The sequence below is a fragment of the Anditalea andensis genome, from assembly GCF_000714815.1.
GTDB lineage: Bacteria > Bacteroidota > Bacteroidia > Cytophagales > Cyclobacteriaceae > Anditalea > Anditalea andensis.
The window spans coordinates 1-57,671 of the sequence record NZ_JMIH01000005.1; the positions used below are offsets into that span (position 1 = coordinate 1).

The window sequence follows — 57,671 nt, forward strand, 5'->3', positions numbered from 1 at the left end:
TGGGATACTTCTTCACTGGAGTTGCCTAACCGGACACATAATTTTCTATTGGTGTGCTTTAATGTTTGTTGTTTAATTTTAATTGTAGCATGGTAAAAATAGGGGCAGATAACAACCGACTTGCCCTAACCACCCCATATATCTCTTTATCAGAAATATATAAAGCCCTAGGGCAGGATCAATTGCTATACTAGATATTAACCCATTAATTAAATGTTTTCATAATTCTAAAAGAAAGAAATTTTATTCCAGCCATACTGTTTGGGTAAAAGCACCGTTTACTGCCACATCCCAAACTTCAGCACGTACCCATTTTTGATCTTTTAAATCAATCATGAAATTATAATATTTGTTACCAAAGGCCTCGGTTTCACTTAAATCTAATTTTTTACGGTGAACATCTTTACCATCGCCGAATATAATTTCTATAAAATTGAGAGGGAAAGTCCAATCTATAAATATGCAAATTTCGACCAAAGCATTGTCGCCCAGCCGAACTGTTTCTCCTGATTTCTTTCCGTTAACAGAAAATTTGGGTAGCAAAACTTCTCCGGTAGACACAAAAAATTTCCCCTTTTCCATAGCATCCAAAATCGGCTGCCACCCATCTTCAAATTTTGGAAGTTTATCCATCTCCAAATAATTGATATTCATGTGTCCGTAAATTTCATAATCAGGTTCCAACTTAAAAAGATCTGCTTCTCCTATGACATATTTTTGATGTCCCCAATTTGCCATATCATCTATAAGATCCAGTACCCGCTCCCCCATCCGGGGAATGGACAAGTCTGCGGGTATGGATTTCCAGGCCGCTCCCAAAAATCTGTCTGAAACAAAAAATCTTTCCTTATTGTACTTATCTGGAAAGCCGGTAGAACCTTTTGTTCGGGCATGGGCAGTCCAGGCAAGACCTTTTTCAAGTTCCAAGAGACGAAGCATTTCATCTTTATTGCCAACCCTATAAACTTTTCCATAAATAGGATGATCCTCAACAAAGGGTTGATCATCATTTCTTGACATTATCCAATACACCGGTTTAGGGAAAATATTCATCCAATGGCCACCAAAATGGCTATTGGGTTCCTCTCCAGGTAACATAAGAAAATCTCCGCTTGATAACCTGGAGCATTCCTCAAACATCATTTGAAATTCAGGTAAACGGCGAGGTCCATCATCTCCAGGATTTCCAGCCAGATGAAATTCTCCCAAATGCATAATATTTACGCCCATCTTTCTCAAAGCCTTTACATGACCCGGAATTTCTGGAATAGGTTTATGGGTTAAAACATCATCAATATGCTCTGTATGGAAATGACTTGCCATAGTTTTAAATCCATCCAGAGGCTTATATCTGTCACTATGCGTAAACTCCTTAACCTTAGCCAAAGAACTTCCGTCTTTCCCCCTACTTAAATAACAAAAAAAGTTTAGCCTCTGCTCTGTACCAGGAGGAGCATTAAACCATGGGACATGTCTTCTGTCACCCAATAGGTCATGCCTTATCCCTATACCAAAACCAGGCTCCAAATCCCTATACCCCTCACCATACCATACATGCTGTAAGTTATAGGCATTATCCAAAGGATAAAAGTATTGATGGGGAGGAGGAAATACCGCAATACTTCCGGTAGAGCTTTCCCCAATGATGGTTCGGTATTTAACCGGAAGGTTCTTCGAACATGTGACTTGGTTATTAAGTCTAAATGACTGTAGATAATCTTCTGTGTCCGACCAAAATATCTCTTTCCAGTTCTCTTTGCCCGAAGTAAATCCAGCATCATAAATAATAGCTTTTTCATTTTCCGGTGTGGCCATTACCGCCGCCATATTGACCAGTGCACTGCCATGGTAAAGGACTATTTCCAACCTACCCTTAAAAGAACCGGCTGAAGCTCCATCTATTTGTATAATGGTTCTTGCACCATTTTTAGAAACCTTTAGCGCTCTTCTATCCAGTATCACTTTATAAGCATTATAAGGTTTATAGGCAGTCCTATCAAAAAAGATGTTCCACCCGCTCTCTTTACTGAGGTCTCTTTGCCCTTCAGTAAGGAAAAAAACAGGATCCAGTTCCGAAAATATCTGTTCAAAGCTATCTCCCGCACTGAGCTGTATGTTTTCAATAAGTGGCTCTTTTACAGAAAGATTGAATCTTATGCTACCTCTTTCATTATTTTCTATTGGCCAAGTAATTTCTACCCATTCTTGATTTACCACTATATCTTCATGATGCCCATTTTCGAGGGCAGAAACATCAACTATGGTCTGGGCTTGGGCCCATCCGGTCATTAGCAACAACATTATCAAACATTGCCAATTTTTATATATTGTAGAAGTAGACATATTTTGAGAAATTGTTTATCTTATAATAATGCTTCTCCTGAAGGTATTATTAAAGGCTCATTGGGGTCTACGGGAGTTCCAAAGTCAGGACTTCCATCTTCATTCCAGTGAAAACGCTGTAATCTTATGTCTCTATTCCAGCCCGGTTTCGTGCTTTTTTTGGAATGGTACAAAATCCAGTCTTCCGTACCATCGGGTGATTTTGCAAAACTGCAATGTCCTACACCGTATACCTGCGCAGACCCCTGAAATACAGGTCCGCTTTTTATCCAATTTTCCGGAAGCATTGGATCTGAAGATGGATTTTCCAACCATAACTGCCCTAACCTGTATTCTTTTAGCCAAGATTCTCTGGTCGAATAGATGATAAAGGTTTTTTCTCGATGCTTTAAAATCTGAGGACCCTCTATGAGGTCAAGGTCACCGCCGGTTTCCCATGCTTCTTCCGGTGATGATATCCTTACCCTATTACTGCAAATGGTCATTGGATCACTCATTTCGGCCATATATAAGTGCTTTGCCGTTTTATCTGTTTCCCTATTTTCTTCCCATCCAGACCAAACGGCATAAAGCTTCCCGTTATGTTCAAAAGGGGTAAGGTCTATGGCCCATTTCACTGTGTTTTTATCTTTGATATTGTCCCCTGTATATAGCATTCCTTTATCTTCATAGGGCCCGAAAGGATGATCTGTTGTAGATTTCAACACACCGGATCGCTGGTAAATGAAAGGACTGCCTTTTTTGGCCCCGGCAGTGTAATATATATACCAGTGGCCCCCAATATAATGTAATTCTGGTGCCCACACATTGAATTGGTTCCAACCTTCATCAGGTGTCTCCCATACTTTGACCATTACACCTTGGTCGGTTAATTTATCTGAACGAGACACCGCTATTCCATTCTCCGACGCGGCACAATAGTAATATGTCCCGTCTTTTTCAAATACCCATGGATCTGCACCGTCCCTAAGGGGATTGGTAAAGGTAGCCGACTGGGCTAACCCACTCAAAAAATAAAAAAAACATAATACAAAGAAGATCAATGTTCTTGTGCCATTAAGTGACCTGTCTAAGAAACTACCTTTTTTTATATCACGGATCATATTTATTTCATTTTTATTGTAAACGGGCAATTCATTGATTGCTACCTTCTTTTGATAAAAGAAGATATGCCCCATTTATACTTTATTGGAATGCACTGATAGGGCATGCATATGGATGAAGAGAAAAACCAAGTAAGGATAGCTGATGAAAACAGGAATATATATCGGAACAGCTATCCCTTGGTGTTTTATCCCTTTTTTTGCTTAAATATATTTTTATAAAAAGCCAGCCCTTCTTCGGCCAACTCGTCGGAGCTATTGGCCAAAGGCCGCCAAATACAGGTAGCATTTGCTATTTCTTCGGAAACAGCTCCAAATGTCTCGATCACTACTGCTCCATCATATTCAATTTCATGGAGGGCCGCAACGATATCCGGCCAATCCAAATTACCGGTGCCCGGGGTGCCCCTGTCACTTTCATTGCCCTGAATATGGCATATGAGGTCCTTCCCGATCTTCCTTATGGAATTCCCGATATTCTTCTCTTCAATATTACAATGAAAAGTATCCAGTTGGATTTTTAGATTGGGTGAGGCGACTTCCTGTATGAGTGATAATGCCTGATCAACAGTATTGACCATATCACTTTCAAACCTGTTCAATGGCTCCAGGCCTAGGTATATCCCATTATCTTTGGCAAAATCACTTGCTATACGGAGGTTCTCTATACAAAAATCACGTTCTCTTTTTTTCTGATCATCTGATATAAACCGTGTTTTCCCCACAGCTGAATACAATGGCCCACCAAATATGGGACTATCCATATAGGCAGCAATCTCTATACAATCTTTTATGTATTTAAGGCCGTTTGCCCTAATCTTTGGGTCTAAAGAGGAGATATCCCTTTCTGATCCAAAAGCACCGCTTATAGTACATTTTAGATCAGACACCTTGATTTTTTCCTTTAGAACCTGAAAATCAATCAATTCCTTTTTTTCTACCGGTATTTCTATAATATCAAATCCCATCATAGAAATTTTATCCACTAAGTGAAAAGAATGGGTATCAAAAGGAGATACCCATAGAAATGTACTCACACCGAATTTTATCATCGTCAATCAAAATTGGGTATCATGATTCTTTCGCCTCCTTTCATCGCCGATTCATGTGCGCAAATACCGGCAGAGGTATAGTTGGCGGCCGTAACCGCATCGACTGCAGAATCCCTTCCTTCAATAATGGCCGCTACAAACTCCTGTACCAAATGGGGATGGGAACCGCCATGGCCAGCTCCCTGGAGAAAGGAAACATGGTTGGGATCATCAATTTTTTCTCTTTTGGTAAAATGTTTGATCGGTTCAATAAGCAGCTCATCCGTATCCGGTACGTCAATCCTTCTGGCATTTTCCCCACCATCAAATATGACATGGCTTTCATCTTCCAACTGCTCCCACTCAAAGGACATTTTGGTTCCATATACATCATAAGATTCCCTGTATTGCCTTACAACATCAAACAGCGATCTGGTTGCCTCTGCTATTACATCGGAATTTTTTAATGTGAATGTGGCCGTTTCTACGGCAAATGGAGAACCGTATCTCTCGGCAAGGTCATCTGACAACCTTCCCGAACCATGACAGACCACAGAGTCGGCCGTAGTATTGTTGATCCTTAATAGCGGTGAAATAGCATGGGTTCCATTAAGCATTGGAGGGAAGCCCTTCCAATATTCTGCCCATCCCTCCATACTCATATCCTGTATGTGGGATCCCCTGACAAATTGAATTTTGCCAAGCTTTCCACTTTCCGCCAAATTTAATCCATAGAGAAATTCTCTGGTATAAAGAGCCGTTTCCATCATCATGTATACCTTATTGCTCCGCTTTTTTGCCTCTACTATTGCCTTACAATCTTCCACGGTCATGGCCATGGGAATAGTACAGGCAGTATGTTTATTGGCCTTAAGGGATGCCAAAGTCATTTTGGCATGTTCCGGTACCGGTGTGACCACATGAATGGCATCTACATCCTCCCTTTTATACACTTCTTCAAAATCTGTAAAACATAAGTTTCGGTCCAAATTAAATTTAGCTGCCAAATCATTTAAAGTATTTTGGTTGCGTGTACATATCCCTACAGATTTGATATTTGGATGATTTTGATAAATCGGTATAAATTCCTTTCCAAAACCCATTCCGATGATAACCACAGTAATTTTTTGCTGACTCATATTAGATTTTTATTGATTATTAAGTATTACGAATATTGACTATTTTTTAGTAGTTCATGTGTTCCTTGCTGCCGGAACCCCCTTTTAGGGCATTTCTCTTTTGGCCGCCCACATAAAGGCATTTGTTAGTATAGTTTGATAAGCCTCTAGCTCATGCGATGCTTCATCATGTCCCAGTGCAATGCCCACTATCCTGGAACTGGCATGTTTTACGATAAAAACCGATGGAAAAGTACCGGAACTTTCTGAACTTGCCGCTGCCAATACCTCTATACCTGGCCCTATTGGATCTACATTGAAATAATAAAGCTCATCTTTTAAACTGAAATTTTTAGGGACCCCCCGGGTTACAGGATGTTTTTCATTAACTACTTCAACCTTAAATTCACCATACCTATCATGGCCCCGGGAACCACCGCTTACCAATATTTGATTATATTCAGGCCAATCCTTCCAATTATACCAGAGGGCAGCATGACCTAAAATAAGGCCTTTGCCCTTATTGGCAAAAGCCATGATATCCCTTCTTGTTCTATCGTCATCAATAGGTTGGTTATTGGTCAAATACAACACATCACGATCCCGTAGATAATAGGAAATAGAATCCACGTTCTCTGTATATATGACATCGGCCAAACCATCTTTACTTAATGTATTTTTATCTGCCTCTTTGTACCATTTTTCAAAATCATGCGAGGAGCCACCTCCTACTATCAAGATTTTAATAGGCCCAACATTGTCAGTTTTTGGCATAAAAGAACAAACTGAAAAAATCAGAAGTCCCATTATGTAAATCACCGGCGAGGATTTGAAAAGGTTGCTTAACATGCTATTCCTATCCATTATGGTTTATTTAAATTACTGTTATATTAGTTATTCCCAACTTGAATTTATTTCGCTTTTTTAACTCTCATAATCCCGTTCATCATGCGCCAATGCCCGGGAAATGTACAGACAAATGGATAGTCGCCGGGCTCTGAAGGGGCTGTAAAATTCAAGGTAAAAACTTCAAAAGGATCCAACATTTCGGTGGCAAATAATACTTCGGCCATATCCGGTACATAGTGTTTTTCAGAGGCCTTGGGATCCCTGACCATGGCATCTGCAGCAGCGCCCACTTTATTGAGCGTGCCCGGCTTTACTATCAGTAAATTATGTTGCATCCCATCCAGGTTATCCAATTCCAAAATTATTTTATCCCCTGCCGTAACGGTAAACATTTCCATATTGAATTTCATCAGCTCAGGTACAATTTCCATTAATATGGTAGTTGGTGCATCTGCATTGACCTTTACCAAGGGTTCATTTATTCCGTTAGAATTAAATTCAATTAAAGCTGACTTTTCGGGAAAAGATTGAACCAAATCCATATACCGCGAGGTGCCATTTACCCCACATTGAGTGATGTTATTGTTGGCAGGATTGTAGCCATCCCCTGTTTTGGGTATTAGGGACACCATTCCCATTGTCATTAAAATAAATAAGCTATTTTTGATCATATTTTTATTTTTTTGAGTGTTAATTGAATATTTCTGGCATTCCCTTCAAAAGCAAACTCTCCTTCATAATCTGCCACATTGGTATCACCACCGGTATCTCTTCCGGACCGTACGCTAGGAGATAGCAGTGCAGAAAACAAACCTGCGGCTTTTGCTTTGGCCACGACTTTATCGTTTACCAGGATACGCATTTCCCCCTTGGCATCTAAATGGGCAGTGGTTTCAAAATTATCAGGCAAATCAATATCAGAAATGGCTCTGAACCTTTTACCGTTCTGGTTTACTATAAAATGCAATTTTTTATTTTCTATAAAGAAGGTATACCCATTGTCTTTATTTCCTTGAGCTGCTATCACACCCCTAGGAAATTGATCTCCCCTTGCGGCCACATCTGCTGATATGGCGATTTCTTTATGAATAAGATCAAGAGAAAAAAGCAGATTACTTCTCCGTCCGAGCTCATATTTTTCACTTTCTACCGACGTTGATAATCTTTTAAATAGATGAGATGGTTTGTTATTACCTTTATCATTTGCAGCAGCTTGCAAAAAACTTTCTTCGTGCTGACTTGCTGCCGCAAAGAGGGCTTTGGTCAGCCAATCATCTTTTTCATTTTCGGGCAATAAGCTGCTCCTGTAAAGCATTTCCCCGACTTGCTCTCCGGTAGGCATAGATGCTAAAGCCAAGATGGCATGCATTCTTACATTAAGGTTTATATCTTTTGTTATACCGGATCTATAAAGCGCTTCGACACTCTTTTGGGTTTTTGGTAAGACTTCAATGGCAGCTTTTCTTACTCCAGATGCCGGATGTGCCAAAGCTTCCACAGCCACATTAAAAGCCGTATTGTTATCACCATCCAAAGCCTTTAATCCTTGTAATGTCCATAAGGCATGTACGGCAGGACTATTCAAGCCTATTTCGTCCAAGTCTTTGTTTTTAACTATTTTATAGAGGTCATTTAATATATCATCATTACCGGATTCTACCAGTAATCTCTGAGCTGTCATTCTCCAAAACATATTATCATGTTTTAAAGCTTTCACTAAACTCTGAGGGTCCTCTTTGGATAATACCAAAGGATTGTAAGGTTTTGACCCCTTGTACGATACCCTATAAATTCTGCCATGATTTGTATCTCTAAGTTCACTATGAAAAGCATTTCCCTGGCCATGTGGTTGATCAGTAAAGGGAAGGATCATTCTGGAAGGAGCTTGTCTTTCTACAAATACATTATGCTGAATTATAAAATTGTACCAGTCCGCTATCCAAACGGCCCCATCCGGTCCAACTTCAGCCTGAACTGGCCCAAACCATTCATCTGAGCTTGCCAATAAATTCCATCCATCTGATTCTTTGAAACCGGCACCTTCAGGTTCAATTATCGCATTATGTGTCAACCTTATAGTAGGCTCACTGACGAAAGCTATCCTGTTCCAGTATTCCTTTGGATAATCTCTAGCTGTATAAAGTTTTATGCCTGCAGCTGAAGTAAATCCACCAACAACATCCACTTGCCGCAAATTTGGTGTCATGGCGTGGGCATCATAATGCCCGTCTATTTTTTGAATAGATTGAATAGAATAAGGGGGGGCCGGGTTTCCCGCTTCAGCATCGGGAAAATGACGCTGTAAATATTTTGCAGGGATGGAATAATAAGCAGCATGGGTATTATTCGCTGTAGATATAAACACGTTGTTATCTTCTGAAAAACCAAGGCCCCATGTGTTGTTACTTGAGCTGGCCAAATATTCAAAATTACTCCCATCTGGGGAAAAATTATATAACCCTTGGGAGAACTGCCATGGTTTGCCATTGATAGTGCCATTGAACCCTGAGTACCCTGTCACTCCCCATATTTTATTGTCAAATCCATATTGGAGGTTAGATGGTCCTGCATGCGTATCGTTTTTCCCCCAACCTGTCATGATAGTTTCAAACAGATCGGCTTTGCCGTCCCCATTAGTATCCTTAATAAACACAAAATCTGGCGCCATGGACACAATAACACCCCCATTAGCAAACACCATACTGGTGGGTATATTCAGGCCTTCGGCAAATACAATAAATTTATCAGCTTTTCCATCACCGTTAGTATCCTCACATATTTTGATTCTATCATTGGCCTGCCCATCTGTTTCTTTAAAAGTATTGGGATAATCCACTGATTCAACTATCCAAAGACGTCCTTTTTCATCCCATGCCATGGCAATAGGGTTTTGTATGTCCGGTTCGGAAGCAAAAAGGCTTATCTCAAAATCAGCAGGCACCTGTATCAGTTTCTGGGACTCTTCAGCACTTAATGCCTTCTGTATCCTTGGAACTTCATACCTCTTAGTAAAATCAGAAATAGGTTCATCATAAATAGAAACATTAGGGATTTCCAAAGCATCTATTTGAGCCTTAACCTGATCCCCTATAGCCCAAATAATACCATTTTCTACTAGTTTTAGAAAATCCAGATTTTGCCAAGTGCTATCATTATGTCCATAAGCAGTATAAAAAACTCTACCTTTACCCTCTTCCCTGGTCCAAGTGTAGGGTTCTTTATGACCTTTTTCTTCCCTTTCCATCAGTATTTGGATATCAGGATTAATATTACTGTGCAAATATGTTTCGTCCCAGGTAATAAATTCGTGAAGGCCCTCCATGACCACATGATGAGGATCGGATATTTTAGCCTGAAACTCATCGGTGCCATGAGATTCAAATTTACCTCCTACAGTATTTATGTACCATTCTGAATTCCCAAAGCTACCGGCAGCAGAGTGTAGTGGAATAAGGCCTTTACCACCTTCCACAAATTCCCTTAATGATTGTTCCTGATCAGGTGATAAATAATCATGGTTAGCATAAATGACGAGTCCATCGTATTTGTCCAGGTTTTCTTTGGTTAGATCTTCTGTACTTTCTGTGTAAGTCAGGTTTATACCTCTATTAAATATAGCAGTAGCTAACCAAGGGGCATACCTACCGGAATCATGATGATCACTTGAATGACCCAAAAACAAGATTTCAGCTCTTCTAGGTTTAGTGTCCATATAATTAACGCTGTCCGTGTTGCTATTTCGGACAATGGATTTTTCTGAACAATTGACTAAAAAGGCGGAGAATAAAACCCATAGAAAAGCTTTATTTCCACAAGCAAGTATTTTATAAATTAGATTATTGTGATGCATTGATGCTATTACAAATGGTAAAGAAAGATTTTTAAATGTATTTGTTACTTCTAGGCTGTTTCAGATTTCAGGCATATCATCCGAGAATGATTTTCAATTTCTTAGCATTGGACTTCAAAAAAAGTATGCCCACGAGAAGATTATATAACTTTCGTGGGCATCACCTATATATTAAATCTCTGAACAGGGGAAAAAATGAGTTGTTCAACACCTTGAATTTTAACCCCAATTCTTGCATAAATAAAGTTTTGTCCCCGAACCAAATTAGGCATTTCAAGACTTAAATTTACATTGCCCATATCCTCAATATCTGCAGCTGAAAGATTTCGAGAAGCCAGGTTATAATTACCTCTATTGTCTACAAACATGGTCTGATTTACATATAATGAAACCCTTTCCACATCACGGGCATTCTCACCCATAATGATTTGTTCAATATTAGCACTTGCATTAAATACTGAACCTTCCAATACTATTTGAGGATTTCGTATCATGTAATAAGGCATCACTTCAATGTCTAAATTAGTGTTGCCATTAACATTTACCACTATCGTATCGGATTGGGTTTCTGGATTGGTGATCATCCTAAATGGCCCCTGGTTTTGCCTGAACATTAATTTGTATTCTGCATTAAATAGAGATGCGGAATATGATCCATCTTGGTTCATGATTACATCTATCCTGTTTTTCAACTGCCAGCCCGGTTCCCAAAGCTCTAGGTTAACCTCATTTATTGCCACATTAATAGGTTCTCCCTGATAAACTATATTTCCTGAAAGTATGGAGGAAGGTTCATCATAGTTATCAAATTCACATGAATACAACATGCAAGAGTATAATAACATCATAATATATATATATCCTGATTTCATAAATTAATAAGTTAGTAGTTAATTATTGATTTGGATTGATAACTATTAATGGATTTCTATTTCTTATTTCATCATTGATGAATGAGTAATAGTTACCTATTCTAAATCTGTCGGAATTGGTTACCCTATTTGGCTGAACTATGTTATAAATCCATTTATTATGATCTGGACTTCCTGGACTATGGATTTTGTAAGGCCATAAGCCATAAACCTGTGTTTTTCTTTTTGTAGCTACACCAATATTCTGCACCAATGAATTAGCATCCATGTTTTGACCGTCCAAAATTAAATGGGCAATTCTCCATCGCTTCATATCCCAAAGTTCATGTCCTTCAAATGCCAATTCCATTCGTCTTTCATGAACTATTCTATCAAAAGTTATGTCTCCGGCAGATAGATCTGTAGTAAATCCAGCTCTTTGTCTGATTTCGTTTAGATGCTGTGCCGCTAAGCCCAGATCCCCCAATTCGAAAGCAGCCTCAGCGGCATTAAGTACTATTTCCCCTATCCTAAACCTAATGTACCATACATCACTCTGAGTGCCGATCTGTCCAGCTCCTGGTGTAGGGTCGATGTACTTTCTAATTAAAAATCCAGTTTGGGCAGTAAAATTAAACCCGTTAATAGGTCCATCAAATCCGACAACCTGCTTGTCAGTGCCATCAACCGTTTGAACCACTCCAGGTTGGTCAGCACTGATAATTTCTCCGTTTTGAGGTCTAAAGAGACCAGCCCAAATATCCACTTTATCATTACTTCCGCGATATGTGCTTCCTGGAAGCATTACAGTAGCGTACAATCTAGCATCCCTGCCCCTGAAAATATCCAATTGATCATCATAAACTATAAAGTTCCCGCTTGCATCCCTAATAGGAAAAGGGGAAAAGGAATTATTCCCTAGCAGTTCAAAAGATTGCACAAAATTTAAAGAAGGGTTGACCCTTCCTCCATTTACCCCATCTTCAGACATGGAGCGTGGCTGGTTTTCCAAAGTCCAATGATTTATTTTTCCACTTCGCAATCTAAAATCGTTTACAAAAATGGCTTCCGGATTCTGGTTTTTATCTATAAAAAGACTGGCAAAATTGGCAGACAAACTATCCGGATTTTTCATGTACAAGTGGTAATTGCCCATTTCACCCGATAAAAGTTGTAAAGATGCTTCCAATGAGGTAGTATAATATCCGTTTGCCATAGAAGCCGGAATTCCTACCTCTCCTCCCGGTAGGGAAACCTCAGGTGTACGTACACCGTGTTTTGCTATAGAACCCGCATAGAGTGCTGCCCTGGATTTAAGGGCTATTGCCAAACCTTTAGTAGCCCTATCCTTTATCTCTGCATTTGCAGGCAAGGCAGGTAATATGGCATCCATTTCTTGTAAAATAAAATCATAGATTTCATGTTCTTTGGCCCTTGAAACTCTTAAATAGGATGGATCACCGCTGAAATCATATTCTAAAGTCTGCAATATGAGTGGTACTCCTCCTACTCTTTTAACTGCATCAAAATAGACTGAAGCCCGTAACCATTTAACTTCCGCTTCAAAACGGCTCCTGACACCCTCATCCAACTGGTTGGCTATAGCAATCTTTTCCAGAAACAAGTTTAATTCCCGTACAAATCCGTAGTTCCACCAACCCCAGTCGCCATAACCAAAATCTTGGTTGCCATGCCTGCCGTAATCCTGAGAAGAGAACGCTTCATTGAAATTAGCGTGATCATGGACATTCCCGTTAATCTGCTGATATTCGGGATATCTTGCATAAAGGTCCGCCACAACTGACAATACTATGGCCGGATCATTGAACACTTGGTTATCTATCAAAATGTTTCTTGGATCCCTGTTTAGAAATTCATCGTCATTGCAGGAGGTACAGGTTACAATTACTGTAGCAGCAATCAATATATATTTTTTCATTTTAGACTATTTTAGGTTAGAAAGAAAGGTTGGCTCCCAGATTTATGATGAATGACTGGGGATACTGAAGTCCATTGGTATCAAACACCTCTGGATCAAGCCCTACTGATCTAAGGGGGTCTATTGAGAAAAGGTTGAAAGTATTTACAAAAACTCTCATTCTTTGCATATTAATTCTTTCTAGGATAGATGGAGATAGACTATAACCTATTTCCATTGTTCTCATTCTCAAATAGACCATATTAGTTAGCCAGCGATTAGAAGTCCTATAATTGCTATGTCCACCATTGTTCCATCTTAATGGCGGGTATTCTCCTGGAATCCATGGACTGTCTAAATTGAAAGGGTCTTCTCTCTCCCAGCTATTTTCGTAAAGGTCACGCAAAAGATTCCCCGTATTTTGGAAAGGGTTTCTCATTTCATGCTCTCTTAAAAATGAATACATAGTACCTCCAGAAAAATCCGCTGTCAAATCAAAATTCTTCCAGGCAAGAGTAAGGTTCAAACCATAGTTAACAATAGGGGTTCCAGACCTAGAATACCCCACAGGCCTCTCGTCCCTATAATCTATAATACCATCTCCATTTACATCATTATAAATGAAGTCACCAGGTAACAGCGATCGGTTGCCTTGCCCATCCATATTTACTGGATAATTGGCAATGTCATCCATTGAAGTAAATTGGCCAATTACTTCATATCCCCAATGAATTCCTGACCACCTGTCTTCAATAGAATTCCTATAATGTTCCCAGGAATTTCCCCATCTAGGCATGTAGGTAGAGATATTCCTATGCCTTGCATAAGACATATTAGCTCCTAAACCAATCTCTACACCCCGAATATTGTTCCTATAAAAAATGGAACCTTCACCTCCGATTACTGCGTCACTGTTAACATTTTCATCCGGTAAATCATATCCTATCTCCATAGGGGTTAAAATATCCCATCTTCTCCCCCTCAATCCTTCTCGTTTCCTATTGAAAAAATCTAGGCTACCGGAAATTTTACCATTAAGAAATCCATAATCAAGACCAATGTCCAAAATGGTACTGGTAAACCAAGAGATACTGGTAATAGGCACTCCCCTATCCCTGGCACCCCTGACTAGGTTACCACCGATAATCATATTAGAGGTACCATAGTTATAACCACTTCTATAATCAAATGGACCTATGCCCACATCATCATCTCCAAGCTTACCATATGAGGCCCTTAACATCAAATTATCCAAAGCTGTATTGCTAACTATTGAATTGAAAAAACTTTCGTTCGTTATTCTCCAACCACCGGATACAGAAGGGAAAAAACCCCATCTGGATTCAGGTGCAAATTTCCAGGAGGCATCATACCTACCGGAAGCTTCAAAGTAATATTTGTCATCAAAACTGTAATTTACCCTGCCTACATACCCTATTCTTGCTTCTTCATAATCGTTGTCATTGTAGGTATCCATATCCGCGAATTGAAGTAATGGCAAAGCATTGTTTGTAGGGACAGTATGGACCCAGGTATTTAATACTCTTCTATGAATCCTTTCGTAAACAAAGGTACCCCCTACTGTATGTTTATTAAAGCTATTGTTATAATTCAATTGTCCCTGTGTTACAGTTTCAAATACCTTATCATTGCCCCTTTCTCTCCATGGATTGTCACTACCTGCCGTTCGTCTGTATTCTTCTTCTGAATTTTCAGTTGCAGGGAAATAAGTATATACATCATAGGTATATTCATGACCATCCATTAGCTTATCTGCATAATAATAGGAATAAACCCCACGGGCTGTCAAGCCTTTAATGGGTATGTCATAATCAAGGCTAAAATTGGATTGTAACACTCTCCAATTTTCAGTCCAATAGCCCATAATATCCTTATTAGTCAAGGCCCAGTTTGCCGGTATTTCTCCTATTTGTGCAGGATAATTGGGATTGTCATTGGCATAAGGTCTTTCGGTTGGCCGATTTCGAAAAAGTGCAAAACGTGGCAACCAATAATCATCACCTCCCGGAACTCCAGGCTGATCCCTTGTTTCTATCCTACCATTTATTTGTACCCCTACTTTAAGTCTCTCAGTTATAGAAGCATCAATATTGGACTGTATATTCGTTCTGGCAAAAGTAAATTCCCTTCCTAATACAGAACTTTCATCAAATCTCGTCAATGATAAATAATAATTTATTTTATCAGATCCTCCTTGCGTATTCAAGTTGATCTGAGATTGGGGAGCCATTTCTCGAATAATAAAATTATACCAATCAAAACTCTGGTATCCAGGCTGAGTGCCCTGTCTCCATCTTTCCAATTCTTCAGGAGTGACATCTGTATTTGGATTTATGGCATTTAAATCGGCTGCCACCCTTCCACGGGTCCATTCATAGGCATTGACAGTCTCCGGAAACCGACTCCAAGTTTGACCACCATAATAAGCATCTAGGTTTACAGTAGGTTTAGTGCCCCTACTTCCCCTTTTAGTAGTAACTATAATAACGCCATTTGCGGCCCTTGATCCATAAACAGATGCAGCTGCATCTTTTAATACAGTAATGCTTTCTATATCTTGAGGAGATATATTATTAAATTGACCCTGATCTTTCTGGATACCATCAATTACAAAAAGAGGATTACCCATATTACGTATATTTATTTGGGCTCCCGATCCTGGCCTTCCCTCTGCCTGTCTAAATGCAACCCCTGGCAGTTTACCTGCTAATGTTGCACTGACTGTAGCAGCCGCCACCTTTGATATATCTTTACCTTGCACAGTAGATACAGCACTTGTAATAGATTCTTTCTTTTGTTCACCATATCCCATTACTACCACTTCTTGTAATTGAGAAAGGTCATCAGCCATAGTGATATTAAAGCTATTCGTATTTCCTACTACAATCTCTTGGGTTTTAAGACCAATAAAATTTATAATTATTACTGGGCGTTCTCCTGAAATTTCAAGACTAAACCTGCCTTCCAAATCAGTAACAGTTCCATTAGAAGTTCCTTTTTCTCGAATACTTGCTCCAGGTATAGGCTCCCCTGACGATTCTTCCACAACTGTTCCTTCAATTACTCTTACTTCCTGTGCATACACAGGCGTTAAGCCAAAATAAAGTAGCAAAATAAAGAGGCTACATAGTTTTGATAAAATTTTTCTCATGTTTTAGAAATTTTAGGTTATTGTTTATTTTAATATAATCCAAGGATACATACTCAAATTGAGAGGTTTCCTATTTAATTAAAAGGTTGTGATTAACACTACAACTTATGCAGGGTAAAGCTAAAATATCTACGAGAATTGGGAATGACAAAAAAACTTCAAAATATGTTATATTTCCTTCAAATACATTTTTTCAGTGTATTTAAAACACAAAATCAGCAATTTTAATTTATGATATGGTCATTCGTCAATATTTTAAAATAAAAAAGAAATATACCCCCTATAATATTTTCAAGTACCAAGCTAAATCGTTATATTTCTTTTAAATTACACTTTCGAGAATATTAGCGATAACCCAAAACCCGAATGAATACCTTCATGTGTAAGCTCACAATATATTTATTGTTAATTGCTATTGGAATTTTTTGTAATGCTAATGCAAATGATAAAAAACTTTATTTTGAATATCTAGATACCAAAAAAGGCTTATCTGATAATTCAGTCTTCTGTATTCTACAAGATAGTCAAGGTTTCATTTGGATAGGAACTAAAAACGGGCTCAATAGGTACGATGGAAACACTTTTAAAATTTTTGATGCCGAACCAAACAACATGCATGGATTGGAAAACCATCATATTAATTCACTTATTGAGGATAAAAACGGAAATATATGGATAGGTACTAGTGGTGGACTATATATTTATAATCCTGAATTAGAAAATATCACCAGATTTAAATCTTCATTTTTTAAATCCGGCAAAATGATGGGATCAGTTTCTAATATTAAATGCGACCTAGACGGTAATATCTGGATAGTAGAAAATTCCAGTAACTTATATAAATACGAAACTGATAAGGAAATTTTAATTAATTATAACCAAAATCCAAAATATAAACAAATGCTGTTTGGACATATTGCCGATATTACAGTGGATAATTCAGGGAACTTATGGATAGCTGTCAATGATCGGGGATTGGTTAAATATGCTCCATCTAGTGGTACTTTTGTGGAATTTCTTGATGAGAAAAGCATCCTTAATAAAGATTTTGTAAGAGTAATCTTAGATTTTGATTCTACCATATATATAGGAACTACAAAAGGTGGTTTGGGCACTATGGATAAAAAAACGGGACAATTTAAGCATTTAATTAAATCAGATAATTCCGGCAATTCCATTTTTGTCCGTGATTTGAAAATTATAAATGAAAAGGAAATATGGATTGCAAGTGAGTCCGGCTTATATATATATCAACCCACTACTGGAAATATTCAAAATGTGAAAAATAATATTAATGACGCTTATAGCCTTTCAGATAATGCGCTTTATACGATATATCAGGATAGAAGTGGTAGTATTTGGATTGGAACCTATTTTAGTGGGATTAATTTTCTCCCCAATCATTCTAGTAACTTCGAAAAATACTATCCGATTTCTAACCTAAATTCAATCAGTGGAAAGCGGATACGGGAATTTGTACAAAATGAAAAAGGCCAGTTATGGATAGGTACGGAGGATGCCGGATTAAATCTATTTGATCCAAAAACTAAATCCTTTGAAAATTTTATTCCTAATTCTAAAAATGAAGGAATATCATATCATAATATTCATGCACTGGCACTTAAAAATAACGAACTATGGATAGGCGTGTGGAGCCAAGGATTAAATATATTAAATCAAGAGACCAATAAAATTCGAAAAGATGTATTAATTAATAAGGACGGAACTACAGTTGATAGTGATATTTTTTCTATTTATTTCGATCGAAGCAACCGTGCTTGGTTTGGTACCGGGGAGGGCTTGTACTTATATCACGAAAACGATAATTATTATGAACATATAATTGAGCTTGAAAATCATTTTATCCATGATATTATTGAGGATAGATTAGGCAATTTATGGGTGGCAACCCCACAGGCAGGTTTATTTAAATTTAATCTTGAAGATAGGAGTGTTAAAAATTTCTTTCCAAAATCAAATGATAATAAGGCAATTTCCGACTTCTCAGTAATTACTTTATTGTTTGATAAAAACAATACACTTTGGTTAGGCTCTGAAGGCGGAGGCCTATGTCAATTTAATGAAAGTACTGATTCATTTACTTGTTATAATACTAAAAATGGATTTCCAAGTAATACTGTTTATAAGATACTGGAAGATAATGATGGAAAGTTATGGTTGTCAAATAAATCAGGAGTAGTTCGTTTTGATCCAGAAAGTAAACATTTCTTACATTATACAAATAGCAATGGCCTGCCTAACAGCAACTTTAATTATAAATCAGGTATAAAAACCGATGATGGAACAATATATTTTGGGACCTTAGATGGTTTTATTTCTTTTGATCCCAAAACATTTAATATTGATCAATTTAATCATCCTTTGGTTTTTACCGCAATTTATTTGTCTAACAAACTGGTTCAGATAGGTGGTGAAGACCCAATTTTAACAAAATCAATATCCAAAACAAAAGATATTTTATTAAAGCATAATCAAAATTCTTTAAGTTTTGAATTTGCTTCTCTTAACTATACTGCCTCCAATGCCATATCATATGCATACAAAATGGAAGGGTATGATAATGATTGGATATTTCTATCAAATAACCAAAGAATAAACTATTCAACCCTACCCTTTGGCAAATACCAGTTAAAAGTAAAAACATTCAATAATCTCGAAAATTGGGATGAAAAAGAATTGATACTTAATATAGAAATTCTACCTCCTTTCTATAGGACTAATCTAGCCTATTCTATATACTTCATTGCGATGATCCTCATTTTTAACTATATAAGAATAACATATAAAAATCGGCTTAATCAGAGACATAATTTAGCCTTAAAATCCTTACAAGATGAAAAAGAAAAGGAAATATACCAATCAAAAATTGAGTTTTTCACTAACATCACTCATGAAATAAGAACCCCACTTACACTTATAAAAGGACCTCTTGAGTTTATCTTGAAAAGAGCTTCGTCTTATGATCGTGAGCTTCAAGAAAACCTAACTATGATGAATAAAAATACGGATAGGCTAATAAACTTAAGCAATCAATTATTAGATTTTCGTAAATCAGAAAAAGAATGCTATTCACTCAATTTTATTAGATCAAATATAGGCGACTTATTGGTAGATATATGTGAACGCTTTATGGGAAGTGTTCATAATAAGCATTTAAATTTCAAAATTATCAAACCAGAAACCCCTTTATACGCAGATATAGATAAAGAAGCACTAACTAAGATAATTAGTAATTTACTTACTAATGCCATAAAAAATGCCTCTTCGTTTGTGCACGTTAATTTGGAAGACATCAGAACTACAAACTTTAAAATAAACGTAAGAAATGACGGACTAGTCATTGATAAGAATTTACGTTTTAAAATTTTCGAGCCTTTTTTCCAAATTAAGGGACAATCATCTGAAGGGATTAGCCATGGATCAGGCCTAGGTTTACCATTAGCTCTATCTTTAGCGGAAATGCATAATGGCAGATTATATTTGCAGGAAAATGCAGTAGGTAATTACAATACTTTTACCTTAGAACTTCCATTTATCCAACAACAGGTGATTTTAATGGACATTAAGGAATTGGATTATGGGGAAGCAGATCCAATCGAGTATTACCCCTCAAACATTAAAACATATCAATCCGGCCAGCCTATCCTTCTATTAGTTGAAGATAATAAAGAACTTTTAGATTTTCTTTTTACCCAATTGCAAAATCATTATCAAATCTATGCTGTCAAGAATGGAGAACTGGCACTTAAAATCTTAGAAGAGAAGCCTGTCGACTTGATCATGAGTGATGTAATGATGCCTATCATGGATGGGTATAAATTATGCAAAGCGGTTAAAACCAATATAAACTATAGCCATATCCCTTTTGTGATGCTTACCGCAAAAAACACAATACAATCAAAAATAGAAGGTATGGAAATGGGAGCTGATGCTTATATTGAAAAGCCATTTTCTATGGAATATTTACTTCTGCAATTGAAAAATTTATTGAATTATAGAGATCAAATAAGAAAATCGTATACCGATAATCCTTTTATAGACTTCAATACAATGGCCCATACTCATGCTGATGAAGAATTTCTTTCAAAGGTAAACTTAGGAATTTTAGAAAACATGGGAAACCAACAATTCGGTGTCAATGAATTGGCCAATGTCCTGTGCATGAGCCAATCCAGTCTTTTGAGAAAACTAAAAGGAGTTTCCAAATTGACACCTAATGGGTATATACGCTTGGTGAGATTGAAAAAAGCTGCCGTTCTCCTTCAAACGGGCCAATATAATATTGCTGAAATAAGTGAAATGACCGGTTTTAATTCCCCTTCTTATTTTACCAAATGTTTTCAAAAGCAGTTTGGGGAATTGCCAAGCAACTATACCAAAGTTGCCTAATACTCATTTATTAACTTCACAAAGAAATAGAATTCAGGACTATGCATGCATGGTGAATACTATTTATAGTACTGAAAAGCGTCTAAACATTAATGGAAACTAACCCTCAACAATGACCTATAGTCAGACTAATCTATAAAATTAAATATAGGTGATAACTATTGAGCTATTATTATTTAACCATTTCTATCAGTAAACTTTAAAGATGAATTAATGACTTTGATGACCAATATATTATACGGCACCATTTTCGCCATTCTTTTGGGAAATGTGTTAACATTTAAGAATCTAGATAAAGAATTTGGTCCTGATTTCCCTTCAGAATTTACCACACTAGCTGAACAAAACCTACTTCGGGCCATGGACATAATGGACAATGCAGTTGAAGCTCACTTTAAGGGTGAAGGAATGGCCATGTCGAGGTATTATAACCCAATTACTGAATTAAGTTCATCCGAGTTGGGAAGTGTCTGGATGTACACTGCAGCTATTGAAGCAGTAAATTCCATACTTCACTCTCTTGAAACATTTAAAGCACATGGGAATGCTTCTCTTTACAATAATTATTTTGAAAAATACACAGCTCTTTTAGAAAGGCTTACTGACAACGCAGATTTTTATTTGGGTACCTTTGAGTTGACATCCTATACCCAGACCAAAGAATGGACTATTTATGGTGTACATAGAGCTAACACTAAAGGTTTTGCAAAAGTTAATGGGATAGAAAATGTATATGATGATCAAATGTGGCTCATTATAGTATTTATCGAAGCGTATAAAGCTACGGGCAATAATGACTATCTAGCAAAAGCAGAATATTTGACAGAATATGTACTCGATGGTTGGGATAATACGATAGACTCAAATGGAGTTGAAAGAGGAGGAATTCCTTGGGGACCAGGTTATGTGACTAAACATGCTTGTAGTAATGGTCCTATGATTAGTCCGCTAGTGTGGCTATACAAATTGTATAGAAATCAAGCCGATGAGATTACCAACAAGTTTATTGACCCAGAAGATAGGCAAACAAGAAGATCTGAACCGCTCAAAAAAAGTGAATATTATCTTGATTTTGCAAAAAAAATCTATGTGTGGCAAAAAAAATCTTTGATGCGAAATGATGGTGTCTATGACGATATGATGGGTGGATGTATGCCTGGAAGTCCGGAAATTGAAACTATTGACAACATTAATTATAGAAAAGGTATTTCTTGTCATGACCGTATAGGCCCTGCTATTTCCTATAACAGTGGCACCATGCTTTCAGGGGCGGCTGAATTATATAAGGTTACCAAAGATAGAGTTTACATAGAAGATGCCAGGAAATTGTCTGATGCAAGTTTTCAATATTTTTCCATATTAGATAAAACCATTCCCGGTCATTATACTTTTGATATAAGTGGTTTTAGAAACTGGTTTAATGGCGTATTGATGCGTGGGTATGTAGATATTTATCCCGAGTATACTTCAGTTGATAATTATTTAGACTCATTTCAAAAAAACCTTGATTATGGTTATGAAAAATTTTATTGCAACGGTTTTCTACCTACAGATCTACTGAATGGCTGGAGCAACAACATTGAAGATAATAATACAGAAGGAATGTTTAGCTTTGCTTATGCCACTCAATATGCTGTTTTAGCTAGTCATGAATTAAAAAAATAATGTACGAGATTTGCAAATTTAAATATCTTCAAAGTACTATTACAATTATAAATCCTAAGGGTATTTTAACACCGCTTAATTATAAACCTTTTAATTTACAACATCTATAAAGTTATAAATATCGAAAAAAATGTATATAAGCACTTTCTTCACCTTTATAAAACCATCTGAAATACCTTTTACCTCTTATGTATTTATCCTCATTTAGTTTTATTAGCTAGAGATCCTATGCCACTACATCATGAATTTTTAGCAAACAAAAAATTCATGATGTGCATATAAACAATAATAACACAGATTTATTTTATTTCCACCACTTCAGTTTTCATTTGGCAGCCCTCCAAAGATATACCATAAAAAGACAATGATTGTCTAAGTTTTTCTGGGCTGGAAATATCCAGTTCAAAGGAATATTTCCCTATATCAGCTCCATCATACAAATAGAATCCACTGGCACTTACCTGGTTAAGTTCCTCAGTAAGTTGCAGAAGGGTTTTACCCTTGGTATTTAGGTGCGCATTTGATAAATTTAAGCTTTGCTCCACCCCTTCTTTTACCTGATAAATATGGGAAGCCAATAACCCTTGATCAGCTACTTGCAGACATTGGGCATATACCGTTTCTTCCCCCTTCAGGTCAATGAAAATATCACTTTGCCGACTGATTACTTCCGCCACTTTCCAAAACAGGTCCCCAACTACCTCCTCTTCAGAAAAACGGAGTGTAAAATTGAAATTTTTACCCTTCCATTGGGGATCCATTCGGTATTGGTAGTCTCCCCAAATTTGGGAAAAAATATTATCCAGTTCACCGATCGCCTGTCTGAAACCTTCCCCACTGCTCTGACCTGAAATTTTGGTAAAACCAGTTTCCTCCATTCTATTCAATTCGAAGGAAAATGTATCTCCTTCATAAGAAACTGCAACAGGGCTCTTCGATGAAGTGGTACATGCTGCAAATACAAATAATACAGTTATAAATATAATGATTCTCATAATGCTTTTTTTCTGATGATTCTATATATGATTATCCGCTACTTTGCCAGTAGGGTTGAATTGATACATTAACTAATCTGTCAAAAAGCCTTTCGCCAAAATATCTTCTGTTTAGCTTGTAACAATACTCATTCATGTAATTTTGAAGCTTTCTTTCAGATACCATTCTATATTTTCTAAGATCACTTTTAAGACTACTTATTACCGTATGAGCCCATATAAGATTAAACTTACCTTCATTTGAATTGGAAATCTCTTTTATATGTACATCAATGAAATCTTCAAAATTTGTATAGGTAGGGCTTTCATCCGTCTGAACCACAGTATCAGGGTCAATTAAATCTTTGACCAGATATTCAGCAGTCTTGACTTTTAAGTTATATATCTTTTTCATTTTAAAGTATCTACAGATTTTGGTCAATTTCCCAGTTTTCAAATCTTCCAAAATGGTGGACTCTGCCATTGCAGCAACAATGGATTTTTGCTGTGTACCCCTTCCTCTATTGAGCTTTTCTTTTTGCTTGGTTGAAAGTTGCTTTGGCTATATATGCTTCATCATATTCTACCATATCTTCAAGCTTATAATCATCATCCCTTTTGCCCATAATAATTCTGATCTTATGATAAAGATCAAAATGGTCTGGTATCTGGTAAAACCCATCTGGCGTTTAAGTTCCAGAGCACTGAACCCCTGTTTTGTAGCAATGATAAAGGTGATTGCCATTTACCATTGCTTTAAAGTCAAATTACTGTTTTCCATTACAGTACCGCTTTTTATACTGGTTCGGAAGCTACACTCTTTACATTGAAACATGTACTTCGAATGAAGCCAGTAATGGTCAGAACCTTTACACTTTTTACAGATTACGCCTTCTCTGATCCTTTTATCCTTAAAATATTCGATACAGGAATCTTCATCAGGAAAGCGTTCATTAAATTTTAAGATATTCTTGGTCAGAACCTTTTATTTTGACCAAGTAACGGATTCCGTCTTCAAGATTCAACTTATTATCATAAGCTGTCAAACTTAAATTTGGCTACTGGCAGAATTCCGTATATTCATATTTCTTTAAATAGCGGACAGTTACCCAAAATCAAGGAACATAAGTGATGAATTGCTTTCTTCTTGGTAATTGTATTTTTTATCTTTCCTGTCCTAGGCATATACCACTCAAATCAAGGAATTATTTCCCTGAAATAGGATTCCATTTGTTAAAAGAGATTACTTATCCAAGCCCAATCTGCCATCATCTATTATACGGTAAAAGGTAGTCTTTTTATCCATTTTATCATAAATTACTAACAGGCCTTCATATTGATAAATGCAATGATTCTTTTGGTTTTAGGTATTTACATATTTTTAAATTATTGTTCAAGCATTTCTTTAGTACTTGTTGAATTTCTTTGCCAGAAAAACAAAATGGTAAACAGCAAAATTAAAATGACGGGGAATATCACCATTTTCTGTAAGGTATCCTGTCCTGCCGCCAGTTCCAATGCCTCACCGGAAAGTCCTTGACTCATATTTTCTGCAGTAGAACTATCTATCCAGCCACCGATGATAGGTTGGAAAATAGCAGTGGAGAACATCCCCACCCCACCTATAACCGACATGCCCAAAGCACTGCTCAAAGGAACCCTTTGCGCCACCGCTCCGACCATTACCGGCCAGAAGTAACAAATGCCTATGGCGAATATAACTGCTGCCAGATACGCCATCTGACCAGTTACTGTACTGAACATATATATGCCTATGGTTGCCAATAGTGCAGAAATCAGCAGCACACCCGTCTGTCCAAAATTTGCCACCACCGGCCCGGCAAAATATCGGCCCACCGCCATGAGCCCTGTAGTCAGTGCCAAGATTATCATCGGCTCCGCACCGCTGCTGCTCAAAACTACACTTACCCACTGATTGGGACCAAATTCAGATATAGCGGTAAGGGACATGCACACAAACAAAAATAAATACAAGGGACTTATCATCGCCTTGAAATTCTCTAAAAGAGAATTTGCTCCTTCCACCTTTGGTTCCGGAAAAGATTTCCCAAAAAACAATACCGCATAAATGACTGTTGGCACCATAATTAGCCACATTTGGTTTTCCCAGGATATTCCGAAATCCGTCATCACAAAGGAAATTAATGAACCGAGCAATATCCCTCCCGGAAACCACATATGGAACCTGTTCAGCATTTTGTTCATTTTATTGCCTGAGTACATATCCGCTATCATAGGGTTACAGGCCGCTTCTGTACAGCCGTTGCCAAATCCGATAAAAAGAGTGGAAACAAGCAATCCGGTATACCCACTAGCATAAATGGTCAACACAATCCCCAATGTATGGGCAATAAACGCTACTGTCATTATATTTTTGGGACCAAAGGAATGATAGACCAATCCCCCTATGATCATGGAAATGGGCATTCCCAAAAACCACATAGAATTTATAAAGCCAAGTTGCTCAGCAGAAAGACCAAATTCTTGCCCTAATTGAGGAAGAATTCCTGCCCTAATTGAAAAAGAAAAAGCTGTAGTAAGAATAGCAAAACAGCTCCCATTAAACAAGGCACTTTTGTTGAGTTCTTTCATGGATTTTAAATTATTGATATTAATCTTTTCTTATATTTAATATTCAAACAACATAGGTAAATGTGAACTGACAAAATTTATAGTTATCATTAGATCTATACTAATATTCATGTGTTTTTTGTATTTATCATTCTAAAGAAAGAACCTATTGATCCATAGATGAAAGAAAAAACGTCCTATGTTAAGGAATATAATCTATTACAAATGCATCTTCCAGAATATCCAGTTTCTCTAACATTTGCCCAAATTCCTTATGTTTGGGATGTGGCAAATATTCGTCCCTGGCTGCAGCATCTTCAAAAGTAAACATGTATACATGGGTATAGCCAAGATTTTTTTGCTCGGGACTGTCGTTGATCCCATGTTCAAAGGCAACTATGCCGGGGATGGTGTTTTTCAGTTCGGCTAATGCAGCAGTCACCTTTTCTATCTGGTCATGAGTGGCAGTTGGCTTATATTTAAATATTACTATATGTCTCATATGTTCTTGTTGTTGGCAGCCTGTATAAAATACGGAAATGAAAATAATTAATAATGCTATAATTGTTCTGTTTTTGTTCATAAAATCACTTTCGCTTATAATATAGGGATAACACTGACTCAGATTTTCTTAAACCACTTTTGATTTAATTTTAATTGGCATACATTAAATTCCTTTTATAATCTTCCAATTGTTGTTGTAATGAAGCTTCTATTTCGTTAGGAGTATTATTACCTGCTCCTTTGCTTATGTATGTTATAATACCGGAAGGATTTATAATAATATTAATAGGATATGAATTGCCAAAAATATTTCTCACTTCTTCATTTGCAAAAGCCATTTCATAATTAAAAACCTTAGCTCCTGAAAAACGCTCAATCCTGCTTCGCGGGTCGTCAGTCAAAGCTATAAATCTTATGTTTTCATTAAGCTTGTAACGCTCTACTATCCCATTTAAACCAGGAATTTCCTTTATGCAGGGGGAGCACCAAGTGGCCCACCAGTTAATTATTACAAATTTATTCTTAAATTGACTTGAATGAATGGTCTCACCATATAATGATTCTAGGTTCATTTCCGGAAATAATGCATTTTTACGTAATGGGTTTTCAATAGTATTTATTGAAATATTATTTATTAATTCTGAACCATCCAACCAGGCATAACTTAAATTTAATGAATCAACCTCTATAATCCGTACCGAAATTTTGTTCATGTCCTCATTAAATTCGATATCAATATCTTTCGTCCGATAACCAAGAGAATCAATTTCATTTAAATCTACTGTAGAAAATTTAGCTGGCATCCCTTGTAAGTCAATCCCAATCCAATATCCATTCTTTGAACCCTGCATTAATTTTCCGAAAAATACCTTTAGGCTATCAGTTCCTGTGTCAAGAATAGCATAACTAAAATTTTTAAAGGGTAAGTGTTTTTCCAAAGACTCAAGACTTTCCGGTAATCCTTCATTAAAAACAATCTGCTTATGAGGATCTATTTCATTTTTATTACAAGATTGAACACCGATAACCAGCATTAAAATGTATGGGGATATCATCTTGTTAAACTTAAATTTTGTTTGCATCACCTTTTATTCTGGGCGTTATATACTATTGAGAAAAATAAGAATGGATGTTGTGTTTAGAAGACAAATAAGTGTTAACCATCTTTTAGATTTTAAATTAATTCTAGACGGCTTTGCTTATAAATTTCCTATTACCTGAATTCTATTTTTTAATATAACAGCTAAATCCCCTCAATATGGGATGTACAGCTCTTTATCAATTGTCCAATTTAAGAGATTTAAACTCTCTGGTAAGATTAGTCAGTGATTCCTCTACCGCCATTCGCTCTAAAGAAGACGCACCAACAAATCCCTGAACATCAGTGCTGTCCAGTATTATCTGCACATCAGCGGGCGTATTGATAGGACCCCCATGAGCCAAAAAGAATATATTAGGATTAACTTTTTTCCCGGCTTCAATAATCTCATTTGTACGCTCAATAGCATCTTCCATGGAGCAAGTAGCATTAACTACTCCAATGGATCCTCCTATTGTTGTTCCCACATGAGCTATGATGGCATCTGCACCAGCTTCTGCCATTAATTTTGCTTCTTCGGGTTTGGCTACATACACTATAGAAAACAGATCCATTTTTGAAGCTAATCGAACCATTTCTACTTCCTTTGAAAAGCCCATTTGGGTTTCTTCAAGGACCTGTCTAAAATGGCCATCCACAATAGAATGGGTTGGAAAATTATTGACCCCTGAAAAGCCCATTTCTTTAACCTTTAATAAATGATGCCACATTCTACGGCGAGGATCTGAAGCATGAACTCCACAGATAACCGGAATTTCTTCAACTACTGGAAGCACTTCAAACTCACCGATTTCCATAGCAACAGCATTGGCATCTCCATAAGCCATTAATCCAGCAGTAGACCCATGGCCGGCCATTCGAAATCTTCCAGAATTATATACAATTATTAAATCAGCGCCTCCTTTTTCTATAAATTTAGCACTGATACCAGTTCCAGCACCTGCAGCTATTATAGCTTTATTTTGATCAATACTATTTTGGAGTCTGTCTTTTATCTCTTGTCGGGTGTAAGGATTGCCCTTACCTGTCCATGGATTTGGCATAGTTTAAATTTGTTTGTTTTTTTAAGTTTATCAATAATGTTTTGACAGCTGTTTCTGCAAAGAAAATACTATTTATATGTGCATCTACCTCTAAAATTTGCACACTTTCTGCGGCATATCTTTTTATAGTTTCAAATAAAACTTGATCTATTTCTGGATGAAAGAATATGTTCCCCTCACTATCTATTTGAGAAATACCTTTAAGTGGCAATAAAACTGAAGTTACAGCAGTAGATTTATTTAACTTTCTAATCAACTCTTTAGCTAATATTCTATTTTCATTTTTATTTGTCCGCATCAGTGTCGAATCTGGCCCCCAACTATATAATTTTCTCGTTTTATATTTAGTGGGTACCAAATTAATAGGGCCAAAATTCACCATATCCAGACAACCTGGAACTACTACTTGAGGTATACCCATTTCTACAGCAGCCATAAGTCTTTTAGGGCCAGCACTAGCTGATCCGCCGAATAGATCATCTGCTAGCTCTGTAGTGGTTATATCTAAGACGGCTTGAAAAAAATTCTCCCTTATTAAGGACTCCATAGTTAATCCTCCAAGCCCATTTGCATGAAAAGCGAACACTTCATACCCTTTTTCTTCTAAAAATTTCGTACACATATCCACGCATGGAGTGGTGTTGCCAAACATACTAATAGCAATTTTGCCAATGGCTTTCTTGCTTTTCTTTTCTGAAACAGTTAGCATAGCTGAAATGGCTGCCGCTGCTTGACTTATCAATAATGAACTTATGCTATTGATGCCAGCCACATCAACAATAGAAGGCATCAATAGAATATCCTTCCTACCCAATTGATTAGATAAGTCTTTACCAACTAATGTAGAAATACATATTTTTGGAATACCTATGGGAATTTGCTGCATTGCTGTTAATATTATAAATGTACCTCCTCCTCCGCCCATTCCTATGGCACCCTTAAGTCCTCCCTGAGCCACAAGCCTACTTACCAAAATAGCGGCACCTTGCCCTATTTTCTCCATAGCAAAATTACGGTCAGCCTTTTGTCTTAATTCAATAATATTAGAGCCGGCATAGTTGGCTAGTGTTTCTGATTCAAAATCCACAGGAAACACATCAGTTGATCCCATAATTCCGGTATTGATTGTTATAATATTTTTACCGTGTGATTTAAGGCACTTATACAAGTATCCAAAAACTTCTGCTTTTGTGTCAAAGCATCCAATCATCAATATGTAATCACCACTATTATCCAAATTAAATGTTAACTGATTTCATTTCAGAAATTTATGGCTAAACATTAAAGGAGTAGTATTAAAAATCATTCAAAATGTATAACATTTACGTTTTTATGCTATAAATAAAAGCCTTATGCCACTTTTATGCGAAATATTGAATAAATATTTACTTCTGAGAAATTCTTTTAAATATCAGATCTCCAAAAGTCGTGCACCACGAAGTGAATATACCAGCCAAACCAGCTGGCTTTTTCGGGATTCTAAACTCCCTTTCACAACCAGTTGGATCCCAATAACAGATGGGTAGTTCTCATTAATCAGGTTCCGTGGGATGACCTTGTAAGTCTTTTCAACAAACACACCCCACCAAAAGGTACAGGAAGACCTCCCCTGAATCCCCGGGTCCTGATCGGTGCATTAATCATCAAGCATATCCTCAACCTGGATGACAGGGGACAGTTACCCAGATATATGTAAACATGTACCTCCAGTATTTTATCGGCTACAGTTCCTATATCAAAGAACCGCCATTCGATGCCGCTCTATTCGTAGATATAAGAAAGCGACTGGTACAGGACCTTATATATGAGATGAACAGGAAAGTCCATGAATTTTTGATGGACAGAGCTATTAAAAAAAAGATGAAAGCATAAATGATAAAGATGAAACTGTCCCGGGAGATGGAGGAAACAAAGCAGAAGTGATCTACGATGCGACTGTCTGTCCGCAGGATATCGCCTATCCCACAGATCTGGGCCTGCTCAATAAGTCACGGGAAATCTCCCAAGAAATAACAGATGAGCTCCATGCATAAAACCGTCAGGGGAAATAGTCAAGGACATACCGTGAAAAGGCAAGGAAGGTTTATCTAAAGGGTGCACAAAATAAAAATCCCTCAAAAAAATTATCCGGAAAGGGATCAAATCCCAGCTCCAGCATCTGAAAAGAAACTTCAAAACGATTGAAAAACAGCTGGACGGCTTCAATGCCTTCCCCCTGCCGTACCGTTGCTGAGGACTTACTGGGTCATCCAGGCGGTATATGATCAGCAGTCCCGGATGTTTAACGCCAAAAGCCATCACGTGAAAGCCTGGATTGTGAGTATCCATGAGCCCCATGTTCGGCCTGTAGTGCGCTGAAAAGCAAATGCTAAGACCGAGTTTGGAGGCAAGATCCATCTGAGTTTAGTAGATGGATAATCCTTTCTGGTGCATTCCTTGAGGGTAGCCATCTGACTGACTATGTCGAAAAGTAGTGTGAAAGATTCGGTCATTATCCGGCAAAGGTTCTGGCGGATGTACTTTACTGCAGCAGGAAAAACAGGAAATTGCTGAAGGAAAAGAATATAAACTGGCGACCAAACTGTTGGGAAGGGCCTCGGCAAAGGCAGTGGAAAAGTACGTAAGTCCCGGAGAGAGGAATCCGATTGAAGGAAAGCTTGGACAGGCCAAAAACGGATACCGGTATGAACCGTATCAGGGCAAAGCTCAAAAACATCAGCCAGTCATGGATCACCTCCATTATCCTAGTGCTCAACCTGGTCAAATTGGCCGGGGAAGCACTATTTTGCCTGAGTTTTTCAGCATGGAAGGTGTTGGCAAAACTCATATTTATTAGTGTTAGAACCAGCATCTATGTTCCAGTATCAAAAAAACCCAGTCCAGATTGCAATCTGGACTGGGTTTCATACATTGGAGAACCTGAGTTTTTCAGCAGGCCCTAAGATAAGTTTTAAACAACATGTAAATGTATTCTATACAATCATATTTATATTTAGAACATGATTTATAGCCGCAAAATGACACCGGTACCTGATTTATATAAATCATTCGCAGTAAAAAATCAACACCTGGGTTTATGCATATCTATGAAATAATGTAACTTTTGTCTTTGGTGAAGCAAAAAAAACCGGGATGGAGCTCCCGGTTTTATATTATAACTTTATAATTTTTTAATTCTGATATTCCTAAACCATACGGCATCTCCATGATCCTGAAGTGCTATTTTTCCCTCTTTGTATTTGGCAAAACCTGGCCAGTTCTTAAACTTACTCGCTGCCACTAACTCATCCCACTGATCATCCCACATGGTAGTAGAAACAGTATTGACTCCATTTAGATAGAAATCAAGTTTGCCATCTTTTGATATGATCTCTGACTTGTTCCACTCCCCTACTGGATGGGATACTTCTTCACTGGAGGCTATCAGGTCATATAAATCTCCTGACCGGTGTTTGACTATCCTTGCATCAGGATGTCCGTCATTGTCTATGATCTGCATTTCGGGACCGGTAGCATAAGGAGCGTTGTACTTTTCTGATTCCTGTACATAAAACATCACCCCACTATTACCGTTTTTGGATATTTTCCATTCCAGCTGCAAATGAAAATCTGAAAAGATGTCATCCGTGACCAAATCTCCTCCTTTTCCGGAAGTAGGGTCCAGATAGAGCACCCCTTCGTGCACTTTCCAGGCCTCCCCTACTTCATCTTTATTATACCGTGACCAGCCTTTGGTGGAGTGGCCATCAAATAAATCTATCCACGCTGCATCTTGTTCTCGACTGGCAACGTCTTCCTCCGCACTAGAATGACTGCCGGCAGGATCACAACCTGTAGCTAATAGCGCTACGGTAATCATTGATAATAATGTTTTGTGTATCATATTTTTTCCAATAATCGTAAATATATTTCTTTTGCAAATCAGCTGCCACCGATAAAGCAATTTCACCCGTGATAACCCTCTCCATTTTCATGCATGTAAAGAAAGATACATATTCAGTAGGTTTCCCCACCAAAAGAATCGGATCTTGGTGTAGCAGCAGTTATTTATTGTTTTTTATTCAGTGAATTTATCCATTGAGCTATTTTAAGTGCATCTTCCCTTGTCACATGCGGCATAGGCGGCATAGGTGTCGCATACTCTGGCCAGTTTTCAGGTCTTGGGGTATGGATGAGTTCTATTATTTGCTCATTGGTATAGTTACGTTTGGCTACATCTACATATGCAGGACCTACCTGCTTGGTATCCCTGTTGTGGCAGGCCGTACAGGTATTTTTGGCCAGTATGGGTTTAACCACTTCAAAGGTTATCGCTTCTTGTTTCACTGGTTTTGCCGCAGGGGCTTCTTTAGCTGGCTTAGCCGGGGCAGCCGGGGCGGCTTTGGCTATTTTGGCTTTTTCTTCCTCCTCCTTCTTGACTCTTGAATCGAAAGTAATCACTGCCTTTCTATCCAAACCCTGCCCTGAGGGTATTTTGTTTAAGGTATAATAAGCAGATGGATGTACCAGTGAATAGGAGGTGTCTTCCTCCCTTATCCCTTCCAGGAAGAGATGATGGATGTAGTAAGGTTTTAATCCTTCCACTATTATACGTGCTTTCATTCTGTCATCAGACACCTGGACCCCTACTACCTTGGCATCCTGATGGTCCACAGGAGGACTTCCATAGACTGGATGATATTTGTAGATAAATGAAGATACAGCATAAGAAGCCAGATCTTCTATGGAATTTTTAGATGCTGGTTTGGTAAACGCTATCTCAAATCCATCAGGCTTAGCTTTGACAGTCCTAATATCGAATGGAACTTCACCGGTCCAAACCAGTCTTTCAAGCCCCTCATTAGCTTCTCCTGCCGACCCCCAACCGCGGTTGGTTTCCCCTACAAACAATGATCCATCCTGACCCCATGCCAATCGTAACACCCCTGATCTAAAATTACTTTTGAAATCTATGGAAACGCCCTGAAGCTCACCGTCCACTTCTTCCAAGTCCACCCGCATGATCTTACTCTGTCCCTGATCCCCTACCAGGATCTGACCGCCATACGGCCCCATGTGTTCTTCTGGGATTTTTATGGGTTCGGAAGTAGATATCCCCTGGATCCCATAGGGAAACCACACAGCAGGCAATTTTAGGTCTGGTATAGACTGCTTTGCCTCAAACATGGTTTGATATTCTTCTTCCACGATGTTTTCTGGCTTGATCATTCTTCCCTGTTCATTTTTATGCTGTCTAGGATCGATCACCTTATTGAATTCTTCTATGGTAAGCTTTAATGGGGAGTTGGGTAAACTGGTCCATTTCAACCCGGCAGGATGGCCGGCAAATGTTCCCTTTGTAATGTGCCATAAACCGCCAGAACCCATATAATCTCCCTGGTTTTCTGTATAAAACAACTTATCATCTATATATCCCAAACCTGCCGGTGAACGGACACCGGTGGCATAAGGCTCCATGGTTCCATCCTCGCTTATTTTTAAAATCCATCCTCTATAGGGGACACGGCTTTCTCCACGCCACCATTCTTCATTGCCAAACGCCACATTGCCGGAGACATAAAAATCACCGTCAGCGCCCTGAACAGGCCCAAAGCTATATTCATGGTAATGTCCTGATAGTGGCCAGGCAAAAACCGTTTCATACCTATCTGCATAACCGTCCTGGTTGGTGTCCGTCAATTTGGTAAGCTCCCCTCTCTGGGCACAATATAATGAGCCATTTTTATAATAAAGGCCCAAAACTTCATGCAGTCCAGAAGCAAATTTTCTGAAATGTGGTCTGGGGCTAGTGGGATTTTCTACCAGATAAATATCTCCTCTCCTGGTAGACACCCCTAATGTTCCGTTTGACAGCATGGTCAATCCCCCTACTTCCAATAGCGTACCTTCGGGACTGCTTACCTTTAAGACTTTATAATAATCCTCCTCCATAGGAGACTCCTGGGCTATTCCTTTTGCTATGGGCAGAACCATAACTAAAAGAAGCGCCCATATAATTTGTTGATATATATTTCTGATCATGGGTTGACTTTTTTAAAAAAACATGGAATAAGTGACGGATGTACCGACCGGCAACAGTAATTCAGTCGTATTTGACGCATTTTTAAGAATAGGTTTCTGCCCACCTTCAAACTGAATATAATAAGCTTTTTCACCAATGAGATAAAGACCATTCTCTATTTCCTTAATAGCTGAAGCTGATGCCACTCGTATATATAAATCATTACCTTCTCCATCAGTGGTTATTTTTCGTTTAATCCCTTCACCGCTAGAAAGGATCTCTATATCATCTATTACCTTCAGGCCATGAATCCTGTATTGAAAAGCCAGGTGATTAGGATCATCCTGGATGCTATATCCTTCGGGTTTAAAACCGGTACCTGTAGTGTCGTTAAGTACCAATACTCCATCAGCATCCTGACTACCGATGGCAAATGCCGGTTCACCAAAATACTGTACAGCGCCACGCGGCCGAGAGGAGCCATCCCCCCTACTGTTCCACATGGGAGTAGCATCTAAAAATCCGCCCCTCCATACCTGAATCAAACTTCCATGGGCCAGGTCATATGTATAGTGGACCCCATTGGTAGAACCGGCAGAAACAGCATGCGTTACCCTGATTCTTCCAGGCAGGTCCATAAAACTACGCAGCACTGGCTGTGTAACCGGATCCACTAAAATAGGGTCAGCCCCTACTCTATCAGGTGCTGCACTCTGGCTGTATTGGGTATCTCTTAATCCCGTACCTGATATGGACAGTCCTAAAGCTGAATTTACCCAATCCTGAAATTTAGAATAAACGAGTTCAAAATCATGTGTGCCCGCTTGCAGCTTCACCATATGCTGTCCCCCATTGCGGGTAAGTTCAATGACCTCTTGGCCGGCTATCTTAATATTGCCCATCCCTCCTGGCACCTGTAGGGCTATGTGGTAATCACCGGCTTCTTCTACCTGTAACTTTCCTTTGTACCGGATAAGAAACTGTTTCGATTTTGTACGGATATTTCCGGTAAGAAAAGAAGCTGAATTGTTTTGGGCTGCTGTGGCAGATGCAAAGTCAGGCAGTTGCTGATATTCCCCTTCATAGAGAATATAGCTTAGATCAAGGAGCTTCGGAGCAGGAGTGTCATAAGTTTTGACTTTTAAATTACGGAAAGCCACTGCCCCATGGTCACCCTGTAACCTTAGAGGGCCTTTGGCCACTTCCTTAGAAAACATGGCCCCTCGGGTAGGTCCATCCAGGGTAACATTATCATGGATCAATACCCCATTCAGCTCTACCCTTATCATTTTGGCCGGGGCAATTTTATTGCCCAAATCATCAAAACGGGGCGCTTGGAAAGATACTTTCAGGTGCTGCCACAAACCGGGGGCTTTGGAAGCATTTTGTCTGGGTGCATAGCCATTATATCCTTTGGCACCGGTGCGGGATTCGTCCCATCTTTCATATATGCCGCCATTGTCACCAGATTTAGGCGATACATTTGTCCAGCTGTCTATCAGTTGGATCTCATACATCCCTTGAATATAGATCCCAGAATTTGAGCCTTTGGTAAGCAAAAAGTCCACTTCCATATCCATATCACCAAACGATTCATTTGTATACAGATCTTTTCCTTTCTCACGTTTGGTAGGTATATTGACCAGTATGCCATTACCTTTGGAACTTTTCATACTTCCATCCACGGTAAGGCTACCCTGTACCTCCCCCGCCTCAGTCCATGATTTGCCGGGATCCTTAAACTGGTCCAGGGTAGTGAGATGAATGGTTTCTTGAGCAGTAACCTGATAACCTGATAGGCATAACAATACCATCAGGTATCCTTTACCTAACCGGACACATAATTTTCTATTCGTGTGCATTAATGTTTGTTGTTTAATTTTAATTGTAGCATGGTAAAAATAGGGGCAGATAACAACCGTCTTGCCCTAACCACCCCATATATCTCTTTATCAGGAATATATAAAGCCTTAGGGCAAGATCAATTGCTATACTAAATATTAACCCAATAATTTAATAACCTGGATTTTGAATCAGATTTGGATTTGAAACGACTTGTATATGAGGAATTGCGAACAGCTCTTTGTTTGGGTCGTTACTGGGCACATGATCCCACCATGAGGCTGTTACAAATTTGCCAAATCGGATAAGGTCAGTGCGTCTTTTTCCTTCGAAAATAAATTCCCGTCCACGCTCTTCCAATAGCTCATCCATGGTAAGGGTTTCTGTTGTATACATTTCATCTGCCCAGTCCTGATCAGAAAATGAACGCCTCCTGCTCTCATTGATCAAATCCAATGCTTCAGGAGTGGCCACACCACCGTTTATTCTCATCAATGCTTCTGCTTTATTGAAATAAAGTTCAGTCAACCTATAAATAATATAGTGATTTTCCCAATACCTTTCATCTGTAGTTCTACCTGAACGGTATTTATGAAAACGTGCTCCACTGTTTTCTTCACCACGGGTCATTCCTCCTTCTCCGGTTTCACCTTCTGAATTTCTTCTTATATTGTTTACAAATACCATCGGTTGACCACGATACTCCTCAGTCCCAAGAATGGGTTGCCCAGTATCAATATGTGTTTGGGGACCAAACAGAAACCACTCCTGTTTACGAAGGTCATTTTCCTGAAACTTGTCAAATGCAGTAGGTATTACCACAAAAGCATTGTTACCGCTATAATTTACCCCAAGAGCAGGGCTCATGTTGGCAAACCCGGCAAAGAACCCTGCCCAATTGAAAGTAAACCCACCAATTCGGCTAAAGGCAAATTGAAAGATGTTTTCTGGGGAAAGGTGGTTGGTATTGTTAAAGGGGCCTAATATATCCGGATCTAATCGCATTGGCCCATTTAAAGAGCCACCTGCTCCGCTTATGACCAGGTCACTGTATTTGATAGATTCTTCATACATGCGTACACCTGCCCATTTTTCAGCATTAAGGTAAAGCTCCGAAAGCATGGCATAACCTGCGGCCTTGGAAACCCTGCCTATCAGGGCCTGAGATAGTGGCTGTAATAATTCTACATTATCCTCAAGTTCTTTTCTGGCAAACTCAAAAACTTCTGCACGGCTGGCAGTCGGAGGGTTTACTGGATTTCCCACCCTAGTTACAATGGGTACATTGCCCCATAGGTCCATTATGCGCATGTAATGATAAGCACGCATTACCCGAATTTCAGCCAGTATTGATTCTTTTTCCTCTTCGGTCATACCTGCTGCAGCAAAATCAACTACCTCCATATCTTCAAGAATGGCATTAACATAACCAAGACCACTCCACATCAATGCCCAGGCATTTCTCATACGGCCTTCCTGATTGGTCCAGGTATGATAGTGCATACGGATATGGTCACCTCCATCAAATGCATGCCTTCCCTTTTGGGGCCAGGCCAATTGATCTGCAGACAGTTCTGAATGGTAAAAATAACCGTTCTGTCCAGTAGGAGCTAACCAAGCCTGCATATGTGTAAACGGTCGGAGAACACCTTGCATGATCTCCACCCTGTTATTGTAAAAGTTATCTTTGGTGAGTTGATTATAGACATTTTCATCTAAATCTGTACAACCTCCCATCAGTACAGCTACCCCTAAACAGAATATGCTGATTTTATTGATATATCGATTCAATTTCATTGTTTGTCTAATTAAAAGCCCACATTTAATCCGATTGTATAAGAATTTGTCCTAGGATAAAAACTACGTGAATCTATACCTGTGGTAAACCCTGTATCCTGGATCTCTGGATCTAAGCCACTGTAACCTGTAAATGTCAATAGGTTTCTTCCAGTCACATACACTCGTAGATTACGAACATAGTTGCTCACTATATTAAAATTGTAGCCTAAAGTCACATTATCCAGTTTTACAAAATCACCCCTTTCCAGGTAATAATCCGAATACTGTGGTGTATCATTTAACTCAGCATGAGTAGTTAATGCTGAACGTAGCATATTATTTGGCAACCAGGATTTATTTCCAAAATATAGTTCCTGGGTATTTAAAATATCAAATCCGAATTTACCTCTGAAAAACAATGTCAAATCAAAATTCTTATACCTGAAGTTGTTCGTCCAAGAAGCCATATAGCGGGGAACACCATTACCAATAACAGTCAGATCCTCTTCAGAAATTTCAGAAGCAGAGACTATACTTCCATCTGCTTTGAAGAATCGCCATTTACCGTCTTCACTAAAGCCAGCAAAGCGCTTCCCAAAGAAATTTCCAACTGTACCTCCTTCTACCAAGCGGATAGCATTACCCAAATTTCCTGGGTTAGGTAAACCCCCAAATTCCAAAAAGGTAGCTGAGTACACATCGTTAGTAAGCGTGGACAGCATATTGAACTGGGAATTGGCTGCAAAATCCATATTCCAAGAAAAATCAGCTTTTTTCATTACATTTCCGCTCAAAAATAATTCTACCCCTCTATTGTTTATAGTACCTACGTTGGTATATATATTACTGTGAATGTATGGAGGTTGCTGCGCTATATAATTGTATAATAAATCTACTGTCTGCCTATTATAAACATCTAATGCTCCAGTAATTCGGTTATTGAATAAAGAAAAGTCCAAGCCAAAATTCCATTCCTGCTTTCTTTCCCATTTCAAATCTGGATTAGGATTTCTCGATGGCCCATAGGTCTGATAAAAAACGCCTTCTTGTGGATACACCCCACCTGTGCCTAATGTAATCAATGATTGATAGTTGGGTATCCCCTGGTTACCGGTTACACCATAACCTACTCTGAGTTTCATGATGTTTATTTGAGACACAGCAGACATAAAACCTTCCTCTGCAATGTCCCACCCTACTGATACAGCCGGGAAATTACCCCATTTATTGTTGACTCCAAAACGCGAGGACCCTTCTCTACGTAAGGTAAACTGTGCAAAATACCTGTCTTTATATGCATAGCTGGCACGGCCAAACAAGGCAATTAAAGTATTATCTTGCTTTGAACTACCCATTCCAGGTCGAGGTAAAACAGTATTATTAATGGCACTTCCCGCACCTAGGTTCCAATCCAAAAATGCATCTGTGGTAAAGCCACTGTTATTGACATCAAATATTTCTTCTGTAAAATACTGAAAGCTATAGCCCCCAACAAAGTCTATGCGATGATCCCCCATTACCCGCTTATAATCCAAGGTACTTTCAAAAGTATTTTGCCAGTTTAGCAAATTCCTTTTATATGCATATCCGGTACCTTGATACTGTTGGTTAGGTCTTTGGGTAAAATCATTCATCCCCCTATACTGCCTATCATTCCAAGTATTGCGCTGATGCGCTCCGAATGCGGATATGTTCAGCCCTTCGAATATTTCATAAGTCATTTTAGCATCTGCTGAAAATGTATGTTGATTGCGCTCATTGATACGGTAAGCCAATCTGGATAATGGGTTATACAAGCCAGAAGCTTCTGTTTCAACAAAAGATCCATCAGGATGAAACAGCGGATCAGTGGGATTACGCTGAACTGCTTGTTCAAAATCATCGCCTACTCTCCCATCTTCACCTCTTCCTCCCAGTAGATTTGCATTATTAAAATTAGTTGCTACATTGGTCTGAAGCAGTAGTTTACCATTTAGTCCTCGATGGTTGATGTTGATTCTTCCTCCGATTTGCTCTCTGGTATTTTGTTTTGCTATGCCCTGGGCTTCATTATAATAAAGTGAGACGCGGTAATTGGTATTAGCATTACCTCCCGATGCCGCAAAATTATGGTACTGGCTTAAATTGTTCCGATTAAGAAGCTCCTCATATAAATCAGATGAACCACCACGGTCATTTCCTTCAGCTATCACACCTTGGGCTATTAATTCTCTATAACCTGCCGCATCAAAAATGTCAGGTCTCCGATCTATCACTTCTCGCTGAAAATAATTAGAATATTCAAAAGTAGGATCACCTGATTTTCCACGTTTGGTAGTGATCAAAATCACGCCATTATTACCTCTTGTACCATAAATAGCAGCAGCTGACCCGTCTTTTAACACATCAAATGAGGCTATATCATCTTGCTGCAATAAATCCAGGTTACCTCCAGGAATACCATCAATAACGATTAGAGGCTCCAGATTTCCTGTCAGGGAAGTAACACCACGTAACTGTATAGATGCTGACGAATTGGGATTGTTGCCCGCTGTACGGGTTACACTTAACCCCGCCACTTTTCCTTGGATCAAATCCAAAGGTGAACGCACTCCTCCTTGATTGAATTCTTCCACACTGACGGTGGCCACCGAGGAAGTGATTTCTTTTCTACGCTGTGTTCCGTAGCCGATAACCACAAATTCATCTAGGTTTTGTGAATCGGTATCCATCCGGATATTAAGCGAAGTTTGGGAACCAACCGTCCGCTCTACGTTTTTCAAGCCTATAAAACTGAAAATCAAGACAGATTGTGGGGAGGCGACTTCCATAGTGAATTTTCCTTCCAAATCTGAGACCGTACCATTAGTGGTGCCTTTTTCCAATATCGATACTCCCGGAAGCAGTTCCCCTTTATCATCGGCTACTACCCCTACTACCCTTATGCGCTCCTGGGCATGGATATGTAGGGAAATTAAAAGGAACAGTATCGTAAATAGGGTTTTGGTAGAAGTTTTTGCAAATAGTTTTTGATATTTATAATTTTTAATATTTTTCATACATTCATAATGTGATTAAAGTCATGTAATTTAAGGGTGCGAAATCGCTTTAGCATTCTGATCAAATCTGGTATTATCATAGGCATTGGGTTTTGAAGATCATTAAAATGTATAAAATGGAAGATGTAGTGTAAAGGCACACTTATGCTCATTGCATTTGGGCAAAAAAAAGGCGAAGCAGTTAATTAATACCAAATAATGAATTAATAAACAGGTTAATAAAAAATTAATTACCCAAAAAATGTAAATTTCAGATAAAAACCTGAATAAATTAATTCTGATCTAGAACAAACTGATTACTTATCAGCGGAAATCATAATATCATCCTGTGGTTACCCTACCACATTCCAGAAATAATATGAAAGCAATATATATTACACTGATATTCTTATTATTAATAAAACAACTGGCGACTGCAAACGACCCATTACAATCTGGATTGTTCTTTTCCTCCCATGAGGTAAACCAGGATCTTCGTACGTCGCTAAACCTTACTCCAACTGAGCCATATTCATTACAGGAAGGGTTTAGCATAGAATTCGATGCCCATTTCCGTAATCATGATGGATACTTTGGCTATATATACAGAATTATAGGGAATGATACCTTTAATCTTGACCTGGTAGCCAACCTGAACACTTCACATACTGCCTTTTGGCTGGTGGCAAAAGATAATATCCTTATTGGCTTTACATGGGAAGAGTTAGGTGGCAAAAATTTTGACGATTGGCTCCCGGTACGTTTGGAAGTAGACGGTGTCAGAAATACCGTACAACTGTCAATCAACGGGAAGCTAAAAGAAAGCTATATAGACCTTCCTCCTGCAGCCCTTAACCGACTGGATTTCCTCTTTGGCGCACATAAAACGCGGCATTTTTTAAGTACCGATGTGGCTCCCATGACCATAAAAAACATACAAATAAAAGACCATCTGCATGAAACGCTGGCATTTTGGAAGCTAGATAAACATCATAATCATCATATCTATGATGATATAAATGGATCTAAAGCTACTGTGTCCAATCCTATTTGGAGGATAGATAACCATACCAAATGGAGGCCAATGCTTTCCTTATCTATAAAAAATAAACTTGGGACCGCTATTGATATCAAGGAATCCATTCTTTACATCATAGGGTCAGAGGAACTGACTAAAATAGACTTAAATGCTCAAACCTATACTCAACTCAGTTATAAAAAAGGGAATCCATATCGATGCAGGCTAAACAGTTATATTTATGATGCTGAAAACCAAACCATTATATCCTATTCTTTTGACAACCCCGAACCCAGCATACTGGATCTGAACACCATGAGCTGGAGCCTGGATCCTCCCCACTGTGATCTGCCCCAATATTGGCAACACAATAGGATCTATCAAAACGAAATACTTACTACGTTTGGGGGTTATGGCCTTTATACCTTTAAAAATCATTTACAGCAGCTGGATATAAAGCATCAGCAGTGGGCTACACTCAAAACCATAGACGACATAGAACCAAGGTACCTATCTGCCATGGGACAGCTCACAAATGATGAGGTATACCTTTTTGGTGGATTTGGCAGTAAGTCAGGAGAGCAATACCTCGACCCGCACAATTATTATGATTTACATAAAATAAATATAGCATCTGGCCGGACAGAGAAACTCTGGGATAGGACCAGACAAATATCAAACCATTTTGTCCCCGTGGAATCCCTGGTTCCAACCAAGGAAAAAGACGGCTTTTATACGCTGATTTTTGATCATTCCAAATACGAAACCCATCTCAACCTGGTCAAGATCTCAAAAGATAAACCTGAGATGGTCACTTATACCGACTCTATCCCGTATCATTTTATAGATATAGGGTCATGGAGCAGCCTTTATTACCTGGAAGCTAAGCAGTCCCTCTTGGCCCTGACCATGGAAAATGATAGAATCTCTCTGTACACCATGGCCTATCCTCCCTTACATCCAGAAGATACTATCCAAAACCATACTCCCCCCTCATTTATAGGGAGATGGCCCTATCTCATATTGGTTATTATATTGGCCGGAGCTATTTTGACTTTTGTATGGCTGAAGATCAAACGTAAAAAACCAACTGATCAGGCTCCTAACAGTCCTATGGAACAGGAGCACATATCCGATCAGGTGTTTACCCGTCCAAAAGTTTCCTCCATATTATTTTTGGGAGGATTTGAAGCTTTTGATGCCAATGGTAAAAATATCACTTCGGATTTCACGCCCACGCTTAGACAGTTGTTTCTAATCATATACTTCTATTCCGTCAACAATAAAGGAATCACCTCTTCTAAATTAAAAGAACTGATATGGCCGGATAAATCTGACATCAGTGCTAAGAACAATAGAAACGTGAATATCAGTAAATTAAGACTGATACTGGAAAAAATTGGAAACGTCCATATAGACAGTGAAAATTCGTATTGGAAGCTCAGCCTCTGCGAAACGGTTTATTCTGATTTTGAAGAAGTATTGAAATTAAAAAACGAAATTAAAAACAACCCCGATCTACCTTCATCAAAAGTGATACGCTTGATCAACCTGTTTTCAGTAGGCGAACTATGCCCTAATATCCAATCCGAGTGGATGGACAATTTCAAAGTTCAATTTTCAAATATGGCCATAGATACATTATTTGATTTGCTTAAAGGGGGAAGCATAGCCCAAAACCAATATAGCCTTAGGATAGGTGTGGCAGAAACTATCCTGATCCATGACGTTCTCAATGAAGAAGCCATTAAGATCAAATGTCAGGCATTGTTTCAAATGGGGAAAAAAGGCCTGGCACTGCAGGCCCATGAAAAGTTTGCCAAAGAATATGAAAAGATGATGGGCACACCATATACCGGTTCCAGCCGGATCCTCTATGAGAGCTAGTAAATAAAAGTAAATAAATCCCTCATTTATTGACCCTTACTATATAATAAGTACGGTTTGTAAATAAATAACAAAAGAGCGGACATGTTTCAACCCGCTCTTTCTGAAGGAGATATCCCCACTCCTAGAACCTGCCCGTGATCTGCAGACCATACAGCCTCGGCGTACCGGCTATGAAAGTGGGTGTGCCGAATGTCAATCCAGTATTGCCCCCATCGATCAGAAACTGCTCGTCCAATAAATTGGTGCCGTATACCGCAAATTCCCATCTCCTTTTCTGTCCATAATACCCCAGACGGGCATTGAGCAAGCCGTATCCGGCCTGTTCTACCCCTGCCTGGTTTTCTTCTTCAAAAAACACCTGGGATTTATAGCTATAGGATGGCCTTATGAATATACCCCCATTGCCCAAAGGGAAATCCCCCAGGATACCCACCGAAAAACTGTGCTTTGGCGTAAGCCTGAACCTATTGCCGGCGAGTTCCTGGGGATTTCCATTATTATCGGTTTCATCAAATTTGGCATCTACAAAGCCATAGTTTCCGAATAGGGAGAAATTTCTGGTAAAAGCATATCTGAAACTTCCCTCTATCCCTGTGGCCCCTGCATTTCCTGCATCACGCGTGATGGCCTGCAGTGTACCACCCTGGTTTTCAATGATCACCACCTGAAAATTACTGTAATCATACCGGTATGCTGCCAGATCATAACTGAACCTTTTGTACAATCCCTTTAATCCCACTTCATATGACCATACGATTTCAGCATTTAGTTCATTGGGACCATCGGCTGTCACCTGGATTACATTTGGCCTTCTGCCCCTGGATACATTGACATAACTGTTCAGGTGTTCATTTATGGTATAAGCCACCACACCGCGGCCTATGAGGGAATTAAAAGTACCTTCACCCCTTACTATACCCTCCGTAGGCCTGAACACCAGATTGGGTGCTGCTCCGAACGGATTGCCCAAAGCTAAACTGGCCACACTGGGCGATCCATGATTAAATGCCTGATAACCATTGTCTACCCGCTCATGACTGGCCCTGAGCCCCAGTGTAAATGCCAGTCTATTTAGGGAATAGGTAGCATCTGCAAAAACTTCATAGGCATTCACCTGTCCGTAATTCTGATAGCTTTCCGTATGCCTGTCTTTTAGAGGAACACCCAATAAACCACCCGCCCCTAAAAATGGGGTTCCATCAGGATTGAAGGGAGGCAAAATCGGAAATGCTCCCCCGGAAGCCGTATGAAGTAAGGGGCTCACTAAAGCCACAAAGCTGTTTTCATTCGTTTGGAAAGGTACCCGCTGAAATCCATTTTCATGAAAATAGGACCCGCCCATAAAACCTGAAAATCCCCTGTTGTTATCATAAGTAAACCTAAGCTCCTGACTGAATTGCCGTCCGAAAGCTATTTCAGAAAAGGACAATGCCGGTAGTTCACTGCCATCGGCATCAAAGGCTTCATCGGAATAGAATTCTCTATAGGCAGTGATGGCGTTGATGGTCAGCTTATCGGTCAGCAAATGATCTACCAATACGGTTCCTCCCCATACCTTCCTATCTATACCCAGGTCCTCCCCCCCTTCAAGATTTGCAGGCCCAAAAGGATTGGGCTCCCTACCAGGGGGTGATACCGTACCGCTGATGAAGGCAGTTCCGGGATAACTGTCCCGCTGATAGTTATATATGACATCCACTACTGTCCTATCCGTTGGCAGCCATCGCAGTGAACCTCTCAGCGCTCCTGTTTCTTTACCGTTCAGTTTGCCTCCGGAAAGATTTTCTATGAAACCATCCCTTTGGTTATACTGACCTGCCAACCGAAAAAAAAGCTTATCAGATACCGGCGCATTGATATATCCTGAAGCAAGCTGCTGGTTATAGTTACCATAGCCCAAGGTCAGTTCGCCACCCAAATCTCTTTGGGCTTTATTCTGGACGAAGTGTACGGCACCGATCTGCGCCCCGCGGCCAAACAATGTCCCCTGTGGTCCTTTAAGAACCTCTACCCGCTCCATATCAAACACCTCTATCACCGATCCCCTGGATTTAGATATAGAAACACCATCCTGAAAGACCGACACCCTTGGTTCTACCCTCGAATCCCCATTATCAGAAGTAATTCCCCGGATGACAAAACCGGGATTATTGGGGCTCTGCAACTGTACCTGAAGTCCCGGGACAAATTCAGAAAGGGCATCAATTTCGCGGATATTGAAATCATTGAAAAATCTTTTGTCGTAAGAGGTAACCGCTACCGGTACCTTTTGGATGTCCTGCTCTCTCCTTTGGGCAGTGACCATGGCTCCTTCCAGTAACACTTCACTTTCTGATAAGCTGAAATCAAGTCGCCCATCACTATTGCCCAAGGTAATGGTCTTTGACTCGGCGGTAAATCCGACAAAGCTGGCTTCGATAGTGTATGTCCCTGCCCGTAGTCCCGAGAGCAGATACTCTCCTGTAGCAGAGGTGGTGGCACCCAAGTTAGCCATGTCTTTCACGCGTATGTTGGCGCCGGGAATAGATCCCCCAGTTGCATTCACTACCCTGCCGGATATATTTACAGCAGTTTGGGCCACATTCGACCCCCAGACACCCAGAAAAAAGGTAAACAGTAAAACATATTTCATTGCTATTTTTATTTAAAAGTTCCCCCAAATATCCAAATAGGGGCTTTCAAATAGGTTATGAAATGATGAAGCTTAATGGATCTGATATTAAGATTATATAAAATCAACAGGCCTGACATCATGTACAAGTATTAGAAAAGACACTTTTATATAAAATGACGGTCAGTGGGAAATGGCAGACCAAAAGCCCTACTTCAGGTTTCCTATATCGGACAAAACGCCCCGCTATCCCACTGACCATCTATTCCATTTTCTAAATAAGCGGCGATTGACTTCTTTTACTATTTCACTAAAGTTTGGATAAAACCTAAGCTAGACGTCCAGGTTAGATTTTGATAAAGCCCGTTGGATAATTGCGTATGCTGGGTGGAAAACATGGAATACATGTACTGCCCCTGTTGCCATTTTGCATATAATTCCTGTTCCCCTGCAGGATATTGGGCCCTTTGTTCCTTTATAAACCTGGAAAATTCTTCCAAATCAGAAAGTTGATGAAGCCTATATTCCTCCCCGGTTATTTGCTTCAGATCATGCCTTAAACTATTGGGACTTACTTGAAAACTGGCTATCTGCAGGTCCCTAGGGGCTGCATCATCCAGGGCCACTTCTGCGGTAAAGGCAGCAGTGTCGTCCATTGTGGTAAAATCCATTTTCCAGTCTGCCTTGTTTCCCCAGTAGCCTATACTCTTTTCTTTTAGGTTTAAAAGGGGGGTATTGTATCGGAGGATATCAGCAAAAGCACCATTGAATACAGAACTGACCTGAATGGGCCTGGTATCTATAAAGTTTTTAAAATTTCTCCTCAGGTCAAAATTTCTGTTCTCCCCGGGCACCAGGTGATTATAATCAGTACAAAAATCGGAAGGTATAAACCTGGGAACACCTGCTCGAATGGCCCCTTCTACTATATTAGACTGTAATCCCTCAATGACATCTCCCAGACCGGCCAGGGCCGAGACTAAGCAGGTAGCTCCTCTACTTGCCTTTGAAATGGCCTCTATGCTATTGAAATCTACCTTCTCTACCTTGGCCCCTGTTTTTTCCAGGGCCATTATTTTTTCTGTATCGGTATAAGATCTTACGAGGGCACATACTGTGACATCCCGTTTTATAAGTTCTTTTATGATCCGTTTACCTAAATTACCGGTACCTCCCACTACGATTATTTTTTTCATTGGAATGTTTTTTTTAGCTGACCGATTAAGACAAAAAATTCACTACCGCATCCAGCACCTGCTCTGGCTGCTCTTCAAACATATAATGCCCACTATCTAAGATCCCTACCATCTTCAGATCTACCGCTACATAGGGTAAACCCATTGACATGTATTGATAACTTATATAACTGCCAATTCCCAACACGGGCATTTCGAGGGGCTGATACATTTTTGAATCTTCTATGTCCTGTAAAAAAGCCTGGTACCAGGCATTGGCCGCCCGGATGCTTTCAGCTTCGTTATAAACAGCAGCGTATACGGCCCTATCCAAGGCAGACATCTTGTTCTCATCAAGCATAACATATTGGAAAAGCCAATCCAGTAGGTGGTGGAATCGTCCCTCCAAAATCTTTTCCGGTAATCCTTTGACCTGATTGAACCCCATCCACCAGGCATAGGGCACCTTTGCATCCATTTTATCTTTAAATGTGCCCGGATAAGGCAGTAAACTCATCTGCATCATTCCTTCACTCGGATGAGAGCCATCTAAAACGATCAGCTTATCGGTAAAGTGAGGAAAATTAAAGGCAAAACTCATGGCGATCATTCCCCCTATGTCATGTCCCATGATATGGACTTTTGGGAATCCCAGCAGCTTTACCAGCTCCAGGATATCTGTGGCCATTGTTTTTTTATCATAGCCGGCTTCCGGTTTATCAGAGCTTCCCATACCTCTTATATCCACTATGATGACCCGGTAAGAAAGGGCAAGTGAGGCAGCGACAGGATGATATGAATACCATGTCTGGGGCCAGCCGGGCAAGCAGACCAAAGGTTTACCTTCACCGCCCTCTACATAATGCAGCCGTACCCCATTGACAGTGGCATACCGATTGGTGAATCCTAGAAAATGGGAAATTAAATCTTCATCAGCATACAAATCCTGAGTGCTCATGGTAGTGTGATTGGATAGTGTCATCGTCTTAACTTTTGTTGACCCAAAAGTACCATGAACATCAACCTGTAAAACTACCAAATGGTAGATAATGGGTTTCAGCGCATTTTTTTTCTGATCCGGCTCAGGGCGTTAGGTGTGATCCCCAGTACTGCTGCCAGCTGCTTTACGGGAACCTTCTGTATAAGTTCTGAGTTGGCCATAAAGGAAAGGTACCTTTCTTCAGCCGATAAAGTTTGGAAATTGAGCAGCTGATCGATCATCCTCACTGTGGTTGCTTCCCATATTTTCCTGCCAAACTCCTCCCAAGCAGTAATTTGGGCATACAAGAAATCCATGTCGTTTTTCTCTATCACCACCAACTTCGTTGCTTCAGTGGCTTCGATATTGAAACGGGTGGGCTTTTGTGGATGCAGGCTTGAGATTTCAGTGAAAAATTCATTTTTAAACATCACCCATGAGGTGTTTTCCTTATCCTCCCCATCATAAAAAAAGCGGACTCCTCCAGATACGACAAAAAAGTACTGTTGGGCAATTTGGCCCCTTCTTAAGATCAATTTACCTTTTGGAACCTGCTTTTCGCTGCATCGGGAAAGGACAAGCTGCAAATCCAGATCATCTATCCAGACTATCCCTTTAATAAATGCGATAAACTCTTCCATAATACCTGTAGCCTCCAAATATTTCTACGAATGTAGTAAACATTTTCTTATACAGGATGAGGTTTACCCCGCTACTTCTGGCTGGATATTAAAAAATAAGCCTACAATGAAAGCGAAGCTGAGCCCATCGTAAATATAAGATGGCAGGTGATGTCCCGGAAGTGCTTTGAAAGGTTTTTACCTTCTACCTCTCATAGTACCAGGCATCCCAATTAGAAATATAAGGCCCTACTCTATTGCTGCTATTTTGACATTGGAGACATATACACGGTCATTTCTTTCCATGCGTCTTCCTGGGGCATTGATGAAAAAATATTTGGCTGAATCCGGATACATCATTTCTGTATCCAATACTTTATATTGATCCACATACACTTTCATCCAGCTGCCATTGGTCACTTCTATCTCTACGCGCATCACACGGCGGGCATAGTTTCCTAAGGGAAACTTGAAATCGTCCTTTTTTCCTACTTCACTGACAAATTTGATGTTGCTGCTGTTTCCCCAATAATTCAATCTTATGCCTGCTACAGCACTGAACCAATCATCATTGAGCTGGTTACTCCGGTGAAAACCAAAGAAAAAATCATCTCCTATGGAGGCTTTTTCCAATCTGGTCAGGACATCAAAGGTGACGGTAAAGTTTTCCGGAAGTTCGTCTATCTCTGCTATTTTATAATTGTTTTTATTATGAAACTGAAGCCAATTCCCCGGTACACCCGGCACTTGCACCACTGATCCGCCTCCACTGCTTTTCCATTTTTTGGGCATGCTACCAGCAGTCTCGGAGCTGAAATCATCTTCAAAGATCATGACCGATCCGGAAGTGAAATCATATACTTTTTCAGGTAATTCAGCTAATATATCCTCATTGGGCCCTCCCCCTATGCTTTGATTTTTGGCTGAAGAACTTCCATTGATCACCTTATCGGCTTCTTTTTCTATTTTTTTCTCTACGGATTTTTTGATGCTCTTCAATACCTGGCCATGAGCATGAAAGGTGCCTGAGGTTAAAAGCATCGTCAAAATCACAAATGGAATGGCATTTAGTTTCATAAACAGTTTAAATATTGTGGATAATCTATACCTGAAATTATGAAATGTATATGGAATAGGCTTATTGGAGGAAGCCTATTTAGAATTCGCCCGCATCGGCCGAGAATTCAGGGGCATCTCCCCCCTCAAAGGTGGTCAAAGAAGGCTAAGAGCTGCGCCCGTTTGTTTTGCGACACCGGGATGTGGCTGTCGTTTTCGAGAACCAGCTGGTTGTTTTTTTTCTGAAAGGATTTGATGTAGCGAGCATTGACCAGGTGGGACTGATGCACCCTGAGAAATCCACTTGGAGCCAATTTGGCCTCAAATGATTTCAACGGCAGCGATACAGTGATTTTATCACCGCTATATAGGTAAAATATGGTGTAATTATTATCCGATTCTGCCTGAAGTATATCTTTCACTTTGATAATGTGGATGGTATCGGTACTCTTCAATACTATTTTTTTATCTTCATATTGTTCCTCCCTGTAGTTATAAAAAAAGGTTTCCAGTTGTACCTGAAAGGAAGCCATATCCAGTTGTCTAAGGACTTTATGGACCGCTTTCAGCAGCTCAGTTGGGGTAAAAGGTTTTAAAAGATAGTCTAGGGCACTGTACTTAAATGCTTCTACAGCATAGTTGGCATATGCAGTTGTAAATATTATTTTAAATGATTTACCAGGTGCACTTTGTCTGAGCTTAGCCAAGAGCTCAAATGAATCCCCATCCGGTAGATTGATGTCCATGACCAATAACTGGGGACTTTGTTCCCTGATAATGGCTTCCGCTTCTTTGAGATCTTGGGCTTCCCATATGGCCGTAAAATCACCGGTCCCTTCCAGGATATCTTTTACATAAAGGCGGCTTTGTGCTTCATCTTCTATGATGAGACAGGATATTGTATGATTTTCGGCTATATGCATCTTACGAATTTGTGTCCTGGGTAAAGGTACCTACCCCTTGGGTCCAATATAATGGCCTAAGATACCTTTTCTATATGGGTTATCCATGTTTATCATACATGATTAAGTGGAATATGGGATGCTGATGCACACTTTTGTTCCCGGAAATTCAGGATCAGGCCTCGAATGCGAATATTCTATGGATATTTTTTGGTTATGAGAAGCATTATATGTCTGTATGCGTTTATTGATGATCTGTTTACCCATTGACCGGTGGGCCTGTGGTTTTTCTATCTGGATTCCCTTCCCATTATCAGTAATTTCTGCTATCAGATAGGTTTCCCTGATTTCAAAATGAAGAGAGATCATTCCATTTGCCCTATTTTTGATACCATGTACGATGGCATTTTCCACAAATGGCTGAATGAGCATTACCGGTATGAATATGCTGTCCGGATCATCGATATGGTGAAGGGTGAGGTGATACTCGAATGTGTCGCCGGAGTTCAATTGGTGGAGCCTAAGGAAATCTTTTGTCATTTGAACTTCTTCAGAGAGCGGGATTTCTTCCCGGTCCGAGGTCTCCAGTACCGTCCGGATCAGTTTACTGAAACTGTTTAGGTACTCCATTGATTTTTCCCCATCATTCTTATATATAAAATGCTGGATACTTTGCAGGGCATTGAATATAAAGTGCGGGTTGAGCTGGGCGCGTAAAAAGCGCTGCTGGAGGGCAGCCCGGTCCAGTGCTTGTTTGGTACGCTGCTGTTGCTGCCAAAGGTAAATTAAGCTACCCAGTAAAAGGACAAATGCCGCTATCCCAATGGCCACGATCCGCTGCTGGCGGATCAGCTGTTCCTGTAGTTCATTTTCAGCCTGTAAAACATCAATCTGTTGCTGCTTTTTATTGGCTTCATATTTTTCGGTGATTTCCGCTATTTGTTCTTTCAGATGGAGCTGGGACAGGGAGTCACTTATTTGGGTATGCTGTTCCAGATAGCCCAAGGCCCGTCCGTAATCCTGCTGATTTGAGGCTGTGTTTTTAAGGTTGAGCAGTATAGGAAGTTTCTCCTCTCCCATGGCATGAGCCAGCGCTTCATGGTAATACTGCTCTGCTTTCACATATTGTCCGGACATGTGGTAGGCATGCCCTATATTGTTCAGGGCCGCCAGAGGCCTGCCCTGCTGGGTATTTTCTTTGATCGCCAAGGCTTTGTGCCCGGCATCTATGGCCATCTCCCACCTGGAGTCCTCCGCGTATATTTTACTGAGGTTGGTATAAAGTGTGGATAGGATAGCCTGGCTTCCCAATTTTTCTGCCAGGTGTATGGCTGTCTTAGCCAGCTGCTCCCCTTGGGCATAGTCTCCCAAATCCAGAGATAGGGCCACCAGGTTGGTCATGACATGAAGCCTTACAGTGCTGCTTTCTTCCAGCAAGCCAAGCGCTTTTTTGAAATACATACTGGCATTTTGGAAGTCTTTCATGCCGGCATATAAAGCACCCAGGTTAATGTACACTTTACTGACTTCTTCGGGATTTTGCTGCTCTTGGATGTATACCAGACTTTGATGGTACATTGCTATGGCTTTATCCGGCATATGCCCATACTGGAACACCGCTCCCATGCCATTGTAAAACCTTCCCACATAAAGGCTGTCTGCTAATTTTTGTGACAAAGTAAGTCCGGAGGCATAGTGTGATTCTGCCTCTTCCAATTTCCCTCCATGCAGGAGTTTGGTACCTTCCGTGTAGAAACTGTCCAATAGGTACCTATTTGATTCCTCGGCGGGATTCAGGGTCTGGGCGGGTTTATTTTGAGGAGGAAAAGTGTCCTGACCGGGCATTTTGGCACCCATTATCCGTCCGGGAGCTACCAGAGCACGCCTTTTCGGTGGTTGGGCAAAAAGACTGTAATGGCACAGTGAAAGTAGCCCCAAATATAGAATAGCTTTCCGTGCGGTTAATAAAAATTTCAACATGATAGGACAGTACTGATGATCTATTTTAATAGACGGTGCTTTTCTTAAAAAACGGTTGGGTTGTCAAATTTAATAAAAACATCCCAACTAAAGTGAAGTCAGCAGAAAAAGTCATGGGAACATGGTACGAAGTATGGAGGGTACGCGAGGTGAAAAGGAAACCCCTATACGGCGTCTATTCTACCGACCGGAGGGAGCGGAGAAATCTCAGCTATGCAATTAATCGGTATAGGAGACCTCTCCGCTCCGGTCGAGGTGACGGGGGATTAATTATTGGAGATATTATTACCCGGCAAAAATCCCCTCACTTCCTTCACTATTCGGGCCATACGTTTGGCCTTCCTGATCATACAGGGAATAGACGAGCTTTCCCCATACCAAAAAGCAATTAGGATCTCACATTTTTCTATAATCCGATAATATTCCTTCCATATTGTCAACCGTCCTTTTTGATGTCTTGGCCAGCAGGCCTCAAGAGGAATATTGTTTTCCCGCGCATACCGTTCAGCCAATCTTTCTATTTCGTTTTCTCCACAGGTCGTGATCCTAGTGACATGTAAGTCATCCAAATGCCATTTTAGCACCTGATAATCTTTGAAATGTTCACAACCTATAATGGAAATATGCATGGCAGTAGTAGTCAAATTTAATTTTAGGAGAAAAAAAATAAACATTAAAAAATTATATATTGTATTTTTGTTAAATTTAAAAAATTATTTTTTATTTTCCTAATTTATATTATAAAATTTTATTATTGTTTTATTTTATAAAATTTATTTGTGACTATTGCTAAGTTATACGCTCAGAAAATAAGGCTGATTGGAGGAAGTGCCGGTACGGTAGCAGGATCGGTTTTTAGTTATGCACCTTGCTGATCTTTGGGACCAGCGGCAGGGGTTTGGCACAGCGGTGATATGTACTTACGGATAGATTGTAAGGCTTTTCAGCAAGTTTTTCTTAGTATTTAATAATATGCAATTGCTTTAGCGGCCCTGTGCGACACGCTTTGGAGTACGGATACCGGGTTCATGATTTTTCTATTGACTTGCTACACCTTTCAGGGTGGGACCATCTACAGACCATAATTCTCCAGTCATGAGACACCTTCAGCATCTTGGCTGCAGTTCCCATGCCGCTCTTCAGAATGAGCAATCCCACTCAGTATAATCCTTATTTAAAATAACCGGGGATGGCAGATCACCTATTCAGGGGAATATGCTTTGAACCTTTACAACGCTTCCTGTATCGGGTTCCTAAAAATTATATTTCCCACTGACCAGGACAAATCTCGTCTCATTTTTGGAATAAAATTCCTGCATAAAACTATTGGTCAGGCTGAATCCGGCAAATCTCCTGGTATCAAATATATCCCGTACACTCAAGCTCAAACTTGTTCTGCCGGCCCAGAACCCCTTTTGGAAATTTACATCAAGGTAATATTGGGAGTAATCCCGCCCTTGGGCTTCAATCTCGGCAGATTCATAATTCCCGACCAACTGGATATTCATGTCCCAGGGCAACTTTATATCATTGGTGACTTTCGTGTTACAGGCAAACCCATCATTTACAAACTCCTCTCCCAGATTGGATCCGTCCACGTATATCCTAAAGACAGTGGCACCCCCACTCAGGGTCCACCAGGGGGTAAATTGGGCCAGGCCTATAAATTCCACGCCATAGGAGATGGCACTGTTCAGATTGGCAGGCTGGGAATAGGATATGCCTTCCTCAATCAGGGTAATAAAATCCAGTTGACCGTCTACATAGCGATAAAAGAGATTGGTGGTATAACTGGAACGCTCCAAATTGAGCAGGTGCCCAAGCTCGAATGAATAGATCATCTCGGGCTGCAGATTGGGATTGCCCCTGCGCACATTCAAAGAATCGGTTATATCCGGAAAAGGATTTAGCCTCCAGGCAGTAGGTCTATCTATTCTTCTGCTGAAGGAAAATTTAATATCGTTTTGTTCATTTATTTTATATAAGGCCTGTAAACTGGGAAACAAATTGATATATTGTTGTTTATTTACCGTTTGGGTATTGGCTAGATAAGTGTCCAAAACCGTGTGCTCCCCCCTTAATCCGATCGTATAATCGAATTTTTCTGCTGTCCGGCTAAACAAGAAGTAAGCAGCATAAATGTAATCTTTGTAAACAAACCGGTTGCTTATGCCAGGATCCTCTATGAAAGCATCCCGTGTTTCTTCAAAACGGCTATAGCTATAATCATTGTCAAACTTTCTGATAGTGGCCTTGGCCCCGGTTTCTATTTTGCTGTTTTCATTTACCGGGGTGATATAATCCAACTGAAAGACGGAGATATTCCTGGTCTCGTCAGTGAATGCCCTTTCCATACCATTCAGATTTTCGGGAGAGGGCATTAAGGTATTACGGAAAATATCTATGTTCTGGGTTTTATATTGATTTCTGAAGGAATGGCTGGCACTTACCCGTAACTGTTTTTCAGGGTCGTCAAAGGTCCTTTCAAAAATTACGGCATTGTCAAGTCCGTCATCATCTTCTGACTCATTGTTCCTGCGCACATAATCCAATATACCCATACCGGTATTGGAATCGCTCAGTTGGGAAAACAATGTATTGAGCTGATCATCTACATTGGTGGTGTAAACGCCCTCATAACTTAGGATATTGTTCCCAAAATAATAGTCCCCCCCATATTGGAAGGTATGGCCGGTATTTTCAGATTCATTCACTCCCCTTTGGTTAAGGATTTCATTATCATCAAAAATTTCCCTTATGGTATTTCTTAGCCCCACATCCCTCCATCTTCTGAAATTATACCCTCCATAAATGTTGTATCGGGCAGTACGGTGGTTGATCCGGGCACCCGTGTTCATCCTTCCGCGGGTGCCGTAAGTAAACTCTGCCCCCCCATTGGTTCCCAGATCTTGCCCTTTTTTAAGGATGATATTGATGACCCCACCTTCGGCCTCTGCATCAAAGCGTGCATTGGGATTGTTGATGATTTTGATTTGTTCCACGGCACTTGCCGGAAGCTGGTCCAGGTTTTGGGTCAGGGAAGAGTTTCTTCCATTGATCAAAATATTGGTGGCAGAACTGCCCCTAAGGGATATGGTGCCATCTTCTGAGACACTTATCGAAGGTGTGTTGCGTAAAATATCCAGCAGGGTGCCCCCTATATTGGACAGGTTCTGATCTGGGCTTATGATGATCCCTTCTGCGTCAGACCGGAAGGGAAGGCGGCTGGTCTGCACCACTACTTCCTGGAGGTCCCGGCCCTCTCCTTCCAGTGGTATTTTACCCAAGTTGGTGTTTTGGCTCAATTCCACCTCGTTGATGATTTTAGAGCTATACCCGATGATGTAAATTCGTACGGAGTAACTGCCGTATGGAACCATCATCTCAAACCTTCCATTATCACCGGTATCTGTAAATGCTTCGGGCTGTTCTTTTCCCGGCTTGAACACCGCCACTTGGGCGTAGGGGATCCCAGCCCCTGTTGCTGAATCTATGATATCCCCTGTAAGCTGGTAGCTTTTGGCAGGTGGTATACCCTGCCCTGATATAATCCCAATAGGTAATAAAACCGCAAGGATGAAAAATAAAATTTTCATTGATTTCATGGGATTATGTATTTATTTTATTGTAACCTGACTTTTAATATAGAGTTTAAAAATTTTGAAAAGAACGCGACCCCATACGCCGTCTTTTTGAGCAGATTAATATGACGATTGGTTCTCACTTAAAGGTTAAGCGAGCGTCACTAAATAGATCAAAAGCTACTATCTGATGGGATTGCAACATTTATTTTCTTTTGGTCATGCCAATAAAAAAAGGAGAACGATTATTGATAACACCACGACTGATACTATACCATCTATATGTCCAAAGCAATTTTTCCAGAAAAACAGTCCATCCACTTCTTTGACTTCACCATTTTTTTAGAGTTCCTATAAATATATGGCTATGTTCAATTCTTTATCACCCCAATGAAATCCACTTTAATATGGAAAATAAACTGATGAGAATCCTTCTCTATTTCACCCTGGTATCTTTAGGCCTTACTTCCTTTTTTTGGGGAATTATCATGGCCCAGGGTTTTCTCGCCCCTTTGGTAGTAGCGGTACTCTTGATGATGGTGATACTGCCTATAGCCAGATGGATGGAAAAAAGAAGTGTGCAGCGGGGATGGGCCTCCTTCTTTTCCACTTTCATTATACTCTTGTTTTTTATCACCATTGCCGGGGTGGTAGGCCTTCAGGTAAAAAAATTTACCGAACAATGGCCGGATATCCAA

37 protein-coding genes and 1 pseudogene (1 of these 38 running past the window's edge) are annotated in these 57,671 nt (G+C 39.7%); 6 read left to right on the forward strand and 32 right to left on the reverse strand.

Annotation, left to right across the window (positions count from 1 at the left end; all coding sequences use genetic code 11):
• Positions 1 to 243 precede the first annotated feature (243 nt).
• From EL17_RS01460 to EL17_RS01505, 10 genes are all read right to left on the reverse strand, one after another.
• A complete protein-coding gene (locus EL17_RS01460) occupies positions 244 to 2,289 on the reverse strand; it encodes a CehA/McbA family metallohydrolase domain-containing protein (RefSeq protein ID WP_205623512.1) in 2,046 nt (681 codons plus the stop codon).
• 74 nt (positions 2,290 to 2,363) lie between these two features.
• A complete protein-coding gene (locus EL17_RS01465) occupies positions 2,364 to 3,446 on the reverse strand; it encodes a glycoside hydrolase family 43 protein (protein WP_035069174.1) in 1,083 nt (360 codons plus the stop codon).
• Between the two features lie 188 nt (positions 3,447 to 3,634).
• Positions 3,635 to 4,498, reverse strand: coding sequence for a sugar phosphate isomerase/epimerase family protein (locus EL17_RS01470; RefSeq protein ID WP_035069094.1), 864 nt, complete (start codon positions 4,496 to 4,498; stop codon positions 3,635 to 3,637).
• Between the two features lie 2 nt (positions 4,499 to 4,500).
• Positions 4,501 to 5,616, reverse strand: coding sequence for a Gfo/Idh/MocA family protein (locus tag EL17_RS01475; RefSeq protein WP_035069097.1), 1,116 nt, complete (start codon positions 5,614 to 5,616; stop codon positions 4,501 to 4,503).
• An 84-nt stretch (positions 5,617 to 5,700) separates the two neighbouring features.
• On the reverse strand, positions 5,701 to 6,369 hold the full coding sequence (locus EL17_RS01480) for a ThuA domain-containing protein (protein WP_240485910.1): 669 nt from the start codon (positions 6,367 to 6,369) through the stop codon (positions 5,701 to 5,703).
• A gap of 137 nt (positions 6,370 to 6,506) precedes the next feature.
• Complete coding sequence (locus EL17_RS01485) at positions 6,507 to 7,115, reverse strand: plastocyanin/azurin family copper-binding protein (protein ID WP_035069104.1); 609 nt, start codon at positions 7,113 to 7,115, stop codon at positions 6,507 to 6,509.
• Complete coding sequence (locus EL17_RS01490; protein WP_051719709.1) at positions 7,112 to 10,294, reverse strand: PVC-type heme-binding CxxCH protein; 3,183 nt, start codon at positions 10,292 to 10,294, stop codon at positions 7,112 to 7,114. The genes EL17_RS01485 and EL17_RS01490 overlap by 4 nt, the downstream gene beginning before the upstream one ends.
• A gap of 164 nt (positions 10,295 to 10,458) precedes the next feature.
• Positions 10,459 to 11,121 (reverse strand): DUF3823 domain-containing protein, encoded by a 663-nt coding sequence (locus tag EL17_RS01495; protein WP_240485911.1) that lies wholly within the window; start codon positions 11,119 to 11,121, stop codon positions 10,459 to 10,461.
• Between the two features lie 67 nt (positions 11,122 to 11,188).
• Entirely contained in the window at positions 11,189 to 13,084 is a 1,896-nt protein-coding gene (locus EL17_RS01500; protein ID WP_035069109.1) for a RagB/SusD family nutrient uptake outer membrane protein, read from the reverse strand.
• A gap of 16 nt (positions 13,085 to 13,100) precedes the next feature.
• Complete coding sequence (locus EL17_RS01505) at positions 13,101 to 16,235, reverse strand: SusC/RagA family TonB-linked outer membrane protein (RefSeq protein WP_035069112.1); 3,135 nt, start codon at positions 16,233 to 16,235, stop codon at positions 13,101 to 13,103.
• A 378-nt stretch (positions 16,236 to 16,613) separates the two neighbouring features.
• On the opposite strand from EL17_RS01505, the gene EL17_RS01510 reads away from it, so the two are divergent.
• Both EL17_RS01510 and EL17_RS01515 read left to right on the forward strand, forming a co-directional pair.
• On the forward strand, positions 16,614 to 20,645 hold the full coding sequence (locus EL17_RS01510; RefSeq protein WP_035069115.1) for a hybrid sensor histidine kinase/response regulator transcription factor: 4,032 nt from the start codon (positions 16,614 to 16,616) through the stop codon (positions 20,643 to 20,645).
• Positions 20,646 to 20,867: 222 nt separating this feature from the next.
• Positions 20,868 to 22,310, forward strand: coding sequence for a glycoside hydrolase family 76 protein (locus tag EL17_RS01515; RefSeq protein WP_240485912.1), 1,443 nt, complete (start codon positions 20,868 to 20,870; stop codon positions 22,308 to 22,310).
• Between the two features lie 299 nt (positions 22,311 to 22,609).
• On the opposite strand, the gene EL17_RS01520 is transcribed toward EL17_RS01515, so the two are convergent.
• The 7 genes and pseudogenes from EL17_RS01520 to EL17_RS01550 all read right to left on the reverse strand — a co-directional run bounded on the left by EL17_RS01520 (position 22,610) and on the right by EL17_RS01550 (position 29,759).
• Complete coding sequence (locus tag EL17_RS01520) at positions 22,610 to 23,305, reverse strand: immunoglobulin domain-containing family protein (RefSeq protein WP_035069121.1); 696 nt, start codon at positions 23,303 to 23,305, stop codon at positions 22,610 to 22,612.
• A 31-nt stretch (positions 23,306 to 23,336) separates the two neighbouring features.
• Positions 23,337 to 24,263 (reverse strand): annotated as a pseudogene (locus EL17_RS01525) (IS1595 family transposase).
• Positions 24,264 to 24,670: 407 nt separating this feature from the next.
• The gene (locus EL17_RS01530; protein WP_035069124.1) at positions 24,671 to 25,897 is read right to left on the reverse strand and encodes an MFS transporter; all 1,227 of its coding nucleotides are present in this window, start codon (positions 25,895 to 25,897) and stop codon (positions 24,671 to 24,673) included.
• 181 nt (positions 25,898 to 26,078) lie between these two features.
• Positions 26,079 to 26,378: a Dabb family protein gene (locus EL17_RS01535; RefSeq protein WP_035069126.1), complete on the reverse strand. Its 300-nt coding sequence runs from the start codon at positions 26,376 to 26,378 to the stop codon at positions 26,079 to 26,081.
• Positions 26,379 to 26,529: 151 nt separating this feature from the next.
• Entirely contained in the window at positions 26,530 to 27,462 is a 933-nt protein-coding gene (locus EL17_RS01540) for a TlpA family protein disulfide reductase (RefSeq protein ID WP_084166073.1), read from the reverse strand.
• Positions 27,463 to 27,658: 196 nt separating this feature from the next.
• Positions 27,659 to 28,522, reverse strand: a complete 864-nt coding sequence (locus tag EL17_RS01545) for a phosphoenolpyruvate hydrolase family protein (protein WP_035069132.1) — start codon at positions 28,520 to 28,522, stop codon at positions 27,659 to 27,661.
• Positions 28,500 to 29,759, reverse strand: coding sequence for a Tm-1-like ATP-binding domain-containing protein (locus EL17_RS01550; protein WP_240485913.1), 1,260 nt, complete (start codon positions 29,757 to 29,759; stop codon positions 28,500 to 28,502). Before EL17_RS01550 ends, EL17_RS01545 begins: the two co-directional genes overlap by 23 nt.
• A gap of 264 nt (positions 29,760 to 30,023) precedes the next feature.
• Here EL17_RS01550 and EL17_RS22430 point away from each other — a divergent pair, with 264 nt between their 5' ends.
• Both EL17_RS22430 and EL17_RS23015 read left to right on the forward strand, forming a co-directional pair.
• Complete coding sequence (locus tag EL17_RS22430) at positions 30,024 to 30,218, forward strand: hypothetical protein (protein WP_051719711.1); 195 nt, start codon at positions 30,024 to 30,026, stop codon at positions 30,216 to 30,218.
• A gap of 2 nt (positions 30,219 to 30,220) precedes the next feature.
• Complete coding sequence (locus EL17_RS23015) at positions 30,221 to 30,394, forward strand: hypothetical protein (RefSeq protein ID WP_084166074.1); 174 nt, start codon at positions 30,221 to 30,223, stop codon at positions 30,392 to 30,394.
• A gap of 649 nt (positions 30,395 to 31,043) precedes the next feature.
• On the opposite strand, the gene EL17_RS23385 is transcribed toward EL17_RS23015, so the two are convergent.
• The 6 genes from EL17_RS23385 to EL17_RS01580 all read right to left on the reverse strand — a co-directional run bounded on the left by EL17_RS23385 (position 31,044) and on the right by EL17_RS01580 (position 41,182).
• Positions 31,044 to 31,349, reverse strand: a complete 306-nt coding sequence (locus EL17_RS23385; protein WP_164674899.1) for a hypothetical protein — start codon at positions 31,347 to 31,349, stop codon at positions 31,044 to 31,046.
• Positions 31,350 to 31,682: 333 nt separating this feature from the next.
• Positions 31,683 to 32,405, reverse strand: a complete 723-nt coding sequence (locus EL17_RS01560) for a 3-keto-disaccharide hydrolase (protein WP_035069183.1) — start codon at positions 32,403 to 32,405, stop codon at positions 31,683 to 31,685.
• A gap of 164 nt (positions 32,406 to 32,569) precedes the next feature.
• Positions 32,570 to 34,543: a c-type cytochrome gene (locus tag EL17_RS01565; RefSeq protein WP_035069135.1), complete on the reverse strand. Its 1,974-nt coding sequence runs from the start codon at positions 34,541 to 34,543 to the stop codon at positions 32,570 to 32,572.
• A 12-nt stretch (positions 34,544 to 34,555) separates the two neighbouring features.
• On the reverse strand, positions 34,556 to 36,385 hold the full coding sequence (locus EL17_RS01570; RefSeq protein ID WP_035069138.1) for a 3-keto-disaccharide hydrolase: 1,830 nt from the start codon (positions 36,383 to 36,385) through the stop codon (positions 34,556 to 34,558).
• Positions 36,386 to 36,536: 151 nt separating this feature from the next.
• Complete coding sequence (locus EL17_RS01575; protein ID WP_084166075.1) at positions 36,537 to 38,162, reverse strand: RagB/SusD family nutrient uptake outer membrane protein; 1,626 nt, start codon at positions 38,160 to 38,162, stop codon at positions 36,537 to 36,539.
• Positions 38,163 to 38,173: 11 nt separating this feature from the next.
• Positions 38,174 to 41,182, reverse strand: coding sequence for a SusC/RagA family TonB-linked outer membrane protein (locus EL17_RS01580; RefSeq protein ID WP_051719714.1), 3,009 nt, complete (start codon positions 41,180 to 41,182; stop codon positions 38,174 to 38,176).
• A 358-nt stretch (positions 41,183 to 41,540) separates the two neighbouring features.
• Here EL17_RS01580 and EL17_RS01585 point away from each other — a divergent pair, with 358 nt between their 5' ends.
• Complete coding sequence (locus tag EL17_RS01585; protein WP_035069141.1) at positions 41,541 to 44,066, forward strand: kelch repeat-containing protein; 2,526 nt, start codon at positions 41,541 to 41,543, stop codon at positions 44,064 to 44,066.
• Positions 44,067 to 44,190: 124 nt separating this feature from the next.
• On the opposite strand, the gene EL17_RS01590 is transcribed toward EL17_RS01585, so the two are convergent.
• From EL17_RS01590 to EL17_RS01630, 9 genes are all read right to left on the reverse strand, one after another.
• Positions 44,191 to 46,701, reverse strand: a complete 2,511-nt coding sequence (locus EL17_RS01590; protein ID WP_035069144.1) for a TonB-dependent receptor — start codon at positions 46,699 to 46,701, stop codon at positions 44,191 to 44,193.
• A gap of 281 nt (positions 46,702 to 46,982) precedes the next feature.
• Positions 46,983 to 47,876 (reverse strand): NmrA family NAD(P)-binding protein, encoded by an 894-nt coding sequence (locus EL17_RS01595; protein ID WP_035069146.1) that lies wholly within the window; start codon positions 47,874 to 47,876, stop codon positions 46,983 to 46,985.
• A gap of 25 nt (positions 47,877 to 47,901) precedes the next feature.
• Entirely contained in the window at positions 47,902 to 48,837 is a 936-nt protein-coding gene (locus EL17_RS01600; protein ID WP_051719715.1) for an alpha/beta fold hydrolase, read from the reverse strand.
• 74 nt (positions 48,838 to 48,911) lie between these two features.
• Positions 48,912 to 49,475: a Crp/Fnr family transcriptional regulator gene (locus EL17_RS01605; protein ID WP_035069149.1), complete on the reverse strand. Its 564-nt coding sequence runs from the start codon at positions 49,473 to 49,475 to the stop codon at positions 48,912 to 48,914.
• A gap of 228 nt (positions 49,476 to 49,703) precedes the next feature.
• The gene (locus EL17_RS01610) at positions 49,704 to 50,531 is read right to left on the reverse strand and encodes a hypothetical protein (protein ID WP_035069152.1); all 828 of its coding nucleotides are present in this window, start codon (positions 50,529 to 50,531) and stop codon (positions 49,704 to 49,706) included.
• A 125-nt stretch (positions 50,532 to 50,656) separates the two neighbouring features.
• The gene (locus EL17_RS01615) at positions 50,657 to 51,433 is read right to left on the reverse strand and encodes a LytR/AlgR family response regulator transcription factor (protein WP_051719716.1); all 777 of its coding nucleotides are present in this window, start codon (positions 51,431 to 51,433) and stop codon (positions 50,657 to 50,659) included.
• 102 nt (positions 51,434 to 51,535) lie between these two features.
• The gene (locus EL17_RS01620; protein WP_035069155.1) at positions 51,536 to 53,392 is read right to left on the reverse strand and encodes a tetratricopeptide repeat protein; all 1,857 of its coding nucleotides are present in this window, start codon (positions 53,390 to 53,392) and stop codon (positions 51,536 to 51,538) included.
• Between the two features lie 266 nt (positions 53,393 to 53,658).
• Positions 53,659 to 54,066, reverse strand: a complete 408-nt coding sequence (locus EL17_RS01625; RefSeq protein WP_164674900.1) for a DUF2493 domain-containing protein — start codon at positions 54,064 to 54,066, stop codon at positions 53,659 to 53,661.
• A 579-nt stretch (positions 54,067 to 54,645) separates the two neighbouring features.
• Positions 54,646 to 56,997, reverse strand: coding sequence for an outer membrane beta-barrel family protein (locus EL17_RS01630; protein WP_051719717.1), 2,352 nt, complete (start codon positions 56,995 to 56,997; stop codon positions 54,646 to 54,648).
• Positions 56,998 to 57,380: 383 nt separating this feature from the next.
• On the opposite strand from EL17_RS01630, the gene EL17_RS01635 reads away from it, so the two are divergent.
• Positions 57,381 to 57,671, forward strand: partial view of an AI-2E family transporter gene (locus EL17_RS01635; protein ID WP_051719718.1) — the 5' end (the start) only. Its footprint extends 960 nt past the window's final position; only the first 291 of its 1,251 coding nucleotides appear in the window; its start codon is at positions 57,381 to 57,383; its stop codon lies beyond the right edge, outside the window.

Coding starts and splice junctions, on each gene's coding strand:
- EL17_RS01600 (WP_051719715.1), bottom strand. CDS start 48,837: ATGACACTATCCAATCACACTACCATGAGCACTCAGGATTTGTATGCT.
- EL17_RS01630 (WP_051719717.1), bottom strand. CDS start 56,997: ATGAAATCAATGAAAATTTTATTTTTCATCCTTGCGGTTTTATTACCT.
- EL17_RS01585 (WP_035069141.1), top strand. CDS start 41,541: ATGAAAGCAATATATATTACACTGATATTCTTATTATTAATAAAACAA.
- EL17_RS23015 (WP_084166074.1), top strand. CDS start 30,221: ATGTACCTCCAGTATTTTATCGGCTACAGTTCCTATATCAAAGAACCG.
- EL17_RS01560 (WP_035069183.1), bottom strand. CDS start 32,405: ATGATACACAAAACATTATTATCAATGATTACCGTAGCGCTATTAGCT.
- EL17_RS01540 (WP_084166073.1), bottom strand. CDS start 27,462: ATGCAAACAAAATTTAAGTTTAACAAGATGATATCCCCATACATTTTA.
- EL17_RS01620 (WP_035069155.1), bottom strand. CDS start 53,392: ATGTTGAAATTTTTATTAACCGCACGGAAAGCTATTCTATATTTGGGG.
- EL17_RS01485 (WP_035069104.1), bottom strand. CDS start 7,115: ATGATCAAAAATAGCTTATTTATTTTAATGACAATGGGAATGGTGTCC.
- EL17_RS01520 (WP_035069121.1), bottom strand. CDS start 23,305: ATGAGAATCATTATATTTATAACTGTATTATTTGTATTTGCAGCATGT.
- EL17_RS01480 (WP_240485910.1), bottom strand. CDS start 6,369: ATGCCAAAAACTGACAATGTTGGGCCTATTAAAATCTTGATAGTAGGA.
- EL17_RS01535 (WP_035069126.1), bottom strand. CDS start 26,378: ATGAGACATATAGTAATATTTAAATATAAGCCAACTGCCACTCATGAC.
- EL17_RS01460 (WP_205623512.1), bottom strand. CDS start 2,289: ATGACCGGATGGGCCCAAGCCCAGACCATAGTTGATGTTTCTGCCCTC.
- EL17_RS01595 (WP_035069146.1), bottom strand. CDS start 47,876: ATGAAAAAAATAATCGTAGTGGGAGGTACCGGTAATTTAGGTAAACGG.
- EL17_RS01510 (WP_035069115.1), top strand. CDS start 16,614: ATGTGTAAGCTCACAATATATTTATTGTTAATTGCTATTGGAATTTTT.
- EL17_RS23385 (WP_164674899.1), bottom strand. CDS start 31,349: ATGAGTTTTGCCAACACCTTCCATGCTGAAAAACTCAGGCAAAATAGT.
- EL17_RS01625 (WP_164674900.1), bottom strand. CDS start 54,066: ATGTTTATTTTTTTTCTCCTAAAATTAAATTTGACTACTACTGCCATG.
- EL17_RS01530 (WP_035069124.1), bottom strand. CDS start 25,897: ATGAAAGAACTCAACAAAAGTGCCTTGTTTAATGGGAGCTGTTTTGCT.
- EL17_RS01605 (WP_035069149.1), bottom strand. CDS start 49,475: ATGGAAGAGTTTATCGCATTTATTAAAGGGATAGTCTGGATAGATGAT.
- EL17_RS01545 (WP_035069132.1), bottom strand. CDS start 28,522: ATGCCAAATCCATGGACAGGTAAGGGCAATCCTTACACCCGACAAGAG.
- EL17_RS01570 (WP_035069138.1), bottom strand. CDS start 36,385: ATGCACACGAATAGAAAATTATGTGTCCGGTTAGGTAAAGGATACCTG.
- EL17_RS01495 (WP_240485911.1), bottom strand. CDS start 11,121: ATGTTGTATTCATGTGAATTTGATAACTATGATGAACCTTCCTCCATA.
- EL17_RS01505 (WP_035069112.1), bottom strand. CDS start 16,235: ATGAGAAAAATTTTATCAAAACTATGTAGCCTCTTTATTTTGCTACTT.
- EL17_RS01615 (WP_051719716.1), bottom strand. CDS start 51,433: ATGCATATAGCCGAAAATCATACAATATCCTGTCTCATCATAGAAGAT.
- EL17_RS01575 (WP_084166075.1), bottom strand. CDS start 38,162: ATGAAATTGAATCGATATATCAATAAAATCAGCATATTCTGTTTAGGG.
- EL17_RS01580 (WP_051719714.1), bottom strand. CDS start 41,182: ATGAAAAATATTAAAAATTATAAATATCAAAAACTATTTGCAAAAACT.
- EL17_RS01590 (WP_035069144.1), bottom strand. CDS start 46,701: ATGAAATATGTTTTACTGTTTACCTTTTTTCTGGGTGTCTGGGGGTCG.
- EL17_RS01500 (WP_035069109.1), bottom strand. CDS start 13,084: ATGAAAAAATATATATTGATTGCTGCTACAGTAATTGTAACCTGTACC.
- EL17_RS01475 (WP_035069097.1), bottom strand. CDS start 5,616: ATGAGTCAGCAAAAAATTACTGTGGTTATCATCGGAATGGGTTTTGGA.
- EL17_RS01515 (WP_240485912.1), top strand. CDS start 20,868: ATGACCAATATATTATACGGCACCATTTTCGCCATTCTTTTGGGAAAT.
- EL17_RS01490 (WP_051719709.1), bottom strand. CDS start 10,294: ATGCATCACAATAATCTAATTTATAAAATACTTGCTTGTGGAAATAAA.
- EL17_RS01565 (WP_035069135.1), bottom strand. CDS start 34,543: ATGATCAGAAATATATATCAACAAATTATATGGGCGCTTCTTTTAGTT.
- EL17_RS01610 (WP_035069152.1), bottom strand. CDS start 50,531: ATGAAACTAAATGCCATTCCATTTGTGATTTTGACGATGCTTTTAACC.
- EL17_RS01465 (WP_035069174.1), bottom strand. CDS start 3,446: ATGATCCGTGATATAAAAAAAGGTAGTTTCTTAGACAGGTCACTTAAT.
- EL17_RS01470 (WP_035069094.1), bottom strand. CDS start 4,498: ATGATAAAATTCGGTGTGAGTACATTTCTATGGGTATCTCCTTTTGAT.